Origin of the sequence: Acinetobacter colistiniresistens, from assembly GCF_024582815.1 — a bacterium.
Classification (GTDB): Bacteria; Pseudomonadota; Gammaproteobacteria; order Pseudomonadales; family Moraxellaceae; genus Acinetobacter.
Window position 1 is genome coordinate 2,363,921 of record NZ_CP102099.1, and the last position, 56,578, is coordinate 2,420,498.

General features: G+C 38.6%; 59 protein-coding genes, 2 tRNA genes, 6 pseudogenes and 1 other annotated feature (2 of these 68 cut by a window edge). Of the genes and pseudogenes, 35 read left to right on the plus strand and 32 right to left on the minus strand.

Features of this window, described 5'->3' with window-relative positions:
* Positions 1–303: the 3' portion of a hypothetical protein gene (locus NQU59_RS11270; protein ID WP_257063492.1), read on the plus strand. 81 nt of this gene lie to the left of the window's left edge; only the last 303 of its 384 coding nucleotides appear in the window; its start codon lies beyond the left edge, outside the window; its stop codon occupies positions 301–303.
* 56 nt (positions 304–359) lie between these two features.
* Entirely contained in the window at positions 360–920 is a 561-nt protein-coding gene (locus tag NQU59_RS11275) for a lysozyme (protein ID WP_257063493.1), read from the plus strand.
* Between the two features lie 161 nt (positions 921–1,081).
* On the opposite strand, the gene NQU59_RS11280 is transcribed toward NQU59_RS11275, so the two are convergent.
* The 4 genes from NQU59_RS11280 to NQU59_RS11295 all read right to left on the minus strand — a co-directional run bounded on the left by NQU59_RS11280 (position 1,082) and on the right by NQU59_RS11295 (position 3,283).
* Complete coding sequence (locus tag NQU59_RS11280; RefSeq protein WP_257063494.1) at positions 1,082–1,306, minus strand: hypothetical protein; 225 nt, start codon at positions 1,304–1,306, stop codon at positions 1,082–1,084.
* 3 nt (positions 1,307–1,309) lie between these two features.
* A complete protein-coding gene (locus NQU59_RS11285) occupies positions 1,310–1,513 on the minus strand; it encodes a hypothetical protein (RefSeq protein WP_257063495.1) in 204 nt (67 codons plus the stop codon).
* A gap of 131 nt (positions 1,514–1,644) precedes the next feature.
* Positions 1,645–1,884: a hypothetical protein gene (locus NQU59_RS11290; protein ID WP_087547491.1), complete on the minus strand. Its 240-nt coding sequence runs from the start codon at positions 1,882–1,884 to the stop codon at positions 1,645–1,647.
* A 4-nt stretch (positions 1,885–1,888) separates the two neighbouring features.
* Positions 1,889–3,283 (minus strand): integrase family protein, encoded by a 1,395-nt coding sequence (locus tag NQU59_RS11295; protein WP_257063500.1) that lies wholly within the window; start codon positions 3,281–3,283, stop codon positions 1,889–1,891.
* A gap of 157 nt (positions 3,284–3,440) precedes the next feature.
* On the opposite strand from NQU59_RS11295, the gene NQU59_RS11300 reads away from it, so the two are divergent.
* Together NQU59_RS11300 and NQU59_RS11305 are read left to right on the plus strand one after the other, a co-directional pair.
* Positions 3,441–3,517 (plus strand) — tRNA-Ile (locus tag NQU59_RS11300).
* Between the two features lie 415 nt (positions 3,518–3,932).
* Positions 3,933–4,333, plus strand: a pseudogene (locus NQU59_RS11305) (hypothetical protein).
* 25 nt (positions 4,334–4,358) lie between these two features.
* Here the strand turns inward: NQU59_RS11305 and NQU59_RS11310 are convergent.
* From NQU59_RS11310 to NQU59_RS11340, 7 genes and pseudogenes are all read right to left on the minus strand, one after another.
* On the minus strand, positions 4,359–5,507 hold the full coding sequence (locus NQU59_RS11310) for a catalase family protein (protein WP_096911280.1): 1,149 nt from the start codon (positions 5,505–5,507) through the stop codon (positions 4,359–4,361).
* A 366-nt stretch (positions 5,508–5,873) separates the two neighbouring features.
* The gene (locus NQU59_RS11315) at positions 5,874–6,167 is read right to left on the minus strand and encodes a hypothetical protein (RefSeq protein ID WP_043973522.1); all 294 of its coding nucleotides are present in this window, start codon (positions 6,165–6,167) and stop codon (positions 5,874–5,876) included.
* 356 nt (positions 6,168–6,523) lie between these two features.
* Positions 6,524–7,497 (minus strand): annotated as a pseudogene (locus NQU59_RS11320) (DUF4882 family protein).
* A 141-nt stretch (positions 7,498–7,638) separates the two neighbouring features.
* Positions 7,639–8,652: a fimbrial protein gene (locus tag NQU59_RS11325; RefSeq protein ID WP_005241005.1), complete on the minus strand. Its 1,014-nt coding sequence runs from the start codon at positions 8,650–8,652 to the stop codon at positions 7,639–7,641.
* Positions 8,649–11,222, minus strand: a complete 2,574-nt coding sequence (locus NQU59_RS11330) for a fimbria/pilus outer membrane usher protein (protein WP_373462926.1) — start codon at positions 11,220–11,222, stop codon at positions 8,649–8,651. The genes NQU59_RS11325 and NQU59_RS11330 overlap by 4 nt, the downstream gene beginning before the upstream one ends.
* Before the next feature lie 59 nt (positions 11,223–11,281).
* Positions 11,282–12,016 (minus strand): fimbrial biogenesis chaperone, encoded by a 735-nt coding sequence (locus NQU59_RS11335; RefSeq protein ID WP_005241009.1) that lies wholly within the window; start codon positions 12,014–12,016, stop codon positions 11,282–11,284.
* Between the two features lie 81 nt (positions 12,017–12,097).
* Positions 12,098–12,631 (minus strand): fimbrial protein, encoded by a 534-nt coding sequence (locus NQU59_RS11340; RefSeq protein WP_005241011.1) that lies wholly within the window; start codon positions 12,629–12,631, stop codon positions 12,098–12,100.
* 488 nt (positions 12,632–13,119) lie between these two features.
* Between NQU59_RS11340 and NQU59_RS11345 the strand changes: the two genes are divergently transcribed.
* Positions 13,120–13,467: a hypothetical protein gene (locus tag NQU59_RS11345; RefSeq protein WP_016652620.1), complete on the plus strand. Its 348-nt coding sequence runs from the start codon at positions 13,120–13,122 to the stop codon at positions 13,465–13,467.
* A gap of 126 nt (positions 13,468–13,593) precedes the next feature.
* The gene (locus NQU59_RS11350) at positions 13,594–13,806 is read left to right on the plus strand and encodes a hypothetical protein (protein WP_005241015.1); all 213 of its coding nucleotides are present in this window, start codon (positions 13,594–13,596) and stop codon (positions 13,804–13,806) included.
* Between the two features lie 42 nt (positions 13,807–13,848).
* Here the strand turns inward: NQU59_RS11350 and bioB are convergent, their stop codons facing one another.
* Together bioB and queG are read right to left on the minus strand one after the other, a co-directional pair.
* Positions 13,849–14,838 carry a biotin synthase BioB gene (gene bioB / locus NQU59_RS11355; RefSeq protein WP_005241017.1) on the minus strand — a complete coding sequence of 330 codons (990 nt, stop codon included), beginning with the start codon at positions 14,836–14,838 and terminating at the stop codon, positions 13,849–13,851.
* 91 nt (positions 14,839–14,929) lie between these two features.
* A complete protein-coding gene (queG, locus tag NQU59_RS11360) occupies positions 14,930–16,054 on the minus strand; it encodes a tRNA epoxyqueuosine(34) reductase QueG (RefSeq protein WP_010590212.1) in 1,125 nt (374 codons plus the stop codon).
* 23 nt (positions 16,055–16,077) lie between these two features.
* Here queG and NQU59_RS11365 point away from each other — a divergent pair, with 23 nt between their 5' ends.
* On the plus strand, positions 16,078–17,565 hold the full coding sequence (locus NQU59_RS11365) for an NAD(P)H-hydrate dehydratase (RefSeq protein ID WP_257063505.1): 1,488 nt from the start codon (positions 16,078–16,080) through the stop codon (positions 17,563–17,565).
* 487 nt (positions 17,566–18,052) lie between these two features.
* On the opposite strand, the gene ruvC is transcribed toward NQU59_RS11365, so the two are convergent.
* Positions 18,053–18,598, minus strand: coding sequence for a crossover junction endodeoxyribonuclease RuvC (ruvC, locus tag NQU59_RS11370; RefSeq protein ID WP_005241027.1), 546 nt, complete (start codon positions 18,596–18,598; stop codon positions 18,053–18,055).
* A 317-nt stretch (positions 18,599–18,915) separates the two neighbouring features.
* On the opposite strand from ruvC, the gene NQU59_RS11375 reads away from it, so the two are divergent.
* From NQU59_RS11375 to NQU59_RS11420, 10 genes and pseudogenes are all read left to right on the plus strand, one after another.
* A tRNA-Met gene (locus NQU59_RS11375) sits at positions 18,916–18,992 on the plus strand.
* Between the two features lie 189 nt (positions 18,993–19,181).
* Positions 19,182–19,415, plus strand: a complete 234-nt coding sequence (locus NQU59_RS11380) for a hypothetical protein (protein WP_005241029.1) — start codon at positions 19,182–19,184, stop codon at positions 19,413–19,415.
* Positions 19,416–19,525: 110 nt separating this feature from the next.
* A complete protein-coding gene (locus NQU59_RS11385) occupies positions 19,526–19,735 on the plus strand; it encodes a cold-shock protein (RefSeq protein WP_004653101.1) in 210 nt (69 codons plus the stop codon).
* Positions 19,736–20,184: 449 nt separating this feature from the next.
* Positions 20,185–20,394 carry a cold-shock protein gene (locus NQU59_RS11390; protein WP_005241032.1) on the plus strand — a complete coding sequence of 70 codons (210 nt, stop codon included), beginning with the start codon at positions 20,185–20,187 and terminating at the stop codon, positions 20,392–20,394.
* Between the two features lie 505 nt (positions 20,395–20,899).
* A pseudogene (locus NQU59_RS11395) lies at positions 20,900–21,061 on the plus strand (FAD-dependent oxidoreductase); the annotation flags it as partial.
* A gap of 217 nt (positions 21,062–21,278) precedes the next feature.
* Positions 21,279–21,440, plus strand: a complete 162-nt coding sequence (locus NQU59_RS11400) for a hypothetical protein (RefSeq protein WP_257063507.1) — start codon at positions 21,279–21,281, stop codon at positions 21,438–21,440.
* Positions 21,441–21,445: 5 nt separating this feature from the next.
* Positions 21,446–21,715, plus strand: coding sequence for a hypothetical protein (locus tag NQU59_RS11405; protein WP_257063508.1), 270 nt, complete (start codon positions 21,446–21,448; stop codon positions 21,713–21,715).
* A 21-nt stretch (positions 21,716–21,736) separates the two neighbouring features.
* Positions 21,737–22,024 (plus strand): hypothetical protein, encoded by a 288-nt coding sequence (locus NQU59_RS11410; protein ID WP_257063509.1) that lies wholly within the window; start codon positions 21,737–21,739, stop codon positions 22,022–22,024.
* Between the two features lie 96 nt (positions 22,025–22,120).
* Entirely contained in the window at positions 22,121–22,555 is a 435-nt protein-coding gene (locus NQU59_RS11415; RefSeq protein WP_005241040.1) for a putative hemolysin, read from the plus strand.
* A gap of 186 nt (positions 22,556–22,741) precedes the next feature.
* Positions 22,742–23,302: an FxsA family protein gene (locus NQU59_RS11420; RefSeq protein WP_005241042.1), complete on the plus strand. Its 561-nt coding sequence runs from the start codon at positions 22,742–22,744 to the stop codon at positions 23,300–23,302.
* A gap of 53 nt (positions 23,303–23,355) precedes the next feature.
* Here NQU59_RS11420 and NQU59_RS11425 read toward each other — a convergent pair whose 3' ends face one another.
* On the minus strand, positions 23,356–23,541 hold the full coding sequence (locus tag NQU59_RS11425) for a hypothetical protein (protein WP_005241044.1): 186 nt from the start codon (positions 23,539–23,541) through the stop codon (positions 23,356–23,358).
* 240 nt (positions 23,542–23,781) lie between these two features.
* Between NQU59_RS11425 and NQU59_RS11430 the strand changes: the two genes are divergently transcribed.
* A complete protein-coding gene (locus NQU59_RS11430) occupies positions 23,782–24,039 on the plus strand; it encodes a hypothetical protein (protein WP_005241046.1) in 258 nt (85 codons plus the stop codon).
* Positions 24,040–24,098: 59 nt separating this feature from the next.
* Here the strand turns inward: NQU59_RS11430 and metK are convergent, their stop codons facing one another.
* Positions 24,099–25,265, minus strand: coding sequence for a methionine adenosyltransferase (gene metK, locus NQU59_RS11435; protein WP_043974324.1), 1,167 nt, complete (start codon positions 25,263–25,265; stop codon positions 24,099–24,101).
* Between the two features lie 383 nt (positions 25,266–25,648).
* Here metK and tkt point away from each other — a divergent pair, with 383 nt between their 5' ends.
* From tkt to NQU59_RS18775, 3 genes and pseudogenes are all read left to right on the plus strand, one after another.
* On the plus strand, positions 25,649–27,637 hold the full coding sequence (tkt, locus tag NQU59_RS11440) for a transketolase (protein WP_005241049.1): 1,989 nt from the start codon (positions 25,649–25,651) through the stop codon (positions 27,635–27,637).
* A 73-nt stretch (positions 27,638–27,710) separates the two neighbouring features.
* Positions 27,711–28,244: a DUF3916 domain-containing protein gene (locus NQU59_RS11445; RefSeq protein ID WP_005241051.1), complete on the plus strand. Its 534-nt coding sequence runs from the start codon at positions 27,711–27,713 to the stop codon at positions 28,242–28,244.
* Between the two features lie 17 nt (positions 28,245–28,261).
* A pseudogene (locus NQU59_RS18775) lies at positions 28,262–28,751 on the plus strand (hypothetical protein).
* Positions 28,752–28,764: 13 nt separating this feature from the next.
* Here the strand turns inward: NQU59_RS18775 and NQU59_RS11455 are convergent.
* A complete protein-coding gene (locus NQU59_RS11455) occupies positions 28,765–29,175 on the minus strand; it encodes an OsmC family protein (protein ID WP_257063511.1) in 411 nt (136 codons plus the stop codon).
* A 227-nt stretch (positions 29,176–29,402) separates the two neighbouring features.
* Between NQU59_RS11455 and NQU59_RS11460 the strand changes: the two genes are divergently transcribed.
* Positions 29,403–29,981, plus strand: a complete 579-nt coding sequence (locus NQU59_RS11460; RefSeq protein ID WP_005271040.1) for a YceI family protein — start codon at positions 29,403–29,405, stop codon at positions 29,979–29,981.
* A 130-nt stretch (positions 29,982–30,111) separates the two neighbouring features.
* On the opposite strand, the gene NQU59_RS11465 is transcribed toward NQU59_RS11460, so the two are convergent.
* Positions 30,112–30,789 (minus strand): LexA family protein, encoded by a 678-nt coding sequence (locus NQU59_RS11465; protein WP_005241077.1) that lies wholly within the window; start codon positions 30,787–30,789, stop codon positions 30,112–30,114.
* A gap of 135 nt (positions 30,790–30,924) precedes the next feature.
* On the opposite strand from NQU59_RS11465, the gene NQU59_RS11470 reads away from it, so the two are divergent.
* The 5 genes from NQU59_RS11470 (at position 30,925) to NQU59_RS11490 (ending at position 34,173) form a co-directional block, all read left to right on the plus strand.
* The gene (locus NQU59_RS11470) at positions 30,925–31,332 is read left to right on the plus strand and encodes a hypothetical protein (protein ID WP_257063512.1); all 408 of its coding nucleotides are present in this window, start codon (positions 30,925–30,927) and stop codon (positions 31,330–31,332) included.
* Between the two features lie 186 nt (positions 31,333–31,518).
* Entirely contained in the window at positions 31,519–32,070 is a 552-nt protein-coding gene (locus NQU59_RS11475; RefSeq protein ID WP_257063514.1) for a hypothetical protein, read from the plus strand.
* A 227-nt stretch (positions 32,071–32,297) separates the two neighbouring features.
* Positions 32,298–33,050, plus strand: coding sequence for a hypothetical protein (locus tag NQU59_RS11480; RefSeq protein WP_257063515.1), 753 nt, complete (start codon positions 32,298–32,300; stop codon positions 33,048–33,050).
* A gap of 115 nt (positions 33,051–33,165) precedes the next feature.
* Complete coding sequence (locus tag NQU59_RS11485) at positions 33,166–33,561, plus strand: hypothetical protein (protein WP_005241085.1); 396 nt, start codon at positions 33,166–33,168, stop codon at positions 33,559–33,561.
* A 60-nt stretch (positions 33,562–33,621) separates the two neighbouring features.
* The gene (locus tag NQU59_RS11490) at positions 33,622–34,173 is read left to right on the plus strand and encodes a hypothetical protein (protein WP_257063516.1); all 552 of its coding nucleotides are present in this window, start codon (positions 33,622–33,624) and stop codon (positions 34,171–34,173) included.
* Positions 34,174–34,232: 59 nt separating this feature from the next.
* Here NQU59_RS11490 and NQU59_RS11495 read toward each other — a convergent pair whose 3' ends face one another.
* The 3 genes from NQU59_RS11495 to NQU59_RS11505 all read right to left on the minus strand — a co-directional run bounded on the left by NQU59_RS11495 (position 34,233) and on the right by NQU59_RS11505 (position 36,431).
* Positions 34,233–35,300 (minus strand): bifunctional HD family hydrolase/N-acetyltransferase, encoded by a 1,068-nt coding sequence (locus NQU59_RS11495; RefSeq protein WP_257063517.1) that lies wholly within the window; start codon positions 35,298–35,300, stop codon positions 34,233–34,235.
* Positions 35,301–35,410: 110 nt separating this feature from the next.
* Complete coding sequence (locus NQU59_RS11500; RefSeq protein WP_005241091.1) at positions 35,411–35,668, minus strand: YjhX family toxin; 258 nt, start codon at positions 35,666–35,668, stop codon at positions 35,411–35,413.
* A 229-nt stretch (positions 35,669–35,897) separates the two neighbouring features.
* Positions 35,898–36,431, minus strand: coding sequence for a lecithin retinol acyltransferase family protein (locus tag NQU59_RS11505; RefSeq protein ID WP_257063518.1), 534 nt, complete (start codon positions 36,429–36,431; stop codon positions 35,898–35,900).
* 171 nt (positions 36,432–36,602) lie between these two features.
* Here NQU59_RS11505 and NQU59_RS11510 point away from each other — a divergent pair, with 171 nt between their 5' ends.
* A complete protein-coding gene (locus tag NQU59_RS11510) occupies positions 36,603–37,340 on the plus strand; it encodes a phosphodiester glycosidase family protein (protein ID WP_257063519.1) in 738 nt (245 codons plus the stop codon).
* Positions 37,341–37,384: 44 nt separating this feature from the next.
* Here the strand turns inward: NQU59_RS11510 and NQU59_RS11515 are convergent, their stop codons facing one another.
* The 6 genes and pseudogenes from NQU59_RS11515 to putA form a co-directional block, all read right to left on the minus strand.
* Complete coding sequence (locus NQU59_RS11515; protein WP_005241098.1) at positions 37,385–37,612, minus strand: hypothetical protein; 228 nt, start codon at positions 37,610–37,612, stop codon at positions 37,385–37,387.
* A 248-nt stretch (positions 37,613–37,860) separates the two neighbouring features.
* Positions 37,861–38,946 carry a tRNA (uridine(54)-C5)-methyltransferase TrmA gene (gene trmA, locus NQU59_RS11520; protein WP_257063520.1) on the minus strand — a complete coding sequence of 362 codons (1,086 nt, stop codon included), beginning with the start codon at positions 38,944–38,946 and terminating at the stop codon, positions 37,861–37,863.
* 90 nt (positions 38,947–39,036) lie between these two features.
* A pseudogene (locus NQU59_RS11525) lies at positions 39,037–39,234 on the minus strand (GrpB family protein); the annotation flags it as partial.
* 31 nt (positions 39,235–39,265) lie between these two features.
* A protein-coding gene (locus NQU59_RS11530) for an IS3 family transposase (RefSeq protein ID WP_107114716.1) occupies positions 39,266–40,485 on the minus strand; the annotation gives its coding sequence in 2 pieces (ribosomal slippage) (positions 39,266–40,209 and positions 40,209–40,485; 1,221 coding nt in all).
* Positions 40,094–40,210: a sequence feature (AL1L pseudoknot), on the minus strand. It overlaps the preceding gene by 117 nt.
* A 49-nt stretch (positions 40,486–40,534) precedes the next feature.
* Positions 40,535–40,822: pseudogene (locus tag NQU59_RS11535) on the minus strand (GrpB family protein); the annotation flags it as partial.
* Positions 40,823–40,940: 118 nt separating this feature from the next.
* Positions 40,941–44,702 carry a trifunctional transcriptional regulator/proline dehydrogenase/L-glutamate gamma-semialdehyde dehydrogenase gene (gene putA, locus NQU59_RS11540; protein ID WP_257063521.1) on the minus strand — a complete coding sequence of 1,254 codons (3,762 nt, stop codon included), beginning with the start codon at positions 44,700–44,702 and terminating at the stop codon, positions 40,941–40,943.
* A 120-nt stretch (positions 44,703–44,822) separates the two neighbouring features.
* Between putA and NQU59_RS11545 the strand changes: the two genes are divergently transcribed.
* On the plus strand, positions 44,823–45,314 hold the full coding sequence (locus tag NQU59_RS11545) for an Lrp/AsnC ligand binding domain-containing protein (RefSeq protein ID WP_005241104.1): 492 nt from the start codon (positions 44,823–44,825) through the stop codon (positions 45,312–45,314).
* 45 nt (positions 45,315–45,359) lie between these two features.
* Here the strand turns inward: NQU59_RS11545 and putP are convergent, their stop codons facing one another.
* On the minus strand, positions 45,360–46,856 hold the full coding sequence (gene putP, locus NQU59_RS11550; protein WP_257063522.1) for a sodium/proline symporter PutP: 1,497 nt from the start codon (positions 46,854–46,856) through the stop codon (positions 45,360–45,362).
* Between the two features lie 472 nt (positions 46,857–47,328).
* Between putP and NQU59_RS11555 the strand changes: the two genes are divergently transcribed.
* Together NQU59_RS11555 and NQU59_RS11560 are read left to right on the plus strand one after the other, a co-directional pair.
* Positions 47,329–47,463, plus strand: coding sequence for a hypothetical protein (locus tag NQU59_RS11555; RefSeq protein WP_257063523.1), 135 nt, complete (start codon positions 47,329–47,331; stop codon positions 47,461–47,463).
* A gap of 230 nt (positions 47,464–47,693) precedes the next feature.
* Positions 47,694–48,848: a lytic polysaccharide monooxygenase gene (locus tag NQU59_RS11560; protein WP_257063524.1), complete on the plus strand. Its 1,155-nt coding sequence runs from the start codon at positions 47,694–47,696 to the stop codon at positions 48,846–48,848.
* A gap of 85 nt (positions 48,849–48,933) precedes the next feature.
* Here the strand turns inward: NQU59_RS11560 and gcvH are convergent, their stop codons facing one another.
* The 4 genes from gcvH to NQU59_RS11580 all read right to left on the minus strand — a co-directional run bounded on the left by gcvH (position 48,934) and on the right by NQU59_RS11580 (position 52,837).
* Entirely contained in the window at positions 48,934–49,308 is a 375-nt protein-coding gene (gene gcvH / locus NQU59_RS11565) for a glycine cleavage system protein GcvH (protein ID WP_005241110.1), read from the minus strand.
* Between the two features lie 87 nt (positions 49,309–49,395).
* A complete protein-coding gene (locus NQU59_RS11570) occupies positions 49,396–50,421 on the minus strand; it encodes an AraC family transcriptional regulator (RefSeq protein WP_005241112.1) in 1,026 nt (341 codons plus the stop codon).
* Between the two features lie 128 nt (positions 50,422–50,549).
* Positions 50,550–50,990, minus strand: a complete 441-nt coding sequence (locus NQU59_RS11575) for a MaoC family dehydratase (RefSeq protein ID WP_043973777.1) — start codon at positions 50,988–50,990, stop codon at positions 50,550–50,552.
* Complete coding sequence (locus NQU59_RS11580) at positions 50,990–52,837, minus strand: ABC transporter ATP-binding protein (protein ID WP_005241114.1); 1,848 nt, start codon at positions 52,835–52,837, stop codon at positions 50,990–50,992. The genes NQU59_RS11575 and NQU59_RS11580 overlap by 1 nt, the downstream gene beginning before the upstream one ends.
* Positions 52,838–53,026: 189 nt before the next feature.
* Here NQU59_RS11580 and NQU59_RS11585 point away from each other — a divergent pair, with 189 nt between their 5' ends.
* The 4 genes from NQU59_RS11585 to NQU59_RS11600 form a co-directional block, all read left to right on the plus strand.
* Positions 53,027–55,309, plus strand: coding sequence for a phage tail tip lysozyme (locus NQU59_RS11585; protein ID WP_257063526.1), 2,283 nt, complete (start codon positions 53,027–53,029; stop codon positions 55,307–55,309).
* On the plus strand, positions 55,302–55,634 hold the full coding sequence (locus NQU59_RS11590; protein WP_257063527.1) for a hypothetical protein: 333 nt from the start codon (positions 55,302–55,304) through the stop codon (positions 55,632–55,634). Before NQU59_RS11585 ends, NQU59_RS11590 begins: the two co-directional genes overlap by 8 nt.
* Before the next feature lie 64 nt (positions 55,635–55,698).
* Positions 55,699–56,091 carry a hypothetical protein gene (locus NQU59_RS11595; protein WP_257063528.1) on the plus strand — a complete coding sequence of 131 codons (393 nt, stop codon included), beginning with the start codon at positions 55,699–55,701 and terminating at the stop codon, positions 56,089–56,091.
* 131 nt (positions 56,092–56,222) lie between these two features.
* A protein-coding gene (locus NQU59_RS11600; RefSeq protein ID WP_257063529.1) for a hypothetical protein crosses the window boundary here: on the plus strand, positions 56,223–56,578 show its 5' portion. It continues 160 nt past the right edge of the window; 356 of the gene's 516 nt are visible here — the first part of the coding sequence; its start codon is at positions 56,223–56,225; its stop codon lies off the right edge, out of view.

A 56,578-nucleotide genomic window follows, 5' to 3' on the forward strand; every position in this document is an offset into this window, starting at 1 on the left:
TTATTGGGGTATTTGGTTGTAGTGATGACTCGTATGCCACGCAGTCGCAGTGAATGGGTGGTGAGTTTAGTAACGACTGTAATTGGAAGTATTGGCGCAGGTGGTTTCGTTATTCAGCATTTTGCTATGCATGATTATGCGACAACATGGGCAGGGATGTGTGCGATTGGGGGGATTTTCTTTGCATCAGGTTTGCCTTTTTGGGCCATCGCCAGGTGGTTCTTTAAATATGTGAATGACCGAGAAGGAAAAAACATTTTAGAAGTCGGCAAAGAGCTCAAAGATTTTAAAGACAATCTGTAACTTAGCAAATCTCAATGCCGCCTAAGGGCGGTTTTTCATATTAAGAGGATAGTGAAATGGATAGAAAACCTTTCTTTGATGCTGCACGTGTGCTCGCAGGCGGAAAACTTACACAAGCCCAAGTTGATGATCTAAACAAAGTTGTAGACGGATTATCACCAGCGCAGCAGGGTATGACTACAAGCCGCGTGGGTATTAACTTAATCACCAGTTTTGAAGATGAAATACTCATTGCCTATGACGATGGTGTAGGCGTTTGGACTATTGGATTTGGTACCACGATTTACCCTAACGGCGTTAAGGTCAAAAGGGGTGATGTTTGTACTGCAGAGCAAGCTAAAGCATTTTTTACATACGATCTTAAGCGCTTTGAAGCTGCTGTAAATGGTGCTGTTAAAGTTCCATTAACTCAGAATCAATTCGATGCTCTTGTCAGTCTTACATACAATATTGGTGAGAATGCTTTTAAGGGCTCTACATTGCTTAAAAAGCTGAATGCAAAGGACTATCAAGGTGCAGCTGATCAATTTCCACAATGGAATAAAGGCGGTGGAAAAGTCTTGAATGGGCTTGTTCGTCGCCGTGCAGCCGAGCGTGACCTATTCTTAAAAAAGTAATTCACAGATGCAGCCGATCTATCAGTTCTTTGCTGTTTAGCGTCTGCATTCTAATTCTATTACCGGGTTGCACTGCACATTCAATAAAAACTAATGTGAGCATATCTATATGCCTTCAATGTGTGCAGGAGAGATAAGCCCCTATAACTAGGGGCTCTTTTTTATTCCCGAACAACTATGAAGCCTTTGAGTTTTCTCTTATTCAAAAACAAATAACGTTCTGCTGCTACCTTTGTTTGAAACTCTTTAGCACCTTCTTTCTTTTCTGAAAAAATGTATTTCTGATTGTACATAGCACTGATGTCAGAATAGTCTTGATAATCTTCAAATAAGTCAGTCTCTATGTGCATATATTTATTGCCATTTTTAAGATAATAGGGTCGCATAAATCACCTTTTCTTTTTCTGTTGGTTCACTACTTCAGGTGCTTCAAGCTGTGCAATATCGTCATAAATAGGATCTTGACTGAAATCATTTTCTAATTCTTGAGTTACTTCATCAAATGATTCTTGGATAGATTCATCAAAAGAATCTTGTGCGAAGTTGTCTTGGGGGGAGTCTTGGTTTTCGATAGCTATAGATTTAGAGGCCATAATAGTTACTCTTGATTAAGTTACAGAATCAAGTCTGATCTTATAGCCATCATTTAATAAATTCAAATTCAAAGGATTGTGGATAAACTAAAAGCGACATTTCGTGTCGCTTTTTAAGATTATGTAAAACATTATTTACTAGATTTTAAGTAATCCTCTTTATCGTTCTCTATTACTTCAGAGAATTCATGAGATAACTTGTAATCTAAAATAGCTTTTGCTAATGATTGAATTGCTTCAGCATAAGTGTCAGCTTGCAGGTTTATTTTTAACAAAGCACAACCAACTTCCCATTTTTGCTTATCTTCTTTCCATAAAATAAGGAATGAGTGTTGAAGTGTATCGTTTATGAATTGTCCTGTAGTTTTCATAGATTTACCTTAATCTAGCCTTTAACTGTTCAACTTTTGAAAGTGCTTTAAGGGCATCATCAATTTCGATTGGATTTTCAGAAACGGACTTTTCCAAATAGTCGTGATGACGTGTAATTTTCTTAAATTTCCTATTTTTTATGGTTGAAATGATTTCATCATCTAACAATAAATCTTCAATCATATTCATTGCAATTTGAAGATCTTCAAACGAGACTTGTACATAACCTTCGGTTACATCATTTGATTCATCTGTAGCATGATTTACAAGCTTTTTAATCGTGTATGAACCAATGTTTAAGCTGTTTGCAACACTGGAAAATGTGCGTCTTAAATCATGGTATGTAAATGTAATACCAGTCAACTCTGCAATTTTTAGCCTAGCTTTACTTCGATTTGCTACATGACCAACACCTTGTCTAGCTTGGAAAACATATTTACCACCACCGGAACGTTCAAAACGTTGTTGCATTATATAGTGGAGGATTTTGCCCATTGGCAGAGTCAAAGGTTCACCATTTTTAGGATCAATTGATGTGATTGAGCCATATTTGAGATCGACATGAGACCATTCTATTGTCTCTGCTTCTTCTCTACGAAAACCAGTAAGTAAAACAGTTAATAAAAAATCTTGATTGGTATAAGCATTATGATTCTTATATTGTTGTCCGACCCATTCTGTAGAAACTACAGCATCTAACCAGTCTTTCATTTGATTACTACGAATATAGTTTTTTCTACGCTTAATTTTATTCCACGATTTTTTGGCTTTTAAAGTATTAACTGGGTTTGATACATCTATTATATTTTTATCATTTACATCAAGATAATGCTCAACCGAAAAATTAAAAACAGCTCTAAAGAAACGCATTGCTAAATTTGCACGTGCTTTAGATCGTTTTGACAATTCAGCATGTTTTTCTTGAACCATCTTACGTGATATATCGATCAATTTTATGTCACGCCATTCTACTAGGTAGTCTGTTACACATTGATTATAGTCATCTAGCGTATTTTGACTAAGCTCTCGTTCTGTTTTGTAGGCGTTGTAGGCGTCTAATAGGGTGGGTTGCTGATCTGCTTTTGCATAATCAGCATACATTTCCTTTTTAGCTTCTTGTTTTTCTTGATTCGGGTTAATACCTTGTGCCATTAATCCAAGTAATTTAGTGGCTTGCTCACGAGCTTGCGTAGGTGTGATTTCTCCATGTTTACCGATAGTGACTCGCACTGAGGATTTACCGTTACCAATGCGACGCTCAACCACATAAACTTTGGAAATGGTAACTCGCAGCGCGAAGCCAATCAGCTCTGAATCCCGATAGATAACCTGCTTATCAGGTGATAAGGGCAAAGAATCAACAAATGTTTTTGTGAGCTTTGTTCTTTCAGAGGTCATAGTGTATGATCACGTGTGTTTGCAATAACTCGCAATAACATACAATATTTTTAACTGCCTACATAGTGCCTACAAAAAAACGTATTGCAATGAAAAATGTTTTTATGTAGAATCAGCATAAAGTTAAAGCATTGTATTAATTGCATTTAACTTTATAGGGCCTATAGCTCAGTTGGTTAGAGCAGCGGACTCATAATCCGTTGGTCCCGTGTTCAAGTCACGGTGGGCCCACCATATAAAACAACCACTTAGGTGTACTAATCCTAAGTGGTTTTTTAATATTAAAATCCACGCAAGTGGTACTTTGACATCAAAAAATACAGCCGGATTATCTGAATACTCTAATCATTTAGAAAATAATGGATAAGTGAAATGATTGAATTAAAAAGATAAAATTGTATTCGAGTTTTTGAGTGATTTTCATTGTATAAGCAAGCTAGTTCATATCAAGAATCTCTAAAATAAAGTTATTGATTTCATAAAATAGAGTCAAGATTTTTAAGGGTTTAATTAAAATTTAAAACAGAACTCCAGCGGATTTAGTTTATTAGCACTGGATGTATTTTATTTTGCTATATCAGATTATTTTTGCTATCTTACATTTTTAATTTTATAGATTATTTAAGTGAAGAATGTCTTAGCTTTCACCATGATACTAGGTTTGTTGGGGTGTGAAAGTTTTGATGAGTATAAGAGCAATGACTCTAATATTGTCGCGAATTTAGATCCATATATAGTTGAGAATAACAATCAAGATAATGAGCGAGATTTGAGTAAAAGCTCTTCTTTTATTCGTCACTCTGAAATTAACTTAAATAAGGAAAAGCTGATTGAAAATTGCAAAAATTAGTAATTTCTAATGTTGCAAAGAAAAAGACCGTTAGTTTTCATGATAATGTAGGGAATAATTATTATATAAATCAAAATAGTGGAGATATTTACCTTTATTTAGAATTCTGCGCTGAGAATCACTTAGGCAATGCTCAAGAGTTTAAAGGAAAATGTATATTTTCAGTAGATGGTCAGCGCAAAGTTTATATTTTTGAATAGTTGCGTTATTGATGAATCGTATGGTTTATAGCGGCTCCTTTCTTTGCACAGCATTCATTTCATGTCGAACGGTACTAATCTTTTCGTAAATCACTTTACGTAATCGATTGATCGCGCCTAAGGGTTTATGCTCAGGGAGAGAATGCCACGGCGTAAAAGAAAGATTCTCACAAAATGTATTTTGATCAGGAGTGTCAAAAACCTGTTTAGGTATATGGATTGTTGCAACTTGATAAAAAGGAGCTTGCGATTCTTTCCATTCAGTCATGGAATCTTCTATAAGCATTTTGTTGGAGGTTCTCGGCTGTATAAGAAACTCCATACATGCCTCATCTTTTTCTAAACTATTTCGAAGTGCAATTCTTAAAAAATCATGACTAGGATGGTTAGGTATGGAAGTTAAGGACGGAGTACAGGGCCTTGCTGAATATTTTACGGCTTGTCGCTTGTCACCTAATCCTAGCTGATAAGGTACCATTGACCAATATCTGGCTTGTAATGGATTGGAAATTTTCGAATTATTGGCTTTAACGGCATTGAATGTTCCTTGAAAGCCTAAAGCAAAAGGGATCTGTAATTTTTTGAACATACTTTTGCTATTCACATCCTTTATAAAAGATAAGTAGCGCTGAGGATCGTTCACAAAAAATACTGGATGATTAATCATAATAAAGTCTTGCGTCATTGCTTGATCATCATTTTCCAAAATCTTTTTACCAGAAACATCGAGAATTTTGATCGCCATGCCTCGTGCATCATTCTTATCATCAGCTTGTGTGGCATCTCCTGATGCATTGGAAAAACGAATCCATGCTGAATAAGTTTTATCTGGTATAAAAATGCCTTGTGTTAAGTTTGTCGGTAATGATTTTAAAACATGGAATTCTGCACGAACACACCCATGAGCTTTAGGGTGTGCGTCTCGCAGAGCCTGTCCTGCAATGTATTGTTTACGAATATGCTGTTCAATTTGTTCAGATATTTGTTGAGCCAGAATATTTTCGTTTGGTTGTAGTTTTTCACCCAATGCTGTATCAATGCTTGGATAAGGGATTTTATGAGGATTGGCTAAACTTTGTGATGATAGGTGATGAGCACAGCCACTTGTACTAATCAGTATAGGTGTTATTGTAAGTAGTAAACTAAAACGTATCAAAGAGATAAAATCTGACATAAATATGCTCCTGAGCATAAAACCGTTAAGCAATGTACCTATACGTATTGCAGGTATTTGGGGAGAAAGAAGATGCTAAATTATTTTAAAGTTTTCTCATCAATCAAAAAATTATAGAAAATATTTTAGGTGGTCAAGATATGTTCTCTAGTATGTGTGAAATAATTTTGCATTATTTAAAAAATTTTTCTTGGGTTGGCGTAGTTAGCAGGATGAAAATTTAAAATTTGGCTGTACATTAAATGGAACTAAATAAAAATCTGATTTTCTTTAATATTATTATAAAATGTAGATTTTGATGATAAGTCAAATGTGAACTAAATATTTAATGTTAATTAGTTCACATCTTGATAAGAAATCTATTAACTAGTAGTAACTTGCAATAATAACCGCATTCTTTTGGTCAGGAAATCGTTCAATACTAATATCTGTTGTTGTATTTTTTTGGGTGTTCAAATTTAAATCACTGAGTGAAATTAATTGAGAATCAATCTTATCACGAAGCGTATTCAATTGATGACAATCATTAGTTTGAAGTTGCTGAGAACAAGTGTCTTCTACAATACTTCCATTCATTTGGATTGTGCTTGCTGAATAACTCACCGAAGCAAACGCCATTAATGATAAAAGTAGGGCAGATTTATAAATATTGTTATACATGTTTATTGCCTTTATAAAATGCATTAAGTATTAATTAACATAAAATTTATTATTAAAGCAATCTTAAAAAATAATATTGATTAAATATTTGGTTTAAGTGTGATCTGTTTAAGGTTTTAATCTAAAATTGATAATTAATGTATTTATTTTGAATTGTTAATTACATCACGTTTTTTATTGTATTGAGAATTATAAATTTGAGTTGTCGGGTTGCTATTACATGGTTGGAAGAATCTATTTTTGTTGTTGAAATAGGGAAGTGTACTTGTATTTGTGTCGCTAAAATATACTTTCGCTAGTTTGGTAAAATATAAAAAACCTAATCTGGTGATTAGGTTTTTTAAATCTGATCTAAGTTAAATGACATTACCACAGATATCAGTTGCACCTTGTGGGTAGTTGAACTGTAGAGCATTTCGGTCAGTGATCATTTCAGATGATAGTTCTTGCCCATCTAAATGATTAGAATATATCGAGACTCCGCTATCAATGTTAAAACTAAGATTTTCAAGTGCTGCAGGTAGGGTAGATTGAAGCCTTGATCAACACCATTGAAAATAAAGCCAACCTGTTTGCTATTTTGGTTAATATAAACACCTAATCGATGATATTTGCTTTGGTACTCTGTCAATTTACTGTAGTAATAAGCGGCTGAACTATACTCTGTATGATCGCTATTTGGGTAATCGAGGGTAAATAATACAAAGGGAGGATTCTCACCAAAATCTGGAACAGCACTGCCTGCAGCAAATGAATAGAGGGATCTTACGATATAGCCATTATCGGTTTCCCCACTGAAATTGATATCTGTAAAATATGATGAACTAGGTTCACCGTAGTAACCACCGTTAAGAGGAACTGCTGGAATGTCTATTTGCATTTCTTAGGCAAGAATCCCTGTATTTGGTAAAGGTAAATCACCTGCATTATCTAGAAATGGAGGGCGAAATCCTTCACTGCCTCTTACTGTTTGTAGTCGTTTCTTACTTGCTGATAAGAAGTCAAAATAATTAAAAGTTATATTTTCTTCAGGGTAATGGTCCCTAAAATAGGGTGGGGTAATAGTAAAGCCAAACTTTTGCCCATCAATCGTAGGAAATACACCGATCAGATAGTCTGAATTTTGATTGTTCCATAAATCATCATAATCTTGTTGTGTTGCATCGAAGTTATATTGGCATGTCTGTGGTTGACTAAAACTAAGTGAACTAAAGCTTGTAGAGGTTGTTGCAGTTGTTTGGGCGTTGGGATTATTTTGTGAACTATTCTGGTTTTCACCACAACCAAAAATAGTGAGGCTAAGTGCCAATATACTCAGTTTTTCATTAATTGTTCCTCTGGTATGTGGGTCAAGCTTTATATCAAAAACAAAAAGAGAATTTTTTAATGAATTAAAATTAAGGGCTTAGATAACTTTCATTTTAGCTATATAAAAAAGACCTCTTGTTTGGGAAGAGGTCTTATAAAAGGTTTAATCGTATTGTATGGTTACAGTTGCCATTGCACGGACTTTACCTGCAGTGACATTCGTTGCGGTTTGATAATAGCGAGCAGTGAGAGGGACATTATATTGAACTGTCTGATTCGATTTCACAGTTCCTAATTCTAACTTATTACCTAAACCAATAACCTGATTTTTATTCTGATAGTTCCATACTAACTGTACCCCAACGCCATTTGCTTTAGTCGAATTTGGTTCAAGATTCTTTAAAACTTGGGTGTTATTGCCTTCTTGTTGATAGTCAAAGGTCAAACTAATGAGGTTTTTTTCTTCGTAACCTGTTGGGTTTTGACCACCATTACAAAGAATATTAAGTTCAAACGATTGTTCGCCTTGAGTCGAACCAATTCCTTTGAATCCTGACTTCATTACTGTTGGAAGCTGTACTGCTTTATTAATATCACCTCTCCATTCACAAGAGGATGATGCAATGGTAATCGCATTACCATAAACAGTACTGGTTAAAAACGGACTATCACTACGATTCCCAGCATAATAGGTACTATAAACACCTGGTACTAATGTTCCTGAGCCCGTATTTTCAGCTGTTTTAACGATTTCGACAACGAAGTAACCTTCGGCAAGGCTAATACGGGTACTTGGTACGGGACGGGTATAGGGATAATATCCAGAAAAATTTGTTGCATTAAATGCTTCACGATACAGACGAATGCCAATCCCTGGGATATTGGTGGAATAGATATTATCGCCTAGAGAACTAATTGCATAATTTTGTAATAATCGGGCGACCATCATATCACTACGATTACAGCTATATGTAGTTCTAGAATCTGGGCGAATTTCAAAAAGAGATTTAACTAAGACTTTGCCAACAGGGTCACTTGGTCGAACCACAACACGCCCTACTTGCATAGACACATCAATCGTTCTGAAACCCGCGCTAGTTGAGCAAGCAGCTTGAGCTGCTGTATTGATAGCAAAACCTGCAGCAACTAAGGCGCTGCTTAAAAGTAATTTTTTCATTTGCATACTGCCTCAGTCATGATCATGCTTTGCTGATCGTTAGAAAGTTGTGCGGTAACATCATAACTGAAGTGGCACTGTTCATTGGCTTCATCACCCCATTTTACATACAAATCACCTTTTGGCTCTTGAGTACGTAAATACACCATACTGCCTTGCGCTACGATACCCACAGATTCATCTTTGGCATTAAATACTTGTGCCGCGAATGGCAAGCCTTCACCTGTTGCAGTTTTGGTGTTGATGTAAATGGCATAACCTTTTTTGGTGGAGAAATCAACTTTAGCAATCGCACCAGCAAAAGGCGCAATACGCTGACTGGTTTCTTCCAATTCAACATTGGTCGACATTTCTTGAGGATCAAGCGTGATGTCATTTAAACGATATGGTGTGACATATGGAATAACAGCATAACCTGATTTATTCACACTGAGGCCAACGGTATTGTTGACTTTGGCACCCGCAGCATCTGGTGCATAAACCAGTACCATGGTTTGACCTTGTTCTGGACCAAACAAGATGCCTTTATCATGTGCAACTATACTACCGCTGACACTGAGCATCGCTTGTTGATATGAATCAGCAATACTATAAGAACCACCAACGGTAGCAAAGTTAGTACGATAGCGGCTGTTGACGTTGAAACTTGGATTTTGTCTATCTTGATGAGATACCGATGCACCGTAGTTGAAACGATCACCCACCATACCGCTCATACCCACTGTACGACTGTTTTCTGATGCGGTTGCATTGACATTGACTGCGCTCTTTCTGAAATTCATTGGGAAAGAGAGCGTCATCAAATATTCTGTATCACGTGTTTGATTATTTGAGCCGTATTGGAGTAGACGATTGGTCGCTGAAAGACCGTAAGTTAATCCTTGATAATGATTACTATAACCGACCTGATATTGACGACTCGTTTCATTACGATTCCAATAATCGTTCCAAGAACCCACCATATAAATATTACCCCAGCCTTCGGGTAAACCTTGGTTCAGGGTAATCTGGAATTCACTACGCTGCTTACCTACAGCAAAGGTATTCACACCTTTATCTTCTAGGTCTCGGATTAAAACAGCATCACGTAACTTTAAATAGTTTTCCGTCGAATAACGATAGGCTGCTAACGTCAGGTTCGTATTGGTCGGTGAAATGAGCTTGCTGTAACTTAAGCGAAAACTTTGTCCTGATTGCGAGCCTTGTTTGTCAAAATCAGCATTCGATTGAGTCACGTCAAACGAAACCGCACCAATTGGTGTTGCAACAGCGGCACCTAATAATAAAGAACTATAGTCTTCAGCTAATTGAAAGCCCGTATAGCCAGTCAAGTAGTTATTCAGACCGCGTTGATATTTACCTTGTGTTACCCAAGGTGTTAAATCAATATCACGGTCGCGGAACTCACCGGCAGTGACTGAGTAGCGGCTTAAACCAGGACGTAACATTTGCACGACAGATGCATAAGGAACGGCAAGCTTTTGAATTTCACCATTCGACTCAATAATCGAAACTTCAAGCTCACCACCAAAACCTGTAGGGTAGAGGTCATTAATCTCAAAGCTACCTGGTGCAACTGTGGTTTGATAAATCAACTGACCTTGTTGGCGAACTTCAACTTTGGCATTGGTTTTTGCATTACCACGAATACGTGGTGCATAGCCAAGCATACTGTTCGGCAGCATGCGGTCATCGCTTGAAAAATCAAAACCGCGATAACCGAAGGAATCAAATAATTCACCATTGGTAAAGCTATCGCCCAAGGTTAAAACACCTCGGTACTGTGGGAATGCTCGCTGTAAATAAGTACTGGTCGATTCGTAAGTCGATTTCTTTGTATTGGTTGAATCTAGCTCGCTTTGCGAACCATCTTGCCACTGCCACTGACCATTGTGGCGAAGTTGCCAACCCGCAATATTGGCGCCAGCAGTAATTGCCATAAAGGCATTGGTGGTTTCTTTATTGTCATTTAAGCGGTTGAAGGTTTTATAGGCACTACCGCTATAAGATAAAAATCCAGCATTAACACCACGATCCCAAATACTCGGATCAACATAACCTTGCGCATTTTTTTGCAGAGCAATTTGCGGGATTGAAATATCGACACGTAAACGAGAGGTATCGAAATCATAATAAGCGTTTTCGATCCATTCTTCGATTTTGTAACATGCATTTGGTGCATTAGACTCAGTGCGGTTCACGAGCACATCTTGTTTAACACCATATTCAAGTAATGAGCTTGATGTGAAACAGGTATAGGCATTTTTATTTTGTTCTGTTGAACGGAACATCATTCTTCTTTTGCCAAACCAGTTACCATTGATATAAACATCAACATTATATTCACCCGGCAAAACTGGGTTACCATATTTAAAACGAGAAATATCTACTTTTTGTGCGTCACCGATTAAGAAAACAGAGTCGAATTCTGCTTCCATTGGTGGGGCTTTTTCTGCTGTCTCTTCTACTGCATAAACAGCCATAGGCATCGTCACTGTGATCACCCCAGAAGTAAGGTAATAACATATACGACGCTTCAAGAATTTAGCTGTTGCATTTTTCTTTGACATAATCCGTTCGCCTATTCAATGATAGGTACAAAATCATTTATTGATTGAAAATAAATTTGTTATTGAAGCTTGATCTGGTGTTCGATACGACCACCGTAATCATTGATGCTTACATAACTCAGCTTTTCAGTACTACCTGTTTTCAATTGGATTTTGTCCTCTGAAAAAGGTGACAGCATTAGACCTTTAGGTAGTAGGTCAACTGGCTTTCCTGCATTTTGTTGATACACCGCAGTCATGGTGACGTGAAACGGTGTTGGATTTTTTACAATAAGTGTTTGTCCACTTTTAGCCCACTGCAATTTTTCACCAGCGAGATTGGCATCGGCTTTAATGCTTGCTGGGCGATAGAAAAACTTGATACGTGAACGGATTGCAAGCTGTAAAAAATTATCAGGAACAGCATCTTTACTGTTTGCTGTTGGTCTTGGTGGAATATCTAAAACATTCAACCAAAAAACAGTTTCTTGCTTTTGATTTAATTGAGCAGCATTAGGTAATGCCGTAATACGAAGAGATTGGCTCTTCGTTGGCTCTACACGCGAAATCGGGGGAGTAATCATGAACGGAACTTTAGCTTGATCCGGTGTGGTTTTAGCATCACCTTCATCAATCCATGCCTGAACAAGCGATGGCTTAGAACCGTTGTTACTGACTTGCAAAGTCACTTCACGAGCATCAGATGGATAAATAACGCGAGTACCATGCAAAATAATTTCTGCATGTGTGTGACTTGCGATTAAAGCCGAAGACATCGTTAGACCAAGCAAAAAATTGTAACTGTTCAGTGCCATTAAAATTTACTCTATGATTGCGTGAAGTATACAACTGCGAATTTCTAGCTAACTAGAAATTCGCATAGTTTATCAATAAGATTATTGATAAATAATAGTGTACTGAACTGAAGTGTTCACTTCACCAGCAGTAGAAGCGCCAGTTGCATAGTATTCAGCATAGTAGTTAAGGTCAGCTTTACCGCCTTCAACAACGTCAACCCATTGAGAGTTAGTTTGAGCGCCATTGCTGCCAGCAGCAAGAACAGGAATAACTTGGTTATTGTTACCTAATAATTGAACATCAACGTTTTTAGCACCAGCAGCGTTTTGGTTTAATAAACGGCCAGTATTGAAATCAACAGTTGCACCTGGTTCGAAGTAAGTTGCAACTTTACCTTCTGAACAGTTACCTAAGTTAATTTGGAATGGAGTACGACCTGCAACATCACCTGCATTAGCAAGTGTTTGTTTTGAAACAGTTGGAAGCGTTACAGTAAAGTCTTTACCCGCTGGAGTTACGATGTCACAAGTTTTGTCTGTTACTAGACCGTTAATTGTAATCGTTCCATCAGCAGCTTGAGCGTTAGCGATACCTACAACTGAAAGAGTAGCGATCAAAGCAAGTTTCTTCATAATAGTTTCTCGAATACATCAGCTAAAAGTTTGAATTAAAATTACTTCTCAGTTGAATTTTTGCGCTGAACAAGTAATGTGCGAAATATATATCAGTAGGTTGTGAAATTGCAAACTGCATCACATTTTTTACGGGGGTTTTGATCAGAATTTCCGATCATAAATAAGTTGTTGATATGAGGAAACTTTATTTTTGCTGAAACTTACTTTCAGTGCTCGTTTGTTTAATATTGCTTAAGACTGATTGTTTTTTCCTTTTATAAAAAGGCTTATTTGATTATTTTTTGATCGAAAAATAGCAGGAATTATATTTTTATGTGATTTTATTCGTATAATTTGAATAATAATTTAGATGAATAATCAAGTTTTTAGCTGAATTGTTAAGCTCGTTAACAAAAAGCGCAAAGTTCTTTTAAGAAATTTTTAAGGTTAAATCCTTAGTTTTTTAGTCATGATTAGATGAAAAAACACCGTTAAAGGAGCTTTCAATGAACATGCTTTATACCCACAAACCGAACTATTATTTCTTTGCACACAAGTTTGTTTTATTCCTAGAAAGTCATTTAAAAAGCCATCCTACGGAACAGCAGACAAGCTTTAATTTGCAGACAATTTATGACTTATTCAGTCATGATCGTGCCTCAAGTACCACCAATCTAGAAGGTATTTTAAATATTGCAGATGAATACGTGCTTGAAACGGATGAGGGGCAGCAGTCATTGATCCAATCTTATCATGTCCATTTAGATAATCACGTGCTAACACTAGAGTTCAACCCAAAAGCTGTTGCAAGCTTGAAAGCGGGTCAAAGCATTGTAAGTCCACAAGTGGCTTAAGCATTAAGAGCAAATAAAGAGTTTATACACTTAGCAATATCGTTTACTAAGTGTTTTTTTAACAAGCTGCGTTAAATCTGTTGATCCGTTATGATAAAAAGATCAATAGAAGATATACAACGTGTTATGAATAAAGATTTTAAGGCAGAAACCTATACGGTAGATGACAGTATTACTGACACCATTCTATGGCTGATGCAGCATCAAGACATTTTTGATTCATTTCATTTTGATGTACATACACAGGAATTGTCAGTGACACATGCAGCAGGTGTTGATGTTATTCGTGTTGGAATGTTTTTAAATGCCAAATACGGCATTTTGGTGACATCAATTTAATCATATCTAAAAAAGCCTTGTCATCTGACAAGGCTTTTTCGTTTATGCGCTCATGGCATCGACAGAGAGTTCTGCAACCGATGGCTTGGGTTTTTCTGCGGTTAAACCTAATTTGGCAAATAAGACCTGATCTTTGCCTTCACCCGCATTTGGGGTGGTAAGAAGTTTTTCACCAGAGAAGAGGGAGTTTGCACCAGCCATAAAGGCAAGCGCTTGATCTGAATCGCTCAATGACTCACGACCTGCTGAAAGGCGAATATAACTGTGTGGCATGATGATACGTGCAACAGCAATGGTACGAATCCATTCGATGACATCTAATTTCTCAACATTAGCCAGTGGGGTACCTTCGATTGGAACCAGCATGTTAATTGGCACGGATTCTGGATGTACTGGCATAGTTGCAAGTTCATGTAACAAACCGATGCGGTCATTACGGCTTTCACCTAATCCCACAATACCGCCGCTGCATACTTTCATACCTGCTTGGCGAACATGATCTAAAGTATCCAGACGGTCGTCAAAAGTACGTGTGCTAATGATATGTGAATAGTATTCACGAGATGTATCTAGGTTGTGGTTGTAATAGTCCAAACCTGCATCTTTTAAGCGTTCCGCTTGAGACTGGTTCAGCATCCCTAAAGTCATACAGGTTTCTAGGCCCAATGCTTTGACTTCACGCACCATTTCCAACACATAAGGCATATCACGCTCATGTGGGTTACGCCAAGCAGCGCCCATACAGAAACGCGATGAACCCGATTCTTTTGCTGCAAGTGCTTCACGAATGACTTTATCAACAGCAATACGCTTTTCTGCTTCTAACTTAGAGTCGTAACGAGCAGATTGCGAGCAGTACTTACAGTCTTCAGGACATTTCCCTGTTTTGATTGAAAGTAATGTGCTGACCTGAATCGAATTCGCTTGGAAATGCTGACGGTGCACACCTTGGGCTTCAAATACTAAGTCTAGAAAAGGTTGGTCATATAAAGCTTGGATTTCATCACGAGTCCAGTCATTACGTAAAGTCATTGTTATATCCATGATGATTGATTACAGACATTGAGATTCATCATACAGAAATCGTGCCAAAGCCAAAGGGCAAAAAACATCATTTTTCTATTCAATGTACTTTTATTTGCTGCAATTGCTGTTGAATTGCCCAATCTATATGTACATTAACGATCTCGTCGTGCCGCGTTTTTGCATCTTGCAATTGCGTCACGATCTCAGCCGAGTATGGAGCATTTCCTAAGCCAATTGCAATATTGCGCTTAAAGGATTGGTAGCCAGTACGGCGGATTGGGCTGCCTTCAGTATTGGCGAGAAAAGTGGCTTCATCCCATTGCCAAATCTCTAATAGACTGATGTTATCCAGGTTATGTCTCGGGTCAAAGTCTGGAATTGAAGCCTTTTTAGCAAAGCTATTCCAAGGGCAAATCAACTGACAATCATCACAGCCAAAAATACGGTTACCGATACCCGATCTTAATTCCTCAGGAATGATGCCTTTATATTCAATGGTTAAATACGCAATACATTTTCTGGCATCCAGCATATAGGGTTCAACAATCGCCTGTGTTGGGCAGATGTCGATACAGGCTGTACATGAACCACAATGTGCAGTAGCAGGCTGATCAAAAGGCAGATCAAGCGAAGTGAATAATTCGCCTAAAACAAAAAAAGAACCTGATTTTTTATGGATCAGCAAAGTATGTTTACCCGTCCATCCCATACCCGCACTTTCAGCCAATGATTTTTCAAAGATAGGGGCTGAATCAGCAAAAGGACGAGATTCAAAATCGCCCACTTTTTCTTTAATACGAGTCGCTAATGTCTTTAAGCGTCCACGCATGACTTTATGATAGTCACGACCACGTGCATAGCGCGCAATAATGGCAGAATTGGGTTCAAATGGCACATAACGGGGCTTGGGTGATGCCACAAGATAGTTCATGCGCACACAAATAATGCTTTTTGTACCAGGAACGAGCAAGGTTGGATCAGCGCGCTTTTCCAAGTTTTCTTCTAAATAGTGCATATCGGCATGATAACCGCGTTCTAAATATTCTTTAAAACGCGGCATTTGATCTTGAGCATCTGGTTTGGCAATGACACAATCAGCAAAGCCCAAGTCTAATGCCTGTGCTTTGATCCAGTCTTTCAACGCTTGAGAATCAAGCTGCTGTAGCTCGATTTTGTCAGGCATTTTCTGGGACTGTGTTTGAAAAGATGTGCTTGAAGCCATAAACCGATAATAAGGAGAAAAACATGCAAGCTGTAGTTTACCATAGCCAAAGTATCCAAGCATGGGAGCAGCGTTGGTTTGCTCAGCAAAATTCATCTTTAGGACTCATGCAGCAAGCAGCTTGGACAATCTCCCAACAGTTAATTCCTCAATTCCAACAAAATAAAATTCAAAAGATCGCAGTTTGGTGTGGGCAAGGCAATAATGCTGGCGATGGCTATTATATTGCTGCATTTCTGAAGCAGCAGGGATTTAACATCACTGTTTATGCGACTGAACTCGGCCAATCAGTAGATTTAAAACAAGCCGCAGATTATGCACAGTCTCATCAAGTTGATATTCAAAGCATTGATTATTTATTGTCAGAAAACGCAGTTCAGCAAAAAATCCCTAGTTTTGATTGTCATATTGATGCCTTATTTGGCATTGGTCTCAATCGAGCACTTGATCAAAAGTGGCAAGAAATTATCCAGCTTTATAATTTGCAAACAGGTTTAAAAGTTTCAATCGATATCCCCAGCGGCTTACAGGCCAATACAGGACAAACGTTGCCCTGTGCAGTACAAGCTGATCAAACCTTTACGATTCTGGGCTACAAAGCGGGCTTGTTTACGGGTCAAGGCAAGCAATATGTGGGAAAACTACATTTGCTGAGTTTGATTCCAGTCGACCAAGAGTTAAAACCATTTGCCTATCTGTCACCCGAAAAAATCGTTTTGCCAAAACGTCAGGCTTTTGGGCATAAAGGTAGTTATGGTCATGTATTAGTTGTAGGTGGACATGCCGAGATGGGAGGTGCAGTCATTATGGCTGCTGAAGCTGCTTTCCATGCAGGGGCAGGCAAAGTCAGTGTAGTCTGTCATGCCAAACATCATCAAGCCATTTTGGCACGGTCACCGAATATTATGCTGCGTGATATTAATAGCTTAGACCAAGAAGGTATCCAACAGCTATTAACACAGGTGGATGCCATCTGTTTTGGGATGGGCTTGGGAAGAGATGAGTGGGCGGAAACGATTTATCAGCAATGGTTTAATTTGCTCAAGCAAAACTCTCATTTAGAGGTTGTAATTGATGCCGATGGCTTGTGGTTTCTGGCCAAGCATCCGCAACAATTAAACCAGCATCTCTATGCAACGCCACATTCAGGTGAGGCCGCAACACTTTTGGGGTGTACTGCTGCGGATATAGAACAAGACCGTATCGCTGCCATTCAACAGTTACAGCAAAAATATGCAGGGCAATGGGTGTTAAAAGGCGCGGGTAGTTTAATTTTAGAAGAACAATTATTTATCTGTACGCAGGGTAATGCGGGGATGGGAACAGGAGGCATGGGCGATGTACTGGCAGGCATGATTGCCAGTTTAAAAGCTCAATTTCATCAACAGATTGCTTTGCATGAAATCGTCAGTTTGCATGCGCAGGCAGGTGATCTGCTGGCTGAGAAGGGAGTAAGGGGGTTGCAAGCGCATAAAATGGGGGAAATGATTTATCATGTGGTGAATCAATAATTTTTATTGATGGTGATGAGGAGGAGTTAGATTTTTTTAATTCGATTGCTTTTAGATTAATCCCATAAATGCTGATAATAGCTTGTAAATAACCTCAAACCTTCCTCGATTTGTTTTTCAGCCTCTGTACTATGATTTCCTTCCAAGACCAACTCAAAAGCAAGAATCATTTTATTTAGATAGTCCAACCAGATGTAATTTAGCTCATCATCACTGAAATCTTGAGGATACTTTGAGTCTACAACCCATGTAGGTAGAGATATATTGTCTTTTTAATAATTAATTTTCTATATGATCGTAATATGGGAAGAATTTTGTGAGCAATTTCTTTCTTAGAGTCAGCATAATAAGAAATGGGGACAAAGCAGTACCCTTTAATCAAATTTTCTAACTTTTCTTTAAAGTCTATACAAGGCTTGATGACCTTATCTAATAGATTACTTTTAATCATATTGGTTTTTTACTTATTTATAGGTTTGTTCCTAATTTAACGTCGTCTGGTACTGGCACGACTACGTCCACGCGCCATACCCCCTAAAGCATTGAGTACTGCCATTTTGCTCATACTGCCAGAAGCATGGGCATGACAAATTGCAGCAGCAAGCGCATCGGCAGCATCGGCCTGTGGTTTAATGGTTAAATTGAGTAGACGCATGACCATCATTTGTACTTGTTCTTTATCCGCAGCGCCGTAACCGACAACCGACTGTTTAATCTGGCGAGCGGTGTATTCTGCAACCTGTAAGTCCAGATTGACCAATGCTGCAATGGCCGCGCCCCGTGCCTGACCAAGTTTTAAAGCCGAGTCGGGATTTTGTGCCATAAATACTTGTTCGACCGCTGCTTCTGTCGGGCCATGAAATTTAACAATACGTTCCACACCTGCAAAAATACGTTTTAAACGTTCGGGCATACCTTGTGTTTCAGTACGAATGGTTCCTGCATCAACAAACCGCAGCTTATTGCCATCTTTTTCGATAATTCCATAACCTGTTAAGCGTGAACCAGGGTCAATACCAATAATTAATGACATGAAGCACTATAAAAAGAAAAGATTGCCAATATTGTTACATAATGGGGTTTTCACTGCATAATTTTTTTGTAGTATTTTGAATTATAAGAGAATAGTTGTTTTATTGAACAATTCTTAAAATTACATGTAAACAATCTCAAATTGAGGGAGGTTTAAGTGCACTTTAGAGAATTATATAAAAGAATGAAAAATGATCAATTTGTACTTAATTTAGACGTTAGTAAGGAAAATATGCGATTTTTATAAAAAAATTTGCATTGTGGGGGAGATGGGCGTATAAAGCATCTCATTGATCAGATGTGATGATCAAATGTTGATGCGGGATGGAGCAGTCTGGTAGCTCGTCGGGCTCATAACCCGAAGGTCGTTGGTTCAAATCCAGCTCCCGCTACCAATTTAAAAGTTAATTGAATATTAGCTCTGTGATTATTGAATTGTTGTTATCTTAAAGAGTAAGCAGCAATTAAGTTAGCTGAAATAACCCTAAAGAAAGCTAAAAATTATTAGATTCTAGAATTGTAGTTATCCTCTCTCAATTAATCTAGCGTTATAGTAAATCCAAATCGATCACTTGAGCTCAGGAATGAGTGATTTTGTGTTGAAAATTATTAATGAATGGCGTGTAGCCAAAGCCATAAATGGCAATGAGATTTGTGTGCGAATCATCCCGTTAAAGCGTCAGCAAAATACGTTGAATGGCTTTAAATGGGTGGAAGTAGGAAAGAAAGTACTGTTGGAATCAGGTCGAGAGATTGACTTTAATTTAGACGGGAATAGTTTCTATACCGATGTTAATCAACTTTATCGATTGACATAAATGGTTCACATACTTGTAGTATCTATTTAATACAGATAGATTGTATTAAATCATTATGTAAAAATTTTGATTTAATTCATAAATGAACAAAGTTTAAAAGGTTTAAAGGTATGTCTGATACAGTTACTGGTACTGTTAAGTGGTTCAACGAAACTAAAGGTTTTGGTTTTATTCAAGCTGACTCTGGTGAAGATGTTTTTGCTCATTTCAGCGAAATCCAAAGCAAGGGCTTCAAAGTATTGAATGAAGGCCAACGTGTTTCGTTTGTTCTTGGTCAAGGTAAAAAAGGACCACAAGCAACTCTAATTACTGTTATCTAATTACTTTAGACCAGTGAAAAAAAAGCTCACACTCTGTGGGCTTTTTTTGTGCCCCCAAAAAAGCTTGAAACTGCCAGTGAATGATAGATATTTGCGAGCCAAAGGAAATGAAATAATATGTTAAAAATTATATAAAAGCATGATTTTGAATTTGTAGTTGCTTAATCTTATGAATATTAAGATAAAAAAATAATGATGCTTACTCTTCGTTGTGAAAAATTCTGTAGAAAAATCTCATTTTAGCTGATGTAAAGAGATAGAGATTGCGTGAAAAATGTAAATTCGTGTATAGTTAAATGGACTAGAAGAATAACACTGTTGATTCAGAAAATCTTTGATCTCGTAGTTTTTAGACAAACCTTTCGTTTTATCAGATTTCCTTTCAAAGTTTATGATTCCAAGTTGCTTGCTGCTAAGCGTCCCAATTTTTTAAATATAGGTTTAAGTATATGTCTGATACAGTTACTGGTACTGTTAAGTGGTTTAACGAAACTAAAGGTTTTGGCTTCATTCATGCAGATTCTGGACAAGATGTTTTTGCTCATTTCAGCGAAATTCAAAGCTCTGGCTTTAAAGTTCTAAAAGAAGGTCAACGCGTTTCATTTATTTTAGGTGAAGGCAAGAAAGGACCACAAGCAACTCAAATTACTGTGATCTAGTAATCATTAGGTCATGCGATAAAAAAAAGCTCACGATTGGTGGGCTTTTTTTATCGCGATTCTTTTCAACAGGCTTTTGTTTGGCGTATTTGTTTTTCTTTTAATTAATTTTAATGAACTGCCACTTTTTGTCATAAATTAACGATTTGGTTGAAAAATTGCACTAGTCAGATATACGACTTTTTGCTAATTTATTCTTGTTAATTTATTAGGCAAATTAACAAGTGTAGTACATTTAATGAGCGTTAAAGTTATGGAAAACTTGGAGCCGTATGCTCAAGGGTTTGAGCAAGAAGTTCATGTACATTGTAAAAGATCTTTGGGTTCGTTGTTGTTCAGCTTTGTGGTCTTGATTGCGACCAGCCTATAAGAGAGAAAAGCACCTTCGGGTGCTTTTTTAATTTCTAGTCGATGCTTTTAAGCAACGATCAATTTTAACTTGCCGTTTCTTCTGATTTTGGCTGGCAATTTGTTGCTAGCTGTCGATTAACGCTATCTAAAATAGAGTGGGCATGGTGTAGCGCAAACGGTGCGTATCAGTAAGGCTATTGCGGATGATTTGTCTGGTGTGAATACGGATTATGAAATGCTCACTAAAATTCAGCGTAGCGATATTCTATTTGGCCGTTTTTTGGCGCCAATCGCGCTTGCGATGTCTAAAGGTTGATACGGCGTTACAGGAATGTTGAATCCAGGGAAAATGGTATCGTTTTAACCCGTATTCTTATTTTGGGAAAATGCCTCTTAAGTGAGAGGCATTTTTCTGTTTTTTCAAGGAAAAAGTTGCATGGTAGAAGGCTATGACGAATGACTGATTAGGCTTTATTTTGTTCTATATATGAATAAATATAATATGTTAGGCTAAATAAAAAAGGATGAAGTCTATGGATATTATACAAGTGAAAGATTTTTCAGCAGTAACGGGGTACACGCAGGCCATTATGGAAATGGATGAGTGGATCCATACTCGACCTTATTTTTATCTCATTAAAGAGCATTACTTGGTCGATGAGGCGATTCGATTGGAGTTTATTATTATTCAGTAATAAAGATGAGTATTTTAAAGGGAGATTCGGTTTTGGATTATTATGCAAAAGTAGATGCATTCTGGGGGAGTGTGAATATTGCTGATGAAAATAAATTCACTTATTTGATGGAAATGTTTGAGCGTGGTGTTCAGCAAAGTGATACCGATATGCTTGAGTTTGTGGCTGATTTGGCATTTAAGATAGAAAATCAAGAGATCAAGGTTTCGGTTTTAAATCATTTATTATTGTTAGATGGGCATGACCAGCATCAAATGGTAACAAAAGAGCTGTAAGATATTGCCCATCCATCAAGTGTGGCTAGTATTGCAAAGGTTCTAGAGCAGTGTTTTAAGCGGTTTAAGTATACGGCTTCTGATGATGATGGGGTCATCACAAAATGGTTTAGTCATGCCTTAGCGGATATTGGTACTGAAGAAGCGATAGCTTTAATAAGGCAATATGCACAAAGCGAAAATGAAGAAATAGCCTGGGAGATGAAATACCGCTTAAGAAAGATAACAGATAAACAATATGGTAGTCTGATAAACAAACCTAAAATGAATGTATTTAAGAAGTTTATGAGTGCTTTAAGTAAATTATGATGAGGGGAAATATGGTTTCTTCCTGTTTCAAATCATAGACATAATAATCTAAATTATTTTGTTATCTTTGCTTTTTACTTTATCAGAATTCAAATCATGAAAAAGATCTTACTTTTAGGTGCAATTGTAGCCTCCTTGGCAGCGTGTTCAGCAACACCAAATAAAGAGATGACGCCACCAAAAATTGGTATGGCAAACCCTGCCAGTAAATATTGTGTAGAGCAAGGTGGCCAGTTGGAAATTCGTAATGAAGCTAATGGTCAGGTTGGATACTGTAAGCTGCCAAACGGTAAAGTGGTTGAGGAGTGGGCATTGTTTCGTGCAAGCCAGCCAAAATGTCTAGCTGATGAAGCGACAAAGCTTATTGGTCAGTCAGGATTAAGCGAAGAGCAGATCAAACAAAAGACCAAGTCGGAAATTGTTCGCAGTGTTGGACCAAATCAGCCTGTTACTATGGATTATCGTGAAAATCGTGTAACGGTAACGATTGATCCTAAGTCTAAAAAGATTATTCAGGCGACTTGTGGCTAATTGTTAAAAGAGTATTTGGGCTCTCAATTAGATTAAATTTAATTGGGAGCTTTTTTATACGAGTGGTTACAGAAGACTTGATAAATTGAGAAATGTACCCATCAATTAGTTTATTAAGTTTATTTTATTTGTTGTGTCAAGACTGATTCATCAAGATTGCACAAGGTTTTAATTTCGAGATTTGACATGAATCTACTTCTTATCGTGGTATTTGGCACAATTGCTGAAGTTTTGGTCTGGATTGGCGTGGGTGACCTCGTTGGAAGTATGTGGTATGTGTTTTTCTGGTTTATTATCGCATTCTTCATTGGCTTGAATATGGTTCGTTCAAGTACATCAAGCATTATGCCGCAATTACAGCAAATGCAGATGAGTGGTCAAATGGGCAATGATCCAGCAGTCACCAAGAAGCTTGCAATTGCAATGTCTGGTTTTCTGTTAATGATTCCAGGCTTGATTTCTGATGTTTTGGCGGTATTGATATTGATTCCATCGGTTCAGACAGCATTCCGTAATGCTTTAATGAAAACAATGGCGAAACGTCAACAAGCCATGATGGAAAAAATGATGGGTGGAATGGGGGGAGGTGCTGCTGGCCAGAACCCGTTTGCTGATCTGATGCGTCAAATGCAGGATATGCAAAATCAGCAGAGTGGTGGTCAATACCGTGATTCAAGCATTATTGACGGTGAAGCACGTGAAGTGAAGCCTGATCAAAAGAAAATTGAATTTAAAGATGTGAACTGATTTTTTAATAGGTTTCAAATCAAGAAAAGCACACTCTCTAAAGTGTGCTTTTTTTATGCGTCATCTTTTTTATCTTGCTGGTTTGATGTTTGGTTTAAACCAGCAGGTTGGCCTATCTCTTTAGTTTGTGGCTGGTAATGGCTTGGCGGTAGTGTGGTGATTTCATTTTCAGACTGTTTGTATTTTCGACTGCGATTGGCTCGTTCGCGAAATCCACCTTTGTTGATTAGTTGGGTCATGCTTATCCCACAATTCGTAAATAGCTTATTTTAGCAAATTACGTGAAAGATCAAAATAATATTAATAACTTAAAGATTTTATTGAAAATAGGAGTCTAACCAAATTGTCATAAAAATTTGTTAATTTGAATGCGTAGGTCAGAAAACAAGATTGAATTCTCGTTTTTTTCTCTTAGGATAAAATTGCAACATTTGAAATTGTTGTAAAAAGAAAATAAAAATAAGTGGTAGGAGGAATAAATGATGTTATATCAATATCATTGTGCATGTTGTGACAAGGTCGTCGCATCAACAGATAAAGAGTGCCCATATTGCGGTTCTCATCATATTCGTAGCCCGTATGGTTTATGGATGTTTTGTGTTGCAGCTTGTTTGGCTGTAGTTGTGGTGATCAAGCTTGCGCATTTATATACTCAACATCATCAAGAAGATCAACCTGTTCAAAACACCTCTCTATTTGAAATGTTTAAGCAAGATAATACCAATTCAAGTAAATAATCTTGGGGGAAATAAAAAAGCTCGCATTTGCGAGCTTTTTTATGAAAGAGCAGTGCGGATTACAATCCAGCAGCATCTTTAAGGATTTCAACTTTGTCTGTTTTTTCCCAAGTAAACGCAGAATCAGAACCTTCGCGACCAAAGTGGCCATAAGCTGCAGTTTGCTTATACATCGGCTGAATCAGATTCAACATACGTGTGATTCCGTATGGACGTAGATCAAAGTGTTCACGCACCAATTGAATGATTAGTTCATCTGATACTTTACCAGTATTGAAGGTATTGATAGAAATCGATGTTGGTTCTGCCACACCAATTGCATAACTCACTTGGATTTCACATTTGTCTGCCAAACCAGCAGCAACAATATTTTTTGCCACATAACGGCCAGCATAAGCAGCAGAGCGGTCAACTTTCGATGGATCTTTACCAGAGAAAGCACCACCACCATGTCGTGCCATACCACCATAAGTATCGACAATAATTTTACGGCCTGTTAAACCACAGTCACCTACAGGACCGCCAATCACAAACATACCTGTTGGATTGATATGGAATTTCGTACCGGCATGGAACATTTCAGCAGGGATGATCGGCTTAACGATTTCTTCAATAATCGCTTCTTTAAGCTGAATTTGAGAAATTTCAGGGTCGTGTTGAGTAGATAGTACAACAGCGTCTAAACGTACTGGTTTGCCATTTTCATAAGCAAAAGTGACTTGGCTTTTCGCATCTGGGCGTAACCACGGTAAAATACCAGAACGACGTAATTCTGCTTGACGCTCCATTAAGCGGTGCGCATAAGAGATTGGAGCAGGCATGAGTACATCTGTCTCTCGGCTTGCATAACCAAACATAAGACCTTGGTCACCAGCACCTTGATCTTCCGGTTTCTGGCGGTCAACACCTTGTGCAATCTCAGGAGACTGTTTCCCGATCATGTTAATTACAGCACAGGTTGAACCATCAAAACCGAGGTCAGAATGGTGGTAGCCAATTCCGTTTACGGTTTGACGTACAATCGCTTCAAAGTCCACATTTGCTGTGGTTGTGATTTCACCAGCAAGAACAACCGCACCTGTTTTTACTAATGTTTCACAAGCGACACGCGCATACGGGTCTTCTTTTAGGATTGCATCTAAAATTGCATCGCTAATTTGGTCAGCCATTTTGTCTGGATGACCTTCGCTTACAGATTCTGAAGTAAAAACAGCATACTCGCGCATGAACGTCCTATCATTGGTATTTTCAAAAAGACAGAGTATGTTACATCGACTTGGCGCATAGGACTAGCACAAGCTGACTAAAAAGCATGAATTTATTTCATTTTCATGATGTTTTTATTGATATGAGTATCAGTAAAAGTGATATTTGGTGTTTTCTATATGAATAAATTTGTAATTCAGAAGTAAAATTCAGGTACTAATATTATGTGAGCTGTTTATCACATGAACATTTGCCCTCAGAATACCAAATGAATGCGGGAAAAATAAGAAATATCGTGTATTGCACTTTACCCACTGTCGTTTTTTTAAGACAATAGTCTCAGTTTTTGAAAGATGGTTTCTCATCTTCTCTCATCTTATTTGATTTAATCGGATTCTGACTTATGACAACCCCTTTAAATGAACGTCGTATTGCAAACGCAATTCGTGTCTTGGCAATGGATGCTGTGCAACAAGCAAACTCAGGGCATCCAGGTGCACCAATGGGGATGGCAGATATCGCTGATGTGGTTTGGCGTGAATTTTTAAATCATAACCCAAGCAACCCGCAATGGGCGAACCGCGACCGTTTCGTATTGTCGAATGGCCATGGTTCAATGTTGCAATACGCATTATTGCATTTGACTGGTTATGATTTATCTATTGAAGATTTAAAGCAATTCCGTCAATTACATTCTAAAACACCTGGCCACCCTGAATATGGTTATGCGCCTGGTATTGAAACTACAACAGGTCCTTTGGGTCAGGGTATTGCCAATGCGGTTGGTTTCGCTTTAGCTGAAAAAACTTTGGCCGCTCAGTTCAATAAAGACGGTTTAAATGTTGTTGATCACTTCACTTACTGTTTCTTGGGTGATGGCTGTTTGATGGAAGGTATTTCTCACGAAGTATGTTCACTTGCAGGTACTCTGGGTCTCGGTAAACTTGTTGCGTACTATGATGACAATGGTATTTCGATTGATGGTGAAGTTGAAGGTTGGTTCAGTGATGACACTGAACAGCGTTTCAAAGCGTATGGTTGGCAAGTTCTTCGTGTAGACGGCCATGATGCCGCTGCCATTCGCCAAGCAACTGTTGAAGCGAAAGCTGAAACCAATAAACCAACGATCATTATCTGTAAAACGATTATTGGTCTAGGTTCACCAAATAAACAAGGTAAAGAAGATTGCCATGGTGCACCATTGGGTAAAGACGAAATCGTTTTAACCCGTGAAGCATTAGGCTGGAAAGAAGATTCATTTGTTATTCCTGAAGATGTATATGCAGCTTGGGATGCAAAAGCAAAAGGTCAAACGTCTGAAGCAGCTTGGAATGAATTGTTCGCTCAATACCAAGCAAAATATCCAACTGAAGCGGCTGAATTATTACGTCGTATCAATGGCGATTTACCTGCTGAATTTGCTGCACAGGCAGATGCATTTATTGCTGAAACCAACGCAAAAGCAGAAACCATTGCAACACGTAAAGCAAGCCAAAATACCTTACAGGCCTTTGGTCCATTACTTCCTGAGTTATTAGGTGGTTCTGCTGACTTGGCGGGTTCTAACTTAACACTTTGGAAAGGTTGCCAAGGCGTACAAGACAACCCTGCGGGTAACTATGTGTATTACGGTGTTCGTGAATTCGGTATGACCGCAATTGCAAACGGTGTGGCTTTACACGGTGGTTTTGTTCCTTACGTTGCAACATTCTTGATGTTTATGGAATATGCACGCAATGCTGTACGTATGTCTGCATTGATGAAGCAACGTGTGATTCATGTGTATACGCACGACTCGATCGGTTTAGGTGAAGATGGTCCAACGCATCAACCAATCGAACAAATTGCATCGTTACGCGGTACGCCGAACTTAAATACTTGGCGTCCATGTGACACAGTTGAAGCAGCTGTTTCTTGGAAATCTGCACTTCAACGTAAAGATGGCCCATCAGCGTTAATCTTCTCTCGTCAAAACTTGCCATTCCAAGCACGTAATGAAGCTCAAATTCAAAACGTTGCAAAAGGTGGTTATGTACTTGCTGAAGAAAAAGGCGAGTTAAAAGCAATTATCATCGCAACAGGTTCAGAAGTTTCATTGGCGATGGAAGCATATGCACAGCTTGAAGGTGTGCGTGTTGTGTCTATGCCGTGTGCTGAAGAGTTTATGAAGCAAGATGCTGCATATCGTGAAGCGGTATTACCAGCGCATATCCGCGCGCGTGTAGCGGTAGAAGCGGCTCATGTGGATTACTGGTGGAAGTTTGTTGGTTTAGACGGCAAAGTGATCGGTATGACGACTTACGGCGAATCTGCACCAGCAAAAGACTTGTTCCAATTCTTCGGTATCACCACTGAAGCGGTTGTTGCTGCGGTTAAAGAATTGACTGCTTAATTGAATGAAGTAGTATAAAAAGGCGTCCTGATTAAGGGCGCTTTTTTTTATGATGATTAAATGGAATATAAAAATGAGACGGTTTGGATTATCAAATAAAAAAGAACGGGGAATTCCACGTAAACTAAGAAATTTTAAGTGTTGGAGTGAAAGTTTTAAAGGATATTTTCCTGATTTAGAGGGGGATGAAGAGCGATATTATAATTGGAAGATACCTGTACCCATGAATATGGTTCAAGGAAAACATGCTCAACAAGAAATAAAGGCTGAGTGTGCTCAATATCTTATTAATGCTTGTCAGTATTTAATTGAAGCAAAACCTCAAGGACTAAAATTCTGTAAAGTGGCATGTGTCATTGTGCAACCAGATATGTTTGCTAGTGAAATTTGTTTATATTTAGATGAAGATTATTTTAATGCCCATACCTTATCGGCAGGTTCTTATGATCCCCAATATCTTTTAGCGGACAGGCTAAGTTTGGCCAAAAATTGGAGGCTACAAATTCCTGATCACATGTATGAACGAGGAATACGTATTCATTATATTGATCTGAAGGATGAATCAGCGAATTATATAGCTGATCAGTGGTACTTTATTGAAACTTAAAAGAGTGAGATATTGTGATGAGAAAGGAATTCGAACTTCATACTTTTGATGAAATATTAAATATTGGTATTTGGAAAATCTAAGTAAAAAGAAATATTTTGGCAGTGTGCAGAATATAATTTTTTATATCGTGCATTACAAGAAAGTTTCAAAAACAAAAATGGTGATCCAGCATTTGGTGGTGATTATGCTTATCTTATGCATGCCTATTTTGAAGAGGCTATCCAAGCTCGGGTTAAATATCATCACATGCCAAGTTGGACAAAGTTACAGGGAAAAATATTAATATTTGATGTGCACTCATCAATGTTTGACTGTTTGGGTGAAAAAGAAACAGGTGGATTTATAGATGGTTGTGATACACCACCACCCGAGTTTTGGATTCATTTCGATGGAAAAAATTTATATTCATTTATTCCAAATGAGCTCACAAATATTGTCGACTTAGCAATAGATATCTCGATGAGTGGCTCATTGGAATGGTATACGGATGTGATTGAAATTTAGTGTAATCGGTCATTCATCCAATACTTAATTCACTCTGAATCGAAATATTTGATGTTAATAACTTATGAATCGGGCAGCTTTCTGCGACTTTTAACAAACGTTTATGCTGATCCTCGGTAAATTCACCTTTTAAGATAATTTTACGCTCAATATTATTCTGTCCTGATTCTGGCTCACCATTGGGATTCAAGGCTAAATCGATCTGAACATGATCAATCTTAATCCCTTTGTGATTGGCGTACATTTCCAAAGTAATGGTGGTACAGGCGCCTAAAGCCGAAAGTAAAAGCTGAACAGGGTTCGGTGCAGTATCTTGACCACCTTTGTTGGCAGGTTCATCTGCATACCAGGTATGGCCAGCAGGATCTGTCAACGTAACGCGATAAGATGTAGATGTACTAAGTGCTTGAGCTGTATGAGTCATATTTTACCTTGTTGTTTATCGTGAAGTATCTAAATCAAAATAGACCGATTGACCACATCTGCTTGCTGATCAATTGTCCTGTATTGAGTTGTCTTATGATATTGATTTTTGATAAGTGCTGTAACGCTTTTATTGTTGCACTGGTGAAACATATCGTTTTATAAAGACTAGTGAATAAAAATACTTGATCTATACACTAATCACTATATCAAACAAGGATATGAAAAATGCAATTTAAAACATTAAGTCTCGGGTTAGCAATTACTTTAGCAAGTTCGGTTACATTGGCTGCGCCAGTCGACTATAAAATTGACCCAACGCATACGGCGACAGTATTCAGTTGGAATCACTTTGGTTTCTCTACACCAAGTGCAAATTTCACCGATATTCAAGGGACAATTAAAGTTGATAATGCAAAACCTGCAAATTCATCTGTAGAAGTGACGATTCCTTTAAGCAGTGTAAATACCAATGTTGCTGCGTTGGATAAAGAGTTCCAAGAAGAAGCTTGGTTTAATGCTGCAAAATATCCAAACATTACCTTTAAAAGTACCAAAGTAGAAACTAAAGACAAGAAACACTTTAAAATTACAGGTGATTTAACCGTTAAAGGCGTAACTAAACCTGTAGTATTAGATGCTGTACTGAATAAGCAAGGTGAGCATCCAATGGCGAAAGTACCTGCAATTGGTTTCAATGCTACAACAAGCTTTAACCGTTCTGCATTTGGTATCGGCAATTATGTTCCCAATGTTGGTGACAAGATCACTGTGAATATTACAACTGAAGCAACTGCTGCGAAGTAATATCTTATTGCATAAAAAAGCCTAGACCGTGATCTAGGCTTTTTTTGTTGTATATGATTTTGATCGTACAGATTATTAAAATACTAATATTGAGTTAAAATAAGAATTCTAATAATTAATCTCTTAAAAATTAGCTATGTTTTATTTTGGATCTACGTTTGGATTGATAGATATAGCGAATGGAATCGACCACTTCACCAACAAAAATACATTCTTCATCGAGTGGAATGATATTGGGCTTGAATTCCGGATTCAGTGCTTGTAAGTATCGTGAATTATCGGTTTCGATGACGAGGCGTTTGAATGTCGCATCTTCATGTTTTCTCACCACAATCATGTCACCTGATTGCATATCGCTATATTGCACGGTAGGGTCAACCAAAATGTAATCTCCCTCATGGAAAACAGGATAATTACTCAGACCTTGTACTTTTAAATAAAAGCAGTCATCACAATCATCAGGCAGAGGCAGCCATTCCTCAATTTGGGTGATATCAACCGATTCAACATTGGTAAACACACCAGCTTGTACCCAAGATAGCACAGGTGCCATATTGGCCTTTACGGCGGTGATGTTGGAAACATCATCTTGGCTAGATTCTTTCGGCGTGGCAGTACCAAGACCTGTTTGTAGCCAATAGGCATCTACACCCAGAAAATTAGCAATTGAGGGTAAATGAGATGAGGAACTGACCAGTCCAGTCTCAAGCTGGCTGAGCGCTGATTGGGTAATACCTACAGCTGCAACCACATCTTTTTGAGACTTCTTGGCTTTTTTTCTTGCTTCTTTGAGTCGATCTTTAAGCATTTTTAATGCACCTTAAATCAATAAATTAAGAATATTAGCAAGCTAATGTGAAGTCAAATTAGTATTCTTATTGAAATTATATTAGTTTGCTAATATAATTGACCTATCCATTAGGTTAAATGCTGGAGGTGCGGTATGAACAAATCAATCAACCCAAACATGCATATTAAGCAGAACTTAAATGCAGAAATTGAAGCATGGCTGGCTCAAGGTAATGCAATCACAACAATTCAAAATACGTATGAACAAAGATTGAAAGCAAGACCAAGCCATGTGGTAACTTTTGTATCTCAAGAAAAAACACAAAAAGAATTAAAGCGACTCGAAAGAATGGCGAATCAAGCCACAGAAGATCAAATCCATATGCTCAGTGCTTGGTTGGATGCGCAAAAGGGGCGAGCTAAAGCTTTGGTGGAAGTTCTTGGTTGTGCACATAGTTATATTTCTCAAATTAAAAGTGCAACCAGACCCTGTACAAAAGCACGATTTGAAGAAATTTATCAGGCAATGAAGCTTGTAGAAGTAAGAGAAAAGTATCACTAAGCATATAAAACATCAGTTTGAAGTTGGCCAAAGCAGTGTTTGATGCTTGAAGGCAAGTTCAAACTGGAACTCAAAACAAGTGTTCGATGAGCGCTGAGAAATAACACAAGACTTGGTTTATTCAATTTATATTTTATAAAACATGAATCAAGCCCAAAATGAAATGACATTGGTTTAGGTGACGATATGAATGTAAGTATTGCAAAGTTTGAAAAATTTGAATGGTTGACGCAGGGTTTAACACTACGCTCAGCGGGCTTGGAACCTTTTATTCGTGGGACAGGTGATCGTCCCTTAAATTATGAAGATCGTTTAGGTGCAATTGCATCAATGAATACACAATTGGCAAAGTCAGTGACAGCGCTCATTGTATTCGAACATAAAGCTAAAAGCGATTATGACTATGTTCGCCAGTATTTGGCAGACCTTTTTATAGAACAAGCCGTGCGAGATAAAAAACGTGAGCCAGAGCGTATCGCTATGTACCACTTGGCTTGGTTGTTATCGCGTATGGTATTGGATTTTGTGCTAGATCCAGATCTGGAGGAAAACTATACAGCAAAAGGACGTCTCGCTTATGCAGGTATTAGTCGTCATCAGATGAATGTGGAGAGCTATAGAAAGACATGGAAAAGCTATGAAAGCTTAATGGTTCAGACAATTGAAACAGCTATCTGTGAGGCTGAAACTACGATTGAACAATACCGGAAAAATACTTACAAAAATATGCACGCTTAGGGATTCCATTATTTCGGAAACTAGGTTATAGTTTTTATATACTGGTCGTATTACATTTGACATCGACCAAAAATAAAAAGCTCGCATCTAGCGGGCTTTTTTGTTGCCTAAAAACTCGGTATCCGTCAGGAACCGAGTTTTTTTATAACTGAAGATAAACAATCGTCCATTTTATTAATTTTATAAGTGGGTGCTCTAAAGCGACTCAATAACTCAAGGTGATTAAAATGAATTGTGTCAATAATATGATGTTGGGTTCTTTTTCAATTAAACACTTAGACATTCTTTCTTATGCAGAGATTATCCCTGCGGTCATGCGAACTACAGCAGACGTATCAGGTAGGGCATATATACATGGAAATGATCAACTCGGTTCTATAAAAGTACCAGCCCTAGTCGATGAATGTCTCGCTATTTCTGCCTATTTTCAAGCACAAAAAGGGCGATTTTCTTTTACTCAGACGCGTATCACCAACCGATCAATTATGATTTTGGGAGTGGATCACGAGCCTAAAAATATAGTCACAGTGAATCATATTAAGCAAGGCTTTGTCATTTATAGCTATTTTGATGGGGGTAAATTCGTGGTGGTGTTGGGGGATTTTAATAGCTTGAATAATGTCACTTACATTCAAGAAAATCCGTCTGAGAATCCAGTTGTGACATTTGAAATTACCAGTGCCCAATCGATGAATGTTTATATTGATTATGAATTTGTTGGAGCATGGCATTCTAGCAATACATTGAAATTGCCAATGTATTATCAAATTGTTACACAAGAAGGTTTAAGCCAGTTTGACTTTGATTTGCGTGAAGCTTATGTCAGCTTGGATTATAAATTGCCATCTGAACTTGAAGATGGCGTTTATTATCACTTAACCAGTCATGGTGAAATTTTGGGTTCAGAAGTCAAGGTCGGGGACTTTGTACAGTTCCATGATCAGCAAAGCTGGATGATGCATTATCCGCAATCTGTATAAATTAAATTTTTTCAATAACCACGGGAGTGATTATGGTGGAAAATGAAAAACGAATCTACTCGAGCAAGGTCTTAACTTTAAACAAGTTGAGGCCTTTTTATTTATGGAGGACAAAATGACAGAGGTTGTTTCAGCGGGTGCAGGGATTGCGGCCGTGATTAAATCTTATGGCGTATTTTTTATTGTCATTATGGCACTGAGTTTTATGTTTTTGGCTTGGATGGTCGTAATTATGACCCGACTTCCTAAAACGAGGAGTGAATGGGTAGTTTCACTTATTTCAACCGCAGTCGGTAGTATTGCTGGAGGTGCTTTTGTAATTCAGCATTTTGGTTTACAGGCTTGGAGTGAAAATGCTTATGGTGCATTCGCATTAGGTGGTTTGTATTTCTTATGTGGATTACCTGTTTGGGCGATTATTCGCTGGACTTTTAACTATATTAATGCCAGAGAAAACTCCACTATTTTAGATGTAGCAAAAGAGGTAAAAGACTTTAAAGACAAATTTTAAATAATAAATTCAATCCAATGCCGCCTTCGGGCGGTTTTTTATTTTAAAGAGGAACATGACATGACAATAACACAAGATGGTTTCGATCTTTTACGCAAAAATTTTGGCAAGTTGAGTCAATCTCAAATCAATGGCATCAACTTTCTCATCTCAGTACTGGCTGAAGATCAAACAGTTACATTTGCTCAAATGGCTTATATCTTGGCAACCGCTTGGCATGAAACAGCCAAAACTATGCAACCCGTGATCGAGTATGGTTCTGAAAAATACTTGAAATCTAAGCAATATTATCCCTATATCGGTTATGGTTATGTGCAATTGACTTGGTTGGCAAACTATAAAAGAATGGGGGATTATTTAAAAATTGATTTAGTGAAAAATCCGAAACTGGCTTTGCAAGCTGATATTGCAGCACGTGTCATGATTGTCGGTATGAAAAAAGGGATGTTTACTGGGAAAAGGCTGACGGATTACATCAATCAAGATAAAAAAGACTATATCAATGCACGACGAATCATTAATGGGATGGATAAAGCTGAGTTGGTCGCAGGTTATGCAGAAATTTTTGAGCAAGCACTGCAAGTTTCCGAAACAATGGCTGTGGCTGAATAAAGCGCAGAAGTTCATATCGATGTCGTATGAACTTCTGTCACGTTGTTCAGTCAGTCAGCTTAGGCGGTCGCACTAAAAGCATCCGCATAAACCACATCACCAGTAGGGACATGCTCAGTAAAAGGCAAGATTTGGAAATACTCAGCAGGTACGCCTTGTAGTATAAGTCTAGGATCTGCTTTAAAGTCAAATTTACTGTAATAAGCTGGATCGCCCAGTACAACACATCCCATAGCATCTAAATCTTTGAGTGCTTCAAGGCCAGCATGCATCAGTTTTGCGCCAACCCCTTGGCCTTGATAGTCTGGTAAAACTGAAATTGGCCCTAAGCCATACCAGTTTTTAGTTCCATCAGAGAGGCGTACAGATGAAAATGCAATATGCCCAATCAATTTTTTATTGCTGATTGCAACCAGAGATAAACTTAATTGTCCTGAATTGCGTAAAGCATTCACAATGAACTGTTCCGTATGACTTGAATGTTCAGCGTTTGCGAAAGCCGCTTGCGTTAAGTCAAAAATGGCTTGAATATCAGATAGTTTCTCATCACGAATATGGATATTCATCTTCATTTTCTCTTGGGTTTGCTGATCCAAAATTGTTCGGATTTGTTGCAGTACTGGAATGGCTTGAGTGTATTTTTTCCCATAGCTTAGATTGAAGGCGTAATCGAAATTATCAGGATTAAGTCCTTGATTATGTTGCATAATGGTCTCTAATTTATCTAGTGCTTTCACAAATTTTGCTTCCGCTGTTTCGGCATTTTCGTATTCTTGCCAAAGTGTTCGAATTAACGTTTGAGGGTGTTCATCCAGAGATTCCGTCAATTGATAAAGATCCTGTTTTTCTTGTAGGCTCTTGTCTGGAAATTGATTTTTCATGATGGCTGGGATATCTCCATGAATCGCTTCACCTAAGTCATGAATCAGGCACATTTTGAGTATCTTGGCATGATCAAGATGTTTAAATTGATCGGTAAAGATCATTGCCATTAAGCTTAAACGCCAGCTATGTTCAGCGGTGCTTTCTTGGCGGCCATTGGATGTATGTGAAAATCTCAACACATTTTTTAGTTTTTCCGCTTCATGTAAAAAAGCTAAGCGGTTTTGAATGACATCTAGTTCCATTTTCTTTCTCAAAATAAACCATATGTAATTTGGATAAACCCAGTCCAATTTTAGATTGATAGACAACATCTAAATATCATCACGGGTTTATTCAAACCTATGATTGTGTATTAACGATTGTCTAACTGTGGGCGTACTGATCTAAGCCCATGTAAATTAATTTGATAGGGCTGTCCATTGATGGATTTAATCAGTTTTTTCTTTCTTAGCTTGTTGAAAACGGCAAGATCACAATCGGACAGCAAGAAACCTTCTCGGCTATAGCACTCTACAGCGATGGTTTGACCTGAATCATCACGAAGTTTTACGATTTTTCCGCCTTTAGCTAAGACGTGTAGTGTCCGTTGTTCGGACTTAGATAAGTTCATGTTGTTATCCAGATAGAAATAATCAGAGCAAAGTTAGGCTTGAAGCCCAAAAAATCGCGCAGATAACCAATTTCAATGTGTTATTGAAATATAGTTACCAGATTACTGCTATCTCCAACATAAAACCCTCGGTATGGATGGGATACGAAATGTATCGAAGAAAATACTAATGCAAGCTGAATAAAAAATCAATCAATTGCTGAAAACGTTTTCGAGGATCACATCGACCTTATTTTTTTGAATGCTTTTCTTTAAGTTGTAAGTAGGCGGGTACTGATTTTTTGGCTTGTCGACGGAGCATCATCTTGATGTATAGCACGATCGCAAAACAGGCTGTGGCTACAGTGAGCATTAAACCGTTCATATAACTCATAACTGAGCTGACATAACCAATGGTGGCAAGACGACGTTGCATGCGTTCAACTTGCGTGCTGGACTCAATGCCTGTGATTGCCCAGGTGCATAAATGTTCACAGTTGTTAATGATCAGGTGATAGTGATTTTCGTGCATGCGTGAGCGCATACGCCGTACCACTATTTTGGCTTTATAGCGTGGGGATTGATAATTCCTGATGTAAATTGGCTTGTCACGTGCAAATCGTTGGATAGTCGTCATTTCGATGGGATGCTTTTTAAAAATATGGGCAAAACCAGAGTAGTGAATGACTCGTCCACGACCAGCATAAATGCCGTGATGACTATAACCAAAGTGTTTTACGATCAGATGTGCGCCAATAGGGAAGCGTGGGTGTTTTTGCTGCATGTGGATACAAGGATATTGTATTTACACTATTATTTTAGTGAAAAAATGTGAATCAATCGAGCCTGTTGATGCCAATAATTGGATGATTATGTGTTGAGTTTGTATCTACTATTTAGTGTTAGTCATCACTATGGGAAAATAAAATGTGATTAATCTTAAATATTATCCAGAATGAAAAATTGGCTATTCTTCTCTGTTGCATTTCTAGCGGCGCCGATAGTCCAGGCGATGCACCATCAAACCTTACAGTTCGATCAGCAAAACTATGATGTCATAAAGGTCGAAGATCTGGATCAATTAAAATTATTTTTAAAAAGCCCTGAAACCAATCGCTATTACCATAAGTTTGCAGCAGTACAAAAAGAATTACCGGCTTGTTCACAACTCAATTTTGCAATGAATGCGGGGATGTATCATGCCGATTTCCAGCCTGTTGGTTTATATGTTGAACATGGTAAACAACTTGCTCCATTAAACGAAGCGACAGGTTTTGGTAATTTCTTTATGCAACCGAATGGTGTGGTGGCATGGAATGATCGACATGCGGTGATCAAGAGTACGGCTGATTATAAGAAAGATGGCTTTAAAGCCCAATTTGCAACCCAGTCAGGACCCATGCTGATCAATAAGGGGAAAATCAACACTCAGTTTCTCGTGGACTCTAACTCATTCAAAATTCGAAACGGCGTTGGGGTAAAGGACAATCAACTGTACTTTGTGATTTCACAACAACGGGTGAGCTTTTATCAATTCGCACAATTCTTTAAGCAGCAATTGCAAATAGATAATGCCTTGTACTTGGATGGTTCGATTTCAAGTTTGTATTCAATACAGAGCAAACGCCATGATAAGCGATTTAATTTAGGACCAATTGTGGCGGAAGTGAGTCGTGAGAAATGTAAATCCTGATAACACCCTCATCTCCTCATTTTAAGGAGATGAGAGGCTTATTTTTATTGAATAGGTGGTTTGATCATCGCAAGTAATTCTTTGCGGCTATAACCACGAGAAATCAGTACTTTCTTGATCCCTTTCATTACATCTTCATCTGTCGCTTTAACTAAAGCATCCAGTAGTTGTTCATTGGTTTTACAAGAACAATCATTTTCAACGCAAGAAGTTTGGTTCTTGTGTTCGTTATATTGTTCATCAGCATTGAACAATTTTTGCCAAAAACTCATAGAGCCTTCATTTACAACCTAACATAGTTCGAAATATAGCCACTTTAAAATAAAATTCAAGTCAGCTTAAGTGATAAAAGCAGCAATTGAGCTTCAATTTTTTCGATAATTGTTTGAATGTCTAACGAAATTATGACGGTATGATGACTTGACCTTTGAAAAATATAACTTTTTATAATTATTCTTTGAATAAAAATAAAGGGTTACTCGAACCCTTTATGATTTACTGTTACGTTGAAATAATTTGTTTAAATTTTTTCAAGTAAAACACCTGATTCCACATGATGGGTAAATGGGAATTGATCGAACATGGCAAACTTCACAATACGATGCGTTTGTGTCAGGGTTTTTAAATTGTCATGCAGGGTATCTGGATTACATGAGATATACAGAATACGCTCAAAGCCTTGTAGTAACTTCAAGGTTTCATCATCAATTCCCGCACGTGGTGGGTCAACAAATACCGTGTCAAAGTCATAGCTCTGAATGTCGATTTCAGCTTCTTGCAAGCGTCTAAACTCACGTTCGCCTTGATAGGCTTGTGTGAATTCCTCAGCAGATAAGCGAGCTACCTGTATATTTTCGATCTGGTTTTGCTCAATGTTCCATTGCGCGGCATAGACTGAAGATTTAGCAAGTTCAGTTGCAAGTACACGCTTAAATTTCAACGACAGTGGCAGAGTGAAGTTACCATTACCACAGTACAATTCTAACAGATCTTTTTCTGAAGCTTCCGCTGCGTCACAAGCCCATTCCAGCATATGTTGGCATACTTGTGCGTTTGGTTGAGTGAAGCTGCTTTCAATTTGTTTGTATTTAAAGGTGCGACCGTGAACATTCAGTTGTTCAACCACGTAGTCATCGCCAATAATCACTTTTTGGCCACGACTACGGCCCATAATCTTAATATTCAGTTTTTCAGCAAGTGTTTTGGCCGCTGTTTCCCATTCGGCATCTAATTTGCGATGATAAATCAGCGTGACCAGCATCTCTCCACTTAAGGTCGAGAGAAAGTCAGCTTCAAAAACTCGTTGCGATAGGATCGGGACTGCTTTTAATTCTTCTAATAGGCGTGGCATTAAATCATTAATGCTTTGATCTGCGATGGGAAATGTATCCACACGAACAACTTCTTTTTGCTTACCATCTTCAGCACGTTCAAACATGGCGTAGAACAGATCATCTTCGGTATGCCAGATCCGAAATTCTGCACGCATACGGAAATGTTGTTCAGGTGATTGAAACACTTCTAAAGCAGGCGGATTGAACGGGGCAAATTGTGCGGTAATGCGTTCAACTTTCTCTTGAAGTTGCTGTGGGTAAGATAGGGTCATAAAAAAGAAAACTACAGGTGAAATCTAAAACGGGAATGGTATCAAAAAAGCGCAATCAGGTGCAGGAAATTATGCAAACACTGTGTTGTATTAAACTTCTTGCTTTAACACCTGTTGAATAAAATTCGATTTGATTTCGCGGTATTGATCTTGGCTCATTCCCTCGCAGTGATGTTTCAGCGCATTATATTGAGTGACTAAATCAGGGGATTGCCTTAAGTGATCGCGAAAAGTTAAAAAGTCTTCAAATATTGAGCCCGTTACCACGATTTGTAAGGCGTGAACCGTACCGGGTTTGTCGGAGACTTTTTTATTTAAGTTAGGCCACCTGACCTAACGGGTTAATCTTATCATAGTACATTGCTTCAAACTCAAAAGGCGATACATAACCCAGTGCACTGTGTACACGCTTTTTATTGAACCAATCTACCCAGTTTAGTGTCGCAAGTTGTACATCTGCTAAACCTTGCCAATCTGCTTTTAAATATTCAATCACCTCTGTTTTGTATAAGCCATTCACCGTTTCAGCCAGAGCATTATCGTATGAATCACCTGTCGTACCGACTGATGCTCGTAAATTTGCAGCATCTAAACGATTGGTATAGCGAATAGAAAGATATTGAACACCTCTATCGGAATGATGAATCACATTCTTTGGCATGCCTCGATCGTGCAATGCTTGCTCCAATGCATCGAGCACCATATCTGTATTCATCCGTGTAGATACTTTCCATCCAACAATTGCTCGTGAGAACACATCAATAATAAAGGCGGTATAGACCCAGCCTGAATGTGTTTGAATATACGTAAAGTCACTGACCCATAATTGGTCAGGTCGATCAGCACTAAAATTCCGTTTCACTAAATCATCTGCTCGTTTTTGATCATCTCGGCTACGGGTGGTTTGTTTATTCTTACCACGCCAAACACCTTGTATACCTAGCTTTTGCATCAATCGAGCAACTGTACAACGTGCAATAACATAACCCTCACGTTTCAATTTTTGCCAAACTTTACGTACACCATATCGACCTGAACTTTCTTTCCAAATACGTTTGATTTGCTCTGCATGATGTAAATCATGCAGAGCACGTTTCGCTCGATGTTCTGGGTTATCAACGAAATCTAAAGCCCGATAATAGGTCGAAGCTGCAATCGGTAAAATTCTACAAATCGCTTCAACACCATATAACGCCTTATTGTTATGGATAAAATCCACCATTATTTGTGTGGGCGGTCGAGCTCCGCCTGGGCGAAAAAAGCGGCTGCTTTACGTAGAATTTCATTGGCACGTTTTAATTCTTTAATTTCACGTTCCATTTGCTTCATTTTTTCTTGGTCAGATACCTGTTGTACTTTGGCGGGATTTTGTTGATCTAAGTATTTTTGATACCAAACACGAAGTGTTTCAGGAGTACAGCCAATTTTAGGAGCAATTGCGGAAACTGCTGCCCAATTCGATGGATAATCTTTTTCAGATTCAATTAGTAATTGAACCGCTCTTTCTCTAATTTCGGGGGTATAGTTTGGTTTTTTCATCGGAATAGTCTCTCAGAATATTGAGTCTCCGACAAACCCGGTACGGTTCAGCGACGTCATGTTCTAACGATTCCAACATACACAGTTCATGGGTACGCAATGTATTAAGTTTTTCTTTAAAGTGAAGCTGTTGTAATTGTTGAATAGCATCAATAAAGTGGTGAGCTGGGACTCCGATATAAATATCAAGATCACCTTTTGAAATTGCATTGGGAATAGCGGATGAACCAATATGTTCAATAACGGCATAAGGTGTGAGCTGCTGGATCTTATTTTTATAATCTTCAAAAAGCAGAGCGCAATTGGGTTGATATTCAGGAGCTGATAAAAACTGCATCTAAATAGTCTCATTTTTATACTAGGAATAAGATGATCTAGAACATAATAAAAAACCCGAACCATGTAAACATGATTCGGGTCATTGAGAGACTTAATATCTCTCGGAAAGGTTAAAATTAATCTTCAGATAAAGTCATCAAGCTTGCATTACCACCAGCAGCAGCGGTATTCACACTGATCGCACGTTCAATAACAAGACGTTCTAAAGGAATTTGCTCATTTGCTTGAAGTTGGGTAATCCCTACAATCGCACCTGAACGGTTCGCAACCTTAGTTTGCAAGTCTTGCAACTGTTCAACAGAACCATGATGAAGAACGGCATCAAACGCATCTTTTTCAACATTTGAAATCACAGTGATTGCATCTAAGACATCTTTAGGTAAAGACGCTTTGTGTTTTGCCAAGAACTCATTGTCTTTCAACACAGCCGCAGTACTGCTGACGGAGAAAATCGCAAGTAATTGCTGTAACTGACTTGCTTCATCATTGGCAATCGACAACACACGGTGACGTGGCAAGATAATGTATTGGTTGCTTTCACCTGTTGGCCCTTGCAACTCGTAGAACTTACCTACACCAAATGCTGGGATCGTTGTAATTGCTTGTGGCATGTTTTGGTTTGCCCAAGACAATAAGCTTTGATAAGCAACATTTGATACCGCATCAAACTGAGAGATTTCAGCTTTCACCGCAAACGGTGTTGCCAATACTTTCTCTGAACAATGTTCCATCAAGCGGTACATATAAAGCGGACCACCTGCTTTCGGACCTGTACCCGATAAGCCTTCACCACCAAATGGTTGTACGCCGACCACTGCACCTACGATATTGCGGTTGATATATAAGTTACCGACTTCCGCACGTTGAATAACCGTATTAATGGTTTCATCGATACGTGTGTGTAGACCCATGGTTAAGCCATAACCTTTAGCATTGATACGGTCGATCAATTGCTCAAGTTCACCATACTTATAAGTAATGATGTGCAAGACTGGACCAAACACTTCGCGTTCTAAGTCGTCAAGGTTTGGTAATTCGATTGCTGTAGGAGGAACAAAAGTACCTTGTGCAAGGGCTTGTTGGCTCACTGCATCGTTAAACATTAATTGATGAACAGGGTAACCCTTAGATTTCATCTTTTGAATGTGTGTATCGATGGTTTGTTTTGCTTCAGTGTCGATTACAGGCCCAATGTCAGTTTTTAAGATCGCAGGATTGCCAACGATCAACTGTTGCATCGCACCTTTCAACATTTTAATCACGGTTGCAGCGCTATCTTCTTGAACACATAAGATACGAAGTGCAGAACAACGTTGACCCGCACTGTCAAATGCAGAGCTTACAACATCAAGAACGACTTGTTCAGTGAGTGCAGAAGAGTCTACGATCATCGCATTTTGACCACCTGTTTCCGCAATTAACGGAATTGGTTGGCCATTTGGAGATAAACGTTTTGCAACTGTCTTTTGCAAGATTTTTGCAACTTCAGTCGAACCTGTGAACATGATCCCTTGGATACGATCATCTTGGCTTAATTGAGCACCAACCGTTTCACCACGACCTGGAAGAAGTTGCACAGCGCCGTGTGGCACACCAGCTTCCCAAAGCATTTGAACAGCTTGAGCTGCGATCAGTGGAGTTTGTTCCGCAGGTTTGGCAATCACACAGTTACCACTGACCAATGCCGCTGCAATCTGACCAGAGAAAATCGCAAGAGGGAAGTTCCATGGGCTAATACACAATACGGTACCTAATGGCTTCACTTGTGCATTTACTGGTAAAGCTTCGATTTGAGTTGCGTAGTAACGTAAGAAATCTACCGCTTCACGGACTTCAGCAATGGCATTGGCATAGGTTTTACCACTTTCGCGGCAAAGTAATACCATCAATTCTTGAATGCGTGCTTCCATCAAGTCAGCAGCGCGTTTTAAACAAGCAGCGCGTTCAACTTTATCGGTTGCAGCCCAGCTTTGTTCAGCTTGAACCGCTGCTTCTAGCGCCAGTTGCACATCAGCACTGGTTGCTTCATTGACATAACCAACCACTTCGCTGTTTTGAGCTGGGTTTGTAATTGCAAGTGCATTACTTTCGTCATGAACTGTTGATTCAAAACCAAGTAAAGGTGCACTTTTCCAAATCTGGCTACGCAATTTCTGTGCAGTCGCATCCAAGTCTGCCAATGGTTGATCGTTATTGAGATCAAAACCATTTGAGTTTGGACGTAATGGGTAAAGATTATGCGGAAGCGGGATTGCAGGGTGTTTTAAGCCGAGCTGACCTTCGTCTTTCGCAGCAGTTTGAATGTCTTTGATTGGAGACTGGATCAAGTCTTCAACTTTTAAGGTCTTATCTGCAATACGGTTTACGAACGATGTATTTGCACCATTTTCAAGTAAACGACGTACCAAGTAAGCCAATAAGGTTTCATGGTTACCCACTGGTGCGTAAACACGACATGGAACACCTAATTTGCCATCTTCTTTAGCCCCGACAACTTGCTCGTACAATGGCTCACCCATACCGTGCAAGCATTGGAACTCGTATTGACCCGGGTAGTATTTACTTGGATCAGCAAGGTTATAAATCGTTGCAAGTGATTGTGCATTGTGTGTTGCAAACTGTGGATACACTTGATCGGGTGCAGCAAGTAATTTTTTCGCACACGCAATGTAAGACAAGTCGGTGTGAACTTTACGGGTAAACACAGGGTAGTCTGTCATACCATCAATTTGCGCTTTCTTGATTTCGCTGTCCCAGTACGCACCTTTCACCAAACGGATCATCAAACGTTTGTTACTGCGTTTTGCAAGATCAACGATATAATCAACAACGTAGAAACAACGTTTTTGGTAGGCCTGAATGACGAAACCAATGCCTTTCCAGTTGGCAAGTTTTGGTTCGAAACATAAGCGCTCAAGTAACTCGAGTGAAATTTCTAAACGTTCAGATTCTTCGGCATCGATGTTTAAACCGATGTCGTATTGTTTTGCCAAGCAAGCAAGTTCGAACACTTTGTTATAAAGTTCGTGATGAACACGGTCGATCTGTGCACGTTGATAACGTGGGTGCAAAGCAGAAAGCTTGATTGAGATACCTGGGCCATCATAAACACCACGACCGTTTGATGCTTTGCCAATCGCATGAATGGCTTGCGTGTAGTCGTTGTAATAGCGTTCCGCATCATGTTCAGTGAGCGCAGCTTCACCCAACATGTCATATGAATAACGGAAACCTTTGTGCTCAAATGGTTTTGCGTGTTCAAGTGCTTCACCGATGGTTTCACCGGTAACGAATTGCTCACCCATCATGCGCATAGCAACGTCAACCGCTTTACGGATGATACCGCGGCCACTGCGTGCCAATAGACCGGTTAAAACACTGGATAAGCTGGTTTGCTTTGGTGTTTCCATTAACTTACCAGTTAACATCAAACCCCAAGCTGCCGCGTTCACGAACATCAAGTTACTTTGACCAACGTGTTCTTTCCAGTTACCTTGGTTGATTTTGTCACGAATCAATAAATCACGGGTTGCTGTATCTGGAATACGAAGTAAGGCTTCGGCCAAGCACATCAATGCCACACCTTCTTGTGAAGAAAGTGAGAATTCTTGCAGTAGACCTTGAACGATACCAGCTTTACCAGCCGAGCTTTTACGCTCACGTAAATTATGCGCTAGGCTAAATGCAAGCTCATAAATTTTATGATCAAGTTCAGGGGAGATATTTGCTGCTTCAGCAAGTACAGCGACTGCTTCAGGCTCTGCACGACGCCATGCCGTATTAATGCGTTGCTCAAACTCACTTTTTTCTTTAAATTCGGTGATATAACCATTTGTGTGAGCTGTGTCCATTTGTGCGGGAGTATCCAATGTATTCATACTAAATTCCAATAACAATCTCTAAAACATATTGAGCAGAGAGGTTTAGATAATTTATGATTACAGAATAAATCCCGAGTAACTCACTATAATTTACTTATTTTTTAGAGGAAAATTCAGTTGAATGGCCCTATTTATGCACTAGATCGAACTGATCTAAAAATTCTGGATATTCTTCAAGCAGATGGAAGGATTTCCAACAGTAAATTGGCAGAACTCGTGAACCTTTCACCGACTGCGGTGATGGCACGCGTCCAGAAGTTGACAAAGGATGAATTTATTTTGGGATATGAGGCAAAGCTTAACCCAAATAAGCTAAACGCAAACTTTTTGGTCTTTGTAGAGGTGCTACTGGATAAAACCACGCCGCATGTCTTGGATGATTTTATTGATGCGGTAACCCAATATCCAGAAATTGTGGAATGCCATATGGTCAGTGGCGGTTTTGACTTCCTGATTAAACTACGTAGCGCAGGCATGGAGGAGTTTCGTCGTATTGCGGGGCAAATACTGTGGCAGCTCCCTGGGGTTAAGGAAACGCGTAGCTATCCCGTTATGCAGGTGGTAAAAGATAGCTCCAAAATAAAAATTAAATCACGCGCCAAATTTTAAGCAAAACAAAAGGGGCCCGAAGGCCCCTTAATTTATTCATCAGAATTATTTCATTTCACGTGCATAGATTTCATCAGCTTGTTCAAAGCGGCTTGTTACAGCTGCATTTGGTGCTTTACCCAGTAAGCTCACCACAACAATGCTGATTAATGCAAAAGCGAAGCCCGGAATAATTTCGTAGATGCCTGTGTAACCGAAGAAGTTTTTCCACAGGATTACAGTGAGGGCACCCACAACCATACCCACCAATGCGCCGTTTAAGGTCATACGTTTCCAGAACAATGAAAGGATGATGAGTGGGCCAAACGCGGCACCGAAACCCGCCCATGCATATGCAACCAAGCCAAGTACCTTACTTTCAGGGTTCTGAGCAAGCGCAAGCGCAAGCATTGCAACAGCAATCACCATAGCACGGCCAACCCAAACCAGCTCTTTTTGAGATGCATTTTTACGGATAAAGCCTTTGTACAAATCTTCAGTTAAAGCACTTGAACATACCAATAACTGACAGCTCAATGTACTCATGATTGCAGACAAAATCGCAGCAAGAATCACACCAACAACCCATGGGTTGAACAGGATCTTGGTAAGTTCCATGAATACTGTTTCAGGGTTACTAGATACGGCTGCTGCAAGTTCAGGATGCATTTGGAAATAAGCGATACCGATAAAGCCTGATCCTACGGCCCCTGCTAAACAAAGCGCCATCCATGTCATACCGATACGGCGTGCGGCTGGAATTGATTTTACCGAATCAGCAGCCATAAAGCGGACAAGAATGTGTGGCTGACCAAAATAACCTAAACCCCAAGCAGCAGCTGAAAGAATCGCGACAACACTTAAGTTTGAAGCAAAATCAAATGCATGTGGACGCACACTTTCAACAACAGCAGTAAACTCTTCCATGCCGATGCCTAGAGACATGTAAGTCACGATTGGAAGCAGCAATAAGGCAAAAATCATTAGACCAGCTTGGAAAGTATCAGTCCAGCTGATGGCAAGAAAACCACCAATACATACATAACCAATTGTTGCAAATGCACCGAGCCATAATGCTGTGCTATACGGTAACTGGAATAAAGTTTCGAATAAACGTGCGCCAGCGACCATGCCAGAAGCACAATAAATCGCAAAGAAGACAAGAATAATCAATGCAGATGTGACGCGTAAGATTTTTTTCTGGTCATCAAAACGACCAGTAAAATAATCCGGTAAGGTCAGGGCATTGTTTTGGACTTCAGTGTGTACACGTAAACGTCCAGCAACCAAGTACCAGTTTAGCCATGCACCAATAATCAGACCGATTGCAATCCATGACTCTGATAATCCTGTTAAGTAAATGGCACCAGGTAAGCCCATGAGCAACCAACCACTCATATCGGATGCACCTGCAGACAACGCGGTAACAAAACTGCCTAGACTTCGGCCTCCAAGAATATAATCATCAAGATTTTTGGTAGAAAAATAGGCGTATAAACCGATGCCGAGCATGGCCAGAATATAGACCACGAAGATAACAACTGTGGGATTAGAAAAATTCATAATGGATGCCTGTCCTTACATATCCATAATTTGCAATCACACCCGAATAGCTAAAAATGATTGACTATTCTTGGGATTGATAAGGTCACAGATTCAAGCATAAATGATTTTTAAAATACTGTTATGATTATGTATTCTATTTGTATTGTTTGTGTAATTTAAAATAAACCTATGAAACTTAAACTTTTAATCTAAAAATAGATTTTTTCCATCAAAAAACAAAATATGATGTTTAAAAATAAAGCACAATGTGTTTAAACGTTACAATTTAAAAAATGTACATCTGTAGATTAAAACCACAGGACTAAAAACCGATCAAAAAAGATGACACACAACGTAACAAAGGCAACAATTTAGCGAAGTTCATTTATAAAAATATAACGTGAAGTCGTTTTGCTAATAAAAATTGATTTGGAGTATTTCATACCGATTCATTACGCTGTTGGAGACTTTTCTAAGAATAGATATTGTGATGGATCAGCTAAAAATTCTTAGCAGATTGGGTCTGGTGCAGGGTTATGCCTTATACGATGAAATTGATAACCCGTGTATAGCTAAGAATAAAATTATTCAAGCGATGGTGTTGTGCCGTGGTTTACTGACCTAGCTCGCATTCAATTCGAATTTTTTTGATTAAGCTAAAAATAACGGAGCTATTCAATAATTTGATTCAGTCAGCATAACTTTATATTCCTGTGATCCATTCAACTGAGCTCTTACAGATCATTACAGAGGAGGTGGTTGTCTTGAGCCATCGGCTGACCTATGGTCTAAGGGGTGTTTTTAAACACCGATGCTTAACAACAATAAATAAGTGAAATAAATAAGGTGAAAATAATGATGATTCGTCACTTCATTCAATGTAATTTAATTTCGATTGGAATCTTGGTTCTGCCCACGGTGCCTACATTGGTTTTTGCACATGGCTATGTGCTTCAACCTGAGTCACGGGCTTATGCATGTAAGTTGAACAAAAATAGTCAATGTGGCAGCATTGTTTGGGAGCCTCAAAGTTTAGAAGCGCCCAAAGGTTTCCCACAATCAGGTCCACCAGATGGACAGATTGCCAATGCCAATTTGAGTCAATTTTCTGAGTTGAATGCACAATCTGCAACGCGCTGGGTTAAAACAAATTTGCCTACTGGAGCGAATGATTTTACTTGGCAATTGACTGCTGCACATGTTACGCAGGGCTGGCGTTACTTTATGACCAAACAAGGATGGAATCCTTCAATGCCATTGGCACGCAGTTCTTTTGATCTCAATCCCTTTTGTACAATAGATGGTAAATATCAAAAACCTGCCAGCATGGTGACGCACCGTTGTAATGTGCCTACAGACCGAAATGGTTATCATGTAATTTTGGCTGTATGGGATATCGGTGATACCAGCAATGCATTTTACAATGTTATTGATGTCAATGTTGGTTCAGGTAGCCCAACAACACCAGTGGACCCACAACCATCGAAACCGGTTAAAAGTTGGAATGATATTGGCGATATCAATCCGCTGGATGACTTATTACCAAATGATCGCGTATCAACACGCGTTTTTGATAACACTGGTGAAAATTCGAATCTAAAAACAGAATTACGGATTACAACGATTGCCAATGGCAGTCGAAATGTTTGGCCGCGTTTATTGGCAGAAGCCATTAATCGGGAACATAGTGCCTTACGTGCAGGTATTAAAAATAGTAATGGGGATATTATTCCTGCCGCGGGTAAGAATGATGTTTATAGTAGTTTAAACAGCGGGATTCAGCGGGTTGAGATTAAAATTGAACGTTCACCAAGCAGTGGTGGTTCTTATGATTTTGTTTATCCAAAAAATATCAGTACATATAAAGCTGGCACCAAAGTATTGGGCAGCGATGGGCGAATTTATCAGTGTAAGCCATTCCCTTATAGCGGTTGGTGTACAGTTCGAGCCCATCAATATGTCCCTGTGACAGGCTCGAACTGGCAAGATGCTTGGATCCTAATAAAATAGTCTATGTTTTAGAAAATAAAAAACCGAGTTAGTATATAACTCGGTTTTTACTTGGCAATATCAGGCGATATTTATCAATCAGCAATTATAAACCTGATTCATATTCGCTGTTTGAAAGCAGCTTGTCTACGTCAGCCATATTGTCTGGTTTGATTTTATAAATCCAGCCTTTGCCATAAGGTTCATCATTGACAAAATCAGGATCATCTTCAAGATCAGTATTGACTTCAACCACTGTTCCAGACACTGGTGCGTGAATATCAGAGGCTGTTTTGACTGATTCAACAATGCCTGCTTGTTCAGTCGCTGTAACGTGGCTGCCAACTTCTGGCGTTTCCACATAGACTAAATCACCCAACTCATCTTGAGCATGGTCAGTAATTCCCGTCACAACAAGGTCACCCTCGATTCTTACCCACTCATGCGTACGTGCATATTTCAATTCTGCTGGATGATTCATGACAACTCCTTAACAATCTGTCGTATCATTTTTATTTGGTTTATACATGCTTTTCAATAAAAACAAAAGCTTTCGAGTCTGAAGAAATTATAAGTAAGGGTCTTTACGCCAGTTACTTGGACTACGGCCACTCCAGCGCTTAAAGGCACGGCTAAAGTTGGCGACATCTGAGTAGCCCAATTCATCTGCGATTTGTTCCAGACTATAATCGGTTCGAGAGAGCAGTGAGGTGGCATGACGATAACGTACTTCATCTACTAAAGTCGAGAAGGAGGTGCCCTCGGCCGCAAGTTGGCGTTTAAGGGTTCGGTCTGACATGTGCAAGCGCTCAGCCACACTTTCAATACTTAAATAATGCTGTTCTGAATTTGTCAGGATATCACGGACACGCATGGCTAAACGGCGACGCTCACCTAAAGCAGACAACTCTGTTTCGCACTGGTTGATTGCGATTTGACTGGCAATTGGGTCTGCATTGACCATCTTTAAGCCTAGATATTTTTTATCGAAGCTGGAAATTAAATGCGGTTGATTAAAACGAATGCTGCTGCTCAATTTATCTTTATATTTTTCAAAGCCAGCGGGTTCAGCGAAGTCCAAATCGACCTCACCTCTTAGATCTTCAATGCCAGTGAGGGCTTTGGCCATGGTCATAATACCAATGGTCAGGCCTAAAATAATTTCAGTGCGTAATGGCTCAACTTCAATATCGCATTGTAGCTGTAGAGTTGCTTTAGGTCCAAAAGTAGAAAAATAAAGCTGCAAAAAGGGCAGGCGTAACTGAATAAACCGGCTTGCCAGTGCAATGGCATCGGTAATGTCATGCGCCGTCATAATGGCATAGCCAATAAAGCCATGAATGGAAATCCGCATTTGCGTTCCTAGGTGAAAGCCAAGGGTGCTTTCACCTGTCAGGCGCAAAGAGTGTTTCACCAGTTCATTCGCAATGGGTGTTGGAATTCTGAAATTCGGATCAGCCAGTTGTTCGCTGGTTAAATGAAACGGTGCAAACAATGTTTCATCGCTATATCCCCAGCGAGAAACCACGTCTAAGAGCAATAAGCCATAGACACCTGGTATTCCTTGATCTTGACGAGTTGTGGTTGTTTTCATGTGCTTTCCGTGGCGCTCATCAATTTTGCCAATATCTTTTAAACATTTAAGTCTTAAACATCTTTACATGAAATAAAATAATCAATCATAAAAATTGTTGGACAAAAGAGTCACTGAATGTTCAACAATCAAGTGGGCTTTCTAAAGACCATAATTTTGGTTGTCGATATTAATAGCACATCACCATGCTGGTTCAAAGCTTGTGTCACATAGCTGACGATACCCCGATCATTTTTTGTTTTAGAGGGGGTGATCGCGGTGATTTCAATTTCTACATGAATTTTATCACCTGCACGGGTTGGACGAGGCCAACGCAAACTTGATTCAGTACCTAAGAGGCCACCTGCGATTGGAAAACATTCTGTCCATAAACGCATGGCCACTGCGGAAGTATGCCAACCGCTTGCGGCCAAACCTTGAAAAATTGGATGTTGTTCTGCAGCTTGCTCATCTAAATGAAAAGGTTGGGGGTCGTACTGTCCAGCAAACTGTTTAATTTCTTCACGGGTCATTTCATATTCACGACTAATGAAATGATCTCCAATATTTAAATCTTCTAAATACAACATTACTCTGTGTCCTGAGTCGCTTGCTGTTCAACTAGAAAACCACCTGTTTGTCGTTTCCAGAGTTGTGCATACAAGCCATCATTAGCAATTAATTCTTCATGTGTCCCTTGTTCTGCAATTCTTCCCTGATCCAGAACAATAAGGCGATCCATTTGCGCAATAGTAGATAAACGGTGCGCAATTGCAATGACTGTTTTGCCAACCATTAGGTCATTTAAACTGCTTTGAATCGCAGATTCGACCTCTGAATCAAGTGCACTGGTGGCTTCATCCAAAATTAAAATGGGTGCATCTTTTAGGAAGACACGTGAAATCGCAATTCGTTGACGTTGACCGCCAGAAAGCTTAACACCGCGCTCACCGACATAGGCGTCATAACCCATACGTCCTTTTTGATCGGTGAGTTGCGGAATAAACTCTTCGGCCTTGGCTTTTTGAACTGCAAGTTGAACCTCTGATTCTGTTGCATTGGGGCGGCCATATTTAATGTTTTCCGCAACTGTACGATGTAATAAAGACGTATCCTGAGTGACTAAGGCTATATTGGCACGTAAGCTATCTTGGGTTACATCATGGATATTTTGACCATCAATTAAAATACGACCTTGGTTGATGTCATAAAAATGCAGTAGCAGTTGAATTAACGTTGATTTACCTGCACCAGAACGACCTACAATCCCAATTTTTTCACCTGGTTTAATGGTGAGGTTGAAGTGCTCAATGACATTTTTTTGATTATAAGCAAAGCTTACATCTTCAAAGCGGATTTCACCATGCGTGACGACTAAGGTAGAAGCATCTTTTTTATCTTGAATCTGGATTTGTTTGCCTAAAGTTTTCATCCCATCCTGAATGGTACCGACATTCTCAAACAGCATTGTTACATTCCACATGATAAACTCTGCCAAGCTATCCAGCTTTAGAACCATCGCCGTTGTTGCCGCAATGACGCCAATGGCTGCTTGACCTTGTGTCCATAACCACACAGAAGTTCCAATCACACTAATAAATAGAAATGCACTTAAGAAACGGATCGCGATTTCGTATTTAACACCTAAACGCATTTGCTTATAAACCGTGACCATGAACTCCTGCATCGATTCTTTGGCGTATTGGCTTTCACGGCCAGCATGGGCAAATAATTTCACGGTCTGGATATTGGTATAGGCATCGGTAATGCGACCAGTCATGACAGCACGTGCATCGGCTTGTTTTTTTGAAATTTTGCCTAGGCGGGGGATAAAATAACTTGCAATTGCAATAAATAAGAACAGCCATAAGGCCAAAGGCACAATCAAGATTGGCGAAATAGAACCGAGAACCAAGCTGATTGTAATGAAATAAATCAGAACATAGACCAGCATGTCACCCAGAATCATCCAGAAATCGCGAACCGCCAAAGCCGTTTGCATGACTTTGGCCGAAAGACGACCCGCAAAGTCAGTATGGAAAAAATCGAGGCTTTGTTGCAGTAATAAGCTATGGAAACGCCAGCGCATCCGCATTGGGAAGTTGCTGAATAAAACTTGATGTTTAACAATGGATTGCAGGCTAACAAAAAAGATGTGGGCAAATAAAATGCTAATCAAAATGGTCAGGTTTTGTTGATTGTTTGCCAAAAAAGTACTTGGTTGGCTATTGCTAAGCCAGTCTACGAGTTTGCCGATATAGGAGAAGAATAACGCTTCGAAACACGCTGCTGCCGCCGTACAGACAATGAGAATAAAAAGATAGGGGCGAATTCCCTGAGTAGATCGCCAAACGAAAGCAAAAAATGTGGTGGGTAATGGTTTGTTTAAGTCTTTCGTTGGATAAGGATCAACTAGTTTTTCAAACCATTGCAGCATTGTTTCTTTCCTTTTTCTTTAAACTGTTGAATGCAAATATATAATTAATTAACTGTTTAAAAACAATAGTTTATGCTTAACTTGTTTCTCTGTTTGAACCTGCGTAAACATGTGGAATCTTGCGTTAAACACATTTAATTTACGCCAAATTTTACGCCATAATGGAAAAAAACAGAATGGCGTAAAATTATGGGTTCAATAAGGTCTAGAAGCCTTGCAGACGGTACAATTCGGTATAGAGCTGAGATTCGTATCAATCGCAAAGATTATCCAGAATTCAAAGAAAGCAAAACATTTAGTTCGCGTAGAATAGCAGAAAACTGGATACATAAGAGAGAAAACGAATTAAGTAAAAATCCCGAGTTACTTTCAGGTAAAAATAACTCGCATAATTTGTCTATTGGTCAGGCTATTGAAAAGTACCTGGCTGAAGTTGATGGTGTGTATAGTATAAGCAAAATAAATACATTAAAGCTTTTAAGAAAATTGCCAATTTCTAAAAAAATGATGTTACAGCTTAAGCCTATTGATATTTCTGACCATGTTAACTTGAGAAAAGAAGGGTACGGCAAACTCCAGCTAAATAGTGTTGCCCCAAGTACAATTCAGAATGAGCTTTTGCAGCTTCGAAGTGTTTTATCACATGCATCAATTATGTGGGACATGGAAATTGATTTAAATAATTTTGATAGGACCACTGCACAACTAAGAAAGACTCGTCAAATATCCCCAAGTAGAAAAAGGGACCGGCTACCTAACCCAAATGAATTGAAATTACTTCTACAGTTTTTCTCTAGGAAGTGGAAGGAGAATAAACAAAGTAGATACCCGATGCATTACATCATTCTTTTGGCTATATTTTCATGTCGAAGAGAATCTGAAATGACACGAATGTATTTTGAGAATTTTGATGAATACAATCAAACATGGCTTATTAAAAATTTGAAAAACCCAAAAGGGTCATTGGGTAATAACAAAGAGTTTACAGTTCATCATGAATGTAAACAGGTGATTGAAATGTTCAAACAACCTGAAATTCGAAATCGAATGTATAAAAGCGGCCTTGATAAGAATTTATTAGTGCCATTAAATCCAAAAACAATTGCATCAGAATTCACGAAAGCATGCATAATTTTAGGGATTGAAGATTTACGATTTCATGATTTTAGACATGAAGGTTGTACTCGATTGGCAGAGCAAACCAAATCAACCAAAGAGAAAGGAGGTGCTATAGGTGGTACTGCTGGCGGTTTGATTGGTGGGGCAATTGGTAGTCTATTTGGGCCATTAGGCACGGTTGCAGGTGCTGGGCTTGGTTCTATTATTGGTGAAAAACTCGGAAGTGTCGCAGCGCCTTATATCAAACAATGGACAGATTCATTAATCGCTGCTGATATACCTTCGATGATATCTAAGCTGATCAGTGCAGCATTTAGCTTAACACCAGGTGGCATCGCAAAATCTTTAGTTGATTGGGGTAAGGAAAAATGGAATTCAACTTTTAACGGCCAACCGAACCCAAGCTATTTGATGCGCCGTCAGTATGGAGGGCAAGGCGTTAATGGTGGAGAACCGGCACAATTTGGCGCTGCTGCAAAAGCCGTAACAGGAAATCAAAAACAAATTATTAGTCAAATGTATGATGCGGCAACATCGGCAGGATTTAGTCATAATCAAGCAATAGCGTTACTTGGTGACATTGGTCGTGAGAATGATTTCCGATTAGATAACATTTTTGGAGGCCATAAAGATCCTGCTCGGGGTGACAATTTAGGTATGGTTTCATGGCAGGGAGATAGAAGAAAAAACTTAGAAAAGTTTCTTGCTGGCAGAGGTTTGCTTAATGAAGATGGAACAATAAAACGTACTCAAGAGGGTCTGAGGGCTCAATTTGAATTTGCTAAATTAGAAATGGAAAATAATAAAAAGTGGAAACAGGGCTTTTTAGATAAGAAAGATATTAGCATTGAGGAAGCAAGGCCACAGTTGGGTGGAAGTGGATCATATTTTGGCTGGGCAAGAGGTCAGGAAACAATCAGGAGAGGTGATGGCACTAGAATACCATTCGACAGCCAAGCTCAAGAGAATAAAGCCAATCAATATTCGAAAGTTGCAGAGGATATGGTAAGCAAAAAGAATGATCAAAATAGTGAAGTAAATAATTCTAAGAATACAACATCAGAAACTGCTGAATTGATTATGCAGAAGGCAAAATCGAATGTACCTGTTTTAAATATGCAATCATCAGTGCAACCAATAGCATCACGTAGCGATACTTTTGGTTTGTCTTATGGCAAGCCAAATTTTGATAGTAATATTCAACCTGCTAAAGAGTACTTAACTTCACCCGCACCACAGGAAGTTGTTGTTAAGAATCAAAATAGTGATACTATCAACCAAAATGTGAGCAATAGAATATTAGCTCATGCGATAACAGGTGGAATAGGAATGGGGGATAAATTCAATGGTTAATTTTAGGAAAGTAATTCTTGTCGTTGGAGTGTTACTAATAGTTAATACTTCTTATGCAGCCAACAATAAAGAGAAAATTAAAGGATGTGAAAAAATTCTAGCTGCTGGAATGTTTAATGGATTATTAGAAGATATATGCGGCTTTGAAGGTAATGTTAAGGCCAATTTATTAAAAATGTACGATAAAGCTGAATGTAGAAAAATCATTCCACAGGCTACAGTAGACCAACTTTCTAAAGATGTAGTTTTAGATACTAAAAAAGAATTGATGCATATAGTACACATACATTTTGTGAGGAAAACATGCAGCCATATGTTGACTTAAAAAAGAGATGAAATAGAAAATCTAGCAATATAATTTTATTTAAATAGGAATGGGGAAAAATTCAATGGTAAATTTTAAACAAGCATTGTTAATATCTTGTTGTTTATTAAGCATATCTGCCAATGCAAAAAATGAATTAGATCAATTTAAAGTAAGTCCTCCATTTGGCAAAACTTCAATAGGTCGATGCCATATGGATTCATGCTCGTGGGGGAAAGTGCTTAATAAAAAAGTAATTTCTTCTTCAAGTAAAACAATGAATGTTGAGGCAACTATTCTTGGTGGCCAGTCATCTATGAATGGTAATGATAAGATTAAGTGGAATAAAGCATCACATAAAGTAATTGCTATTTGTTCTAAGAGTAATCCAAGTATGATCATTGAAGATCAAGTTACTCAATTAAACGTTCGAGATTTTCCAGCTGTTGAGGAAAGTGATGTTAATTTATATTTTTAATTTGTCATGATTATAAAAACGGCGCTTATGATGGTGCTAAGAAGTTTAATTATCATTAATTTGGTTAAAAATAAAATTAACATAGTAATTTTATTTATTAGTTTTGGATTGCTTTTTAATGGAGAATTGGGATGAATAATAATTTTAAATTAGCTTCTGTTGTTATTATTTCATGTGTGACACATAGTGTTTATGCGATTGAACCAGCAACTAAAGAACTTAATATAGATCAGTATACAAAGTGCGCATCAAGTACACTAACTACTGGATTAATTAAAACTGCTTTCAATCAGCAAAGTGATCGTGAATCACAAGCTATGGTTTATGGTGGGGTTGGGATGGCATTGTATGCTGGCTATTTGACCTCTCCAGAGGATGCTCTGAATAGTTATAAAGAGCATCAGCAAAAAATAAAGCAAGATGCATTAAAATATATTCAGAGTGGTAGCCGTAATGAAATTTACAAGTTCACAGTTTCATACCTTGT

Bases quoted from the DNA above. Each gene is read 5' to 3' on its own strand.
- NQU59_RS11275 (WP_257063493.1), top strand. From the start codon at position 360: ATGGATAGAAAACCTTTCTTTGATGCTGCACGTGTGCTCGCAGGCGGA.
- NQU59_RS11280 (WP_257063494.1), bottom strand. From the start codon at position 1,306: ATGCGACCCTATTATCTTAAAAATGGCAATAAATATATGCACATAGAG.
- NQU59_RS11285 (WP_257063495.1), bottom strand. From the start codon at position 1,513: ATGGCCTCTAAATCTATAGCTATCGAAAACCAAGACTCCCCCCAAGAC.
- NQU59_RS11290 (WP_087547491.1), bottom strand. From the start codon at position 1,884: ATGAAAACTACAGGACAATTCATAAACGATACACTTCAACACTCATTC.
- NQU59_RS11295 (WP_257063500.1), bottom strand. From the start codon at position 3,283: ATGACCTCTGAAAGAACAAAGCTCACAAAAACATTTGTTGATTCTTTG.
- NQU59_RS11310 (WP_096911280.1), bottom strand. From the start codon at position 5,507: ATGTCAGATTTTATCTCTTTGATACGTTTTAGTTTACTACTTACAATA.
- NQU59_RS11315 (WP_043973522.1), bottom strand. From the start codon at position 6,167: ATGTATAACAATATTTATAAATCTGCCCTACTTTTATCATTAATGGCG.
- NQU59_RS11325 (WP_005241005.1), bottom strand. From the start codon at position 8,652: ATGAAAAAATTACTTTTAAGCAGCGCCTTAGTTGCTGCAGGTTTTGCT.
- NQU59_RS11330 (WP_373462926.1), bottom strand. From the start codon at position 11,222: ATGTCAAAGAAAAATGCAACAGCTAAATTCTTGAAGCGTCGTATATGT.
- NQU59_RS11335 (WP_005241009.1), bottom strand. From the start codon at position 12,016: ATGGCACTGAACAGTTACAATTTTTTGCTTGGTCTAACGATGTCTTCG.
- NQU59_RS11340 (WP_005241011.1), bottom strand. From the start codon at position 12,631: ATGAAGAAACTTGCTTTGATCGCTACTCTTTCAGTTGTAGGTATCGCT.
- NQU59_RS11345 (WP_016652620.1), top strand. From the start codon at position 13,120: ATGAACATGCTTTATACCCACAAACCGAACTATTATTTCTTTGCACAC.
- NQU59_RS11350 (WP_005241015.1), top strand. From the start codon at position 13,594: ATGAATAAAGATTTTAAGGCAGAAACCTATACGGTAGATGACAGTATT.
- bioB (WP_005241017.1), bottom strand. From the start codon at position 14,838: ATGACTTTACGTAATGACTGGACTCGTGATGAAATCCAAGCTTTATAT.
- queG (WP_010590212.1), bottom strand. From the start codon at position 16,054: ATGGCTTCAAGCACATCTTTTCAAACACAGTCCCAGAAAATGCCTGAC.
- NQU59_RS11365 (WP_257063505.1), top strand. From the start codon at position 16,078: ATGCAAGCTGTAGTTTACCATAGCCAAAGTATCCAAGCATGGGAGCAG.
- ruvC (WP_005241027.1), bottom strand. From the start codon at position 18,598: ATGTCATTAATTATTGGTATTGACCCTGGTTCACGCTTAACAGGTTAT.
- NQU59_RS11380 (WP_005241029.1), top strand. From the start codon at position 19,182: ATGAGTGATTTTGTGTTGAAAATTATTAATGAATGGCGTGTAGCCAAA.
- NQU59_RS11385 (WP_004653101.1), top strand. From the start codon at position 19,526: ATGTCTGATACAGTTACTGGTACTGTTAAGTGGTTCAACGAAACTAAA.
- NQU59_RS11390 (WP_005241032.1), top strand. From the start codon at position 20,185: ATGTCTGATACAGTTACTGGTACTGTTAAGTGGTTTAACGAAACTAAA.
- NQU59_RS11400 (WP_257063507.1), top strand. From the start codon at position 21,279: ATGGATATTATACAAGTGAAAGATTTTTCAGCAGTAACGGGGTACACG.
- NQU59_RS11405 (WP_257063508.1), top strand. From the start codon at position 21,446: ATGAGTATTTTAAAGGGAGATTCGGTTTTGGATTATTATGCAAAAGTA.
- NQU59_RS11415 (WP_005241040.1), top strand. From the start codon at position 22,121: ATGAAAAAGATCTTACTTTTAGGTGCAATTGTAGCCTCCTTGGCAGCG.
- NQU59_RS11420 (WP_005241042.1), top strand. From the start codon at position 22,742: ATGAATCTACTTCTTATCGTGGTATTTGGCACAATTGCTGAAGTTTTG.
- NQU59_RS11425 (WP_005241044.1), bottom strand. From the start codon at position 23,541: ATGACCCAACTAATCAACAAAGGTGGATTTCGCGAACGAGCCAATCGC.
- NQU59_RS11430 (WP_005241046.1), top strand. From the start codon at position 23,782: ATGATGTTATATCAATATCATTGTGCATGTTGTGACAAGGTCGTCGCA.
- metK (WP_043974324.1), bottom strand. From the start codon at position 25,265: ATGCGCGAGTATGCTGTTTTTACTTCAGAATCTGTAAGCGAAGGTCAT.
- tkt (WP_005241049.1), top strand. From the start codon at position 25,649: ATGACAACCCCTTTAAATGAACGTCGTATTGCAAACGCAATTCGTGTC.
- NQU59_RS11445 (WP_005241051.1), top strand. From the start codon at position 27,711: ATGAGACGGTTTGGATTATCAAATAAAAAAGAACGGGGAATTCCACGT.
- NQU59_RS11455 (WP_257063511.1), bottom strand. From the start codon at position 29,175: ATGACTCATACAGCTCAAGCACTTAGTACATCTACATCTTATCGCGTT.
- NQU59_RS11460 (WP_005271040.1), top strand. From the start codon at position 29,403: ATGCAATTTAAAACATTAAGTCTCGGGTTAGCAATTACTTTAGCAAGT.
- NQU59_RS11465 (WP_005241077.1), bottom strand. From the start codon at position 30,789: ATGCTTAAAGATCGACTCAAAGAAGCAAGAAAAAAAGCCAAGAAGTCT.
- NQU59_RS11470 (WP_257063512.1), top strand. From the start codon at position 30,925: ATGAACAAATCAATCAACCCAAACATGCATATTAAGCAGAACTTAAAT.
- NQU59_RS11475 (WP_257063514.1), top strand. From the start codon at position 31,519: ATGAATGTAAGTATTGCAAAGTTTGAAAAATTTGAATGGTTGACGCAG.
- NQU59_RS11480 (WP_257063515.1), top strand. From the start codon at position 32,298: ATGAATTGTGTCAATAATATGATGTTGGGTTCTTTTTCAATTAAACAC.
- NQU59_RS11485 (WP_005241085.1), top strand. From the start codon at position 33,166: ATGACAGAGGTTGTTTCAGCGGGTGCAGGGATTGCGGCCGTGATTAAA.
- NQU59_RS11490 (WP_257063516.1), top strand. From the start codon at position 33,622: ATGACAATAACACAAGATGGTTTCGATCTTTTACGCAAAAATTTTGGC.
- NQU59_RS11495 (WP_257063517.1), bottom strand. From the start codon at position 35,300: ATGGAACTAGATGTCATTCAAAACCGCTTAGCTTTTTTACATGAAGCG.
- NQU59_RS11500 (WP_005241091.1), bottom strand. From the start codon at position 35,668: ATGAACTTATCTAAGTCCGAACAACGGACACTACACGTCTTAGCTAAA.
- NQU59_RS11505 (WP_257063518.1), bottom strand. From the start codon at position 36,431: ATGCAGCAAAAACACCCACGCTTCCCTATTGGCGCACATCTGATCGTA.
- NQU59_RS11510 (WP_257063519.1), top strand. From the start codon at position 36,603: ATGAAAAATTGGCTATTCTTCTCTGTTGCATTTCTAGCGGCGCCGATA.
- NQU59_RS11515 (WP_005241098.1), bottom strand. From the start codon at position 37,612: ATGAGTTTTTGGCAAAAATTGTTCAATGCTGATGAACAATATAACGAA.
- trmA (WP_257063520.1), bottom strand. From the start codon at position 38,946: ATGACCCTATCTTACCCACAGCAACTTCAAGAGAAAGTTGAACGCATT.
- putA (WP_257063521.1), bottom strand. From the start codon at position 44,702: ATGAATACATTGGATACTCCCGCACAAATGGACACAGCTCACACAAAT.
- putP (WP_257063522.1), bottom strand. From the start codon at position 46,856: ATGAATTTTTCTAATCCCACAGTTGTTATCTTCGTGGTCTATATTCTG.
- NQU59_RS11555 (WP_257063523.1), top strand. From the start codon at position 47,329: ATGGATCAGCTAAAAATTCTTAGCAGATTGGGTCTGGTGCAGGGTTAT.
- NQU59_RS11560 (WP_257063524.1), top strand. From the start codon at position 47,694: ATGATGATTCGTCACTTCATTCAATGTAATTTAATTTCGATTGGAATC.
- gcvH (WP_005241110.1), bottom strand. From the start codon at position 49,308: ATGAATCATCCAGCAGAATTGAAATATGCACGTACGCATGAGTGGGTA.
- NQU59_RS11570 (WP_005241112.1), bottom strand. From the start codon at position 50,421: ATGAAAACAACCACAACTCGTCAAGATCAAGGAATACCAGGTGTCTAT.
- NQU59_RS11575 (WP_043973777.1), bottom strand. From the start codon at position 50,990: ATGTTGTATTTAGAAGATTTAAATATTGGAGATCATTTCATTAGTCGT.
- NQU59_RS11580 (WP_005241114.1), bottom strand. From the start codon at position 52,837: ATGCTGCAATGGTTTGAAAAACTAGTTGATCCTTATCCAACGAAAGAC.
- NQU59_RS11585 (WP_257063526.1), top strand. From the start codon at position 53,027: ATGGGTTCAATAAGGTCTAGAAGCCTTGCAGACGGTACAATTCGGTAT.
- NQU59_RS11590 (WP_257063527.1), top strand. From the start codon at position 55,302: ATGGTTAATTTTAGGAAAGTAATTCTTGTCGTTGGAGTGTTACTAATA.
- NQU59_RS11595 (WP_257063528.1), top strand. From the start codon at position 55,699: ATGGTAAATTTTAAACAAGCATTGTTAATATCTTGTTGTTTATTAAGC.